This is a genomic window from Dactylosporangium sp. CS-033363, assembly GCF_050942475.1.
Classification (GTDB): domain Bacteria; phylum Actinomycetota; class Actinomycetes; order Mycobacteriales; family Micromonosporaceae; genus Dactylosporangium.
Map to the genome: position 1 here is coordinate 6,262,588 of NZ_CP192032.1, position 54,241 is coordinate 6,316,828.

At 73.0% G+C, this 54,241-nt stretch carries 59 protein-coding genes and 1 pseudogene (2 of these 60 running past the window's edge); 29 read left to right on the forward strand and 31 right to left on the reverse strand.

The features are described from left to right. Positions 1 to 569: the 5' portion of a class I SAM-dependent methyltransferase gene (locus tag ACQPZ4_RS28990; protein ID WP_433042007.1), read on the reverse strand. It extends 487 nt beyond the left edge of the window; the window shows 569 of its 1,056 coding nt (coding positions 1-569); its start codon is at positions 567 to 569; the stop codon falls past the left edge of the window. A gap of 202 nt (positions 570 to 771) precedes the next feature. Between ACQPZ4_RS28990 and ACQPZ4_RS28995 the strand changes: the two genes are divergently transcribed. Next, entirely contained in the window at positions 772 to 1,974 is a 1,203-nt protein-coding gene (locus ACQPZ4_RS28995) for an MFS transporter (protein WP_433042010.1), read from the forward strand. A 639-nt stretch (positions 1,975 to 2,613) separates the two neighbouring features. Here the strand turns inward: ACQPZ4_RS28995 and ACQPZ4_RS29000 are convergent. The 3 genes from ACQPZ4_RS29000 to ACQPZ4_RS29010 are packed head-to-tail and all read right to left on the reverse strand — an operon-like array spanning position 2,614 to position 5,583. Then, a complete protein-coding gene (locus ACQPZ4_RS29000; RefSeq protein ID WP_433042013.1) occupies positions 2,614 to 3,360 on the reverse strand; it encodes a hypothetical protein in 747 nt (248 codons plus the stop codon). Between the two features lie 28 nt (positions 3,361 to 3,388). Next, positions 3,389 to 5,137 (reverse strand): MFS transporter, encoded by a 1,749-nt coding sequence (locus tag ACQPZ4_RS29005; protein ID WP_433042016.1) that lies wholly within the window; start codon positions 5,135 to 5,137, stop codon positions 3,389 to 3,391. Continuing rightward, positions 5,134 to 5,583: a MarR family winged helix-turn-helix transcriptional regulator gene (locus ACQPZ4_RS29010; protein WP_433042019.1), complete on the reverse strand. Its 450-nt coding sequence runs from the start codon at positions 5,581 to 5,583 to the stop codon at positions 5,134 to 5,136. The genes ACQPZ4_RS29005 and ACQPZ4_RS29010 overlap by 4 nt, the downstream gene beginning before the upstream one ends. A gap of 50 nt (positions 5,584 to 5,633) precedes the next feature. Between ACQPZ4_RS29010 and ACQPZ4_RS29015 the strand changes: the two genes are divergently transcribed. Further along, positions 5,634 to 6,089 (forward strand): universal stress protein, encoded by a 456-nt coding sequence (locus ACQPZ4_RS29015; RefSeq protein WP_433042022.1) that lies wholly within the window; start codon positions 5,634 to 5,636, stop codon positions 6,087 to 6,089. On the opposite strand, the gene ACQPZ4_RS29020 is transcribed toward ACQPZ4_RS29015, so the two are convergent. Beyond that, a complete protein-coding gene (locus ACQPZ4_RS29020; RefSeq protein WP_433042025.1) occupies positions 6,086 to 7,132 on the reverse strand; it encodes an MBL fold metallo-hydrolase in 1,047 nt (348 codons plus the stop codon). The two genes, ACQPZ4_RS29015 and ACQPZ4_RS29020, sit on opposite strands and share 4 nt — an antisense overlap. Further along, positions 7,129 to 7,731, reverse strand: a complete 603-nt coding sequence (locus ACQPZ4_RS29025) for a TetR/AcrR family transcriptional regulator (protein WP_433042028.1) — start codon at positions 7,729 to 7,731, stop codon at positions 7,129 to 7,131. The genes ACQPZ4_RS29020 and ACQPZ4_RS29025 overlap by 4 nt, the downstream gene beginning before the upstream one ends. 100 nt (positions 7,732 to 7,831) lie before the next feature. Here ACQPZ4_RS29025 and ACQPZ4_RS29030 point away from each other — a divergent pair, with 100 nt between their 5' ends. From ACQPZ4_RS29030 to ACQPZ4_RS29040, 3 genes are read left to right on the forward strand one after another with little or no spacing between them, the layout of a single operon-like run. Next, positions 7,832 to 8,068 (forward strand): hypothetical protein, encoded by a 237-nt coding sequence (locus ACQPZ4_RS29030; RefSeq protein WP_433042031.1) that lies wholly within the window; start codon positions 7,832 to 7,834, stop codon positions 8,066 to 8,068. After that, on the forward strand, positions 8,065 to 9,129 hold the full coding sequence (locus tag ACQPZ4_RS29035) for a hypothetical protein (protein WP_433042034.1): 1,065 nt from the start codon (positions 8,065 to 8,067) through the stop codon (positions 9,127 to 9,129). Before ACQPZ4_RS29030 ends, ACQPZ4_RS29035 begins: the two co-directional genes overlap by 4 nt. A gap of 21 nt (positions 9,130 to 9,150) precedes the next feature. Continuing rightward, a complete protein-coding gene (locus ACQPZ4_RS29040) occupies positions 9,151 to 10,725 on the forward strand; it encodes a PP2C family protein-serine/threonine phosphatase (RefSeq protein ID WP_433042037.1) in 1,575 nt (524 codons plus the stop codon). Between the two features lie 46 nt (positions 10,726 to 10,771). On the opposite strand, the gene def is transcribed toward ACQPZ4_RS29040, so the two are convergent. Beyond that, positions 10,772 to 11,305 (reverse strand): peptide deformylase, encoded by a 534-nt coding sequence (gene def / locus ACQPZ4_RS29045; RefSeq protein WP_433042040.1) that lies wholly within the window; start codon positions 11,303 to 11,305, stop codon positions 10,772 to 10,774. Between the two features lie 9 nt (positions 11,306 to 11,314). Further along, positions 11,315 to 11,851: a CGNR zinc finger domain-containing protein gene (locus ACQPZ4_RS29050; RefSeq protein ID WP_433042043.1), complete on the reverse strand. Its 537-nt coding sequence runs from the start codon at positions 11,849 to 11,851 to the stop codon at positions 11,315 to 11,317. A 62-nt stretch (positions 11,852 to 11,913) separates the two neighbouring features. On the opposite strand from ACQPZ4_RS29050, the pseudogene ACQPZ4_RS29055 reads away from it, so the two are divergent. Then, positions 11,914 to 12,106 (forward strand): annotated as a pseudogene (locus tag ACQPZ4_RS29055) (ABC transporter); the annotation flags it as partial. Positions 12,107 to 12,115: 9 nt separating this feature from the next. Here the strand turns inward: ACQPZ4_RS29055 and ACQPZ4_RS29060 are convergent. Beyond that, the gene (locus ACQPZ4_RS29060; RefSeq protein ID WP_433042046.1) at positions 12,116 to 13,666 is read right to left on the reverse strand and encodes a CoA transferase; all 1,551 of its coding nucleotides are present in this window, start codon (positions 13,664 to 13,666) and stop codon (positions 12,116 to 12,118) included. A gap of 5 nt (positions 13,667 to 13,671) precedes the next feature. After that, on the reverse strand, positions 13,672 to 15,459 hold the full coding sequence (locus tag ACQPZ4_RS29065) for an acyclic terpene utilization AtuA family protein (RefSeq protein WP_433042049.1): 1,788 nt from the start codon (positions 15,457 to 15,459) through the stop codon (positions 13,672 to 13,674). A 101-nt stretch (positions 15,460 to 15,560) separates the two neighbouring features. Here ACQPZ4_RS29065 and ACQPZ4_RS29070 point away from each other — a divergent pair, with 101 nt between their 5' ends. Continuing rightward, a complete protein-coding gene (locus ACQPZ4_RS29070) occupies positions 15,561 to 16,112 on the forward strand; it encodes a TetR/AcrR family transcriptional regulator (protein ID WP_433042052.1) in 552 nt (183 codons plus the stop codon). Between the two features lies 1 nt (position 16,113). Here the strand turns inward: ACQPZ4_RS29070 and ACQPZ4_RS29075 are convergent, their stop codons facing one another. Continuing rightward, the gene (locus ACQPZ4_RS29075) at positions 16,114 to 17,157 is read right to left on the reverse strand and encodes an NAD(P)-dependent alcohol dehydrogenase (RefSeq protein WP_433042055.1); all 1,044 of its coding nucleotides are present in this window, start codon (positions 17,155 to 17,157) and stop codon (positions 16,114 to 16,116) included. A gap of 101 nt (positions 17,158 to 17,258) precedes the next feature. On the opposite strand from ACQPZ4_RS29075, the gene ACQPZ4_RS29080 reads away from it, so the two are divergent. Next, on the forward strand, positions 17,259 to 18,134 hold the full coding sequence (locus ACQPZ4_RS29080) for a helix-turn-helix transcriptional regulator (RefSeq protein WP_433042058.1): 876 nt from the start codon (positions 17,259 to 17,261) through the stop codon (positions 18,132 to 18,134). 441 nt (positions 18,135 to 18,575) lie between these two features. On the opposite strand, the gene ACQPZ4_RS29085 is transcribed toward ACQPZ4_RS29080, so the two are convergent. Together ACQPZ4_RS29085 and ACQPZ4_RS29090 are read right to left on the reverse strand one after the other, a co-directional pair. After that, positions 18,576 to 18,959 carry a hypothetical protein gene (locus tag ACQPZ4_RS29085; protein ID WP_433042061.1) on the reverse strand — a complete coding sequence of 128 codons (384 nt, stop codon included), beginning with the start codon at positions 18,957 to 18,959 and terminating at the stop codon, positions 18,576 to 18,578. A 76-nt stretch (positions 18,960 to 19,035) separates the two neighbouring features. Continuing rightward, a complete protein-coding gene (locus ACQPZ4_RS29090; RefSeq protein WP_433067142.1) occupies positions 19,036 to 19,218 on the reverse strand; it encodes a hypothetical protein in 183 nt (60 codons plus the stop codon). On the opposite strand from ACQPZ4_RS29090, the gene ACQPZ4_RS29095 reads away from it, so the two are divergent. The 5 genes from ACQPZ4_RS29095 to ACQPZ4_RS29115 all read left to right on the forward strand — a co-directional run bounded on the left by ACQPZ4_RS29095 (position 19,195) and on the right by ACQPZ4_RS29115 (position 23,844). Continuing rightward, positions 19,195 to 19,812 carry a M15 family metallopeptidase gene (locus ACQPZ4_RS29095; protein ID WP_433066704.1) on the forward strand — a complete coding sequence of 206 codons (618 nt, stop codon included), beginning with the start codon at positions 19,195 to 19,197 and terminating at the stop codon, positions 19,810 to 19,812. The two genes, ACQPZ4_RS29090 and ACQPZ4_RS29095, sit on opposite strands and share 24 nt — an antisense overlap. After that, positions 19,809 to 20,918, forward strand: coding sequence for an alanine racemase (alr, locus tag ACQPZ4_RS29100; RefSeq protein ID WP_433042064.1), 1,110 nt, complete (start codon positions 19,809 to 19,811; stop codon positions 20,916 to 20,918). Before ACQPZ4_RS29095 ends, alr begins: the two co-directional genes overlap by 4 nt. After that, positions 20,915 to 21,859, forward strand: a complete 945-nt coding sequence (locus ACQPZ4_RS29105) for a D-alanine--D-alanine ligase family protein (RefSeq protein ID WP_433042067.1) — start codon at positions 20,915 to 20,917, stop codon at positions 21,857 to 21,859. The genes alr and ACQPZ4_RS29105 overlap by 4 nt, the downstream gene beginning before the upstream one ends. 72 nt (positions 21,860 to 21,931) lie before the next feature. Continuing rightward, on the forward strand, positions 21,932 to 23,182 hold the full coding sequence (locus ACQPZ4_RS29110; RefSeq protein WP_433042070.1) for a sensor histidine kinase: 1,251 nt from the start codon (positions 21,932 to 21,934) through the stop codon (positions 23,180 to 23,182). Then, on the forward strand, positions 23,179 to 23,844 hold the full coding sequence (locus ACQPZ4_RS29115) for a response regulator (protein WP_433042073.1): 666 nt from the start codon (positions 23,179 to 23,181) through the stop codon (positions 23,842 to 23,844). The genes ACQPZ4_RS29110 and ACQPZ4_RS29115 overlap by 4 nt, the downstream gene beginning before the upstream one ends. A gap of 8 nt (positions 23,845 to 23,852) precedes the next feature. On the opposite strand, the gene ACQPZ4_RS29120 is transcribed toward ACQPZ4_RS29115, so the two are convergent. Further along, positions 23,853 to 24,494: a TetR/AcrR family transcriptional regulator gene (locus ACQPZ4_RS29120; RefSeq protein ID WP_433042076.1), complete on the reverse strand. Its 642-nt coding sequence runs from the start codon at positions 24,492 to 24,494 to the stop codon at positions 23,853 to 23,855. Positions 24,495 to 24,582: 88 nt separating this feature from the next. On the opposite strand from ACQPZ4_RS29120, the gene ACQPZ4_RS29125 reads away from it, so the two are divergent. Beyond that, positions 24,583 to 25,674, forward strand: a complete 1,092-nt coding sequence (locus ACQPZ4_RS29125) for an FAD-dependent oxidoreductase (protein ID WP_433042079.1) — start codon at positions 24,583 to 24,585, stop codon at positions 25,672 to 25,674. Between the two features lie 48 nt (positions 25,675 to 25,722). On the opposite strand, the gene ACQPZ4_RS29130 is transcribed toward ACQPZ4_RS29125, so the two are convergent. Beyond that, a complete protein-coding gene (locus ACQPZ4_RS29130; RefSeq protein ID WP_433042082.1) occupies positions 25,723 to 26,133 on the reverse strand; it encodes a PRC-barrel domain-containing protein in 411 nt (136 codons plus the stop codon). A gap of 180 nt (positions 26,134 to 26,313) precedes the next feature. On the opposite strand from ACQPZ4_RS29130, the gene ACQPZ4_RS29135 reads away from it, so the two are divergent. Next, the gene (locus tag ACQPZ4_RS29135) at positions 26,314 to 26,643 is read left to right on the forward strand and encodes a hypothetical protein (protein WP_433066707.1); all 330 of its coding nucleotides are present in this window, start codon (positions 26,314 to 26,316) and stop codon (positions 26,641 to 26,643) included. Here the strand turns inward: ACQPZ4_RS29135 and ACQPZ4_RS29140 are convergent. Together ACQPZ4_RS29140 and ACQPZ4_RS29145 are read right to left on the reverse strand one after the other, a co-directional pair. Further along, entirely contained in the window at positions 26,627 to 27,085 is a 459-nt protein-coding gene (locus ACQPZ4_RS29140; RefSeq protein WP_433042085.1) for an ankyrin repeat domain-containing protein, read from the reverse strand. The two genes, ACQPZ4_RS29135 and ACQPZ4_RS29140, sit on opposite strands and share 17 nt — an antisense overlap. Beyond that, entirely contained in the window at positions 27,078 to 27,731 is a 654-nt protein-coding gene (locus tag ACQPZ4_RS29145) for a hypothetical protein (protein WP_433042088.1), read from the reverse strand. The genes ACQPZ4_RS29140 and ACQPZ4_RS29145 overlap by 8 nt, the downstream gene beginning before the upstream one ends. A 26-nt stretch (positions 27,732 to 27,757) precedes the next feature. On the opposite strand from ACQPZ4_RS29145, the gene ACQPZ4_RS29150 reads away from it, so the two are divergent. Beyond that, entirely contained in the window at positions 27,758 to 28,060 is a 303-nt protein-coding gene (locus ACQPZ4_RS29150) for a hypothetical protein (RefSeq protein WP_433042091.1), read from the forward strand. 103 nt (positions 28,061 to 28,163) lie between these two features. Here the strand turns inward: ACQPZ4_RS29150 and ACQPZ4_RS29155 are convergent, their stop codons facing one another. After that, entirely contained in the window at positions 28,164 to 31,148 is a 2,985-nt protein-coding gene (locus tag ACQPZ4_RS29155; RefSeq protein ID WP_433042094.1) for a TIM-barrel domain-containing protein, read from the reverse strand. 166 nt (positions 31,149 to 31,314) lie between these two features. Here ACQPZ4_RS29155 and ACQPZ4_RS29160 point away from each other — a divergent pair, with 166 nt between their 5' ends. Both ACQPZ4_RS29160 and ACQPZ4_RS29165 read left to right on the forward strand, forming a co-directional pair. Beyond that, positions 31,315 to 32,298 (forward strand): LacI family DNA-binding transcriptional regulator, encoded by a 984-nt coding sequence (locus ACQPZ4_RS29160; RefSeq protein ID WP_433042097.1) that lies wholly within the window; start codon positions 31,315 to 31,317, stop codon positions 32,296 to 32,298. A 22-nt stretch (positions 32,299 to 32,320) separates the two neighbouring features. Next, on the forward strand, positions 32,321 to 33,067 hold the full coding sequence (locus tag ACQPZ4_RS29165; RefSeq protein WP_433042100.1) for a hypothetical protein: 747 nt from the start codon (positions 32,321 to 32,323) through the stop codon (positions 33,065 to 33,067). Between the two features lie 58 nt (positions 33,068 to 33,125). On the opposite strand, the gene ACQPZ4_RS29170 is transcribed toward ACQPZ4_RS29165, so the two are convergent. Continuing rightward, positions 33,126 to 34,355, reverse strand: coding sequence for a HEAT repeat domain-containing protein (locus ACQPZ4_RS29170; protein ID WP_433042103.1), 1,230 nt, complete (start codon positions 34,353 to 34,355; stop codon positions 33,126 to 33,128). Between the two features lie 110 nt (positions 34,356 to 34,465). Then, positions 34,466 to 34,915: an HIT family protein gene (locus ACQPZ4_RS29175; RefSeq protein ID WP_433042106.1), complete on the reverse strand. Its 450-nt coding sequence runs from the start codon at positions 34,913 to 34,915 to the stop codon at positions 34,466 to 34,468. Between the two features lie 32 nt (positions 34,916 to 34,947). On the opposite strand from ACQPZ4_RS29175, the gene ACQPZ4_RS29180 reads away from it, so the two are divergent. Beyond that, on the forward strand, positions 34,948 to 35,637 hold the full coding sequence (locus tag ACQPZ4_RS29180) for a hypothetical protein (RefSeq protein WP_433042109.1): 690 nt from the start codon (positions 34,948 to 34,950) through the stop codon (positions 35,635 to 35,637). A gap of 11 nt (positions 35,638 to 35,648) precedes the next feature. Here ACQPZ4_RS29180 and ACQPZ4_RS29185 read toward each other — a convergent pair whose 3' ends face one another. Further along, positions 35,649 to 36,422 carry an SAM-dependent methyltransferase gene (locus ACQPZ4_RS29185; RefSeq protein WP_433042112.1) on the reverse strand — a complete coding sequence of 258 codons (774 nt, stop codon included), beginning with the start codon at positions 36,420 to 36,422 and terminating at the stop codon, positions 35,649 to 35,651. Between the two features lie 220 nt (positions 36,423 to 36,642). After that, positions 36,643 to 38,262 carry a cellulase family glycosylhydrolase gene (locus ACQPZ4_RS29190; RefSeq protein WP_433042115.1) on the reverse strand — a complete coding sequence of 540 codons (1,620 nt, stop codon included), beginning with the start codon at positions 38,260 to 38,262 and terminating at the stop codon, positions 36,643 to 36,645. A 196-nt stretch (positions 38,263 to 38,458) separates the two neighbouring features. Here ACQPZ4_RS29190 and ACQPZ4_RS29195 point away from each other — a divergent pair, with 196 nt between their 5' ends. Then, positions 38,459 to 39,451 (forward strand): endonuclease/exonuclease/phosphatase family protein, encoded by a 993-nt coding sequence (locus ACQPZ4_RS29195; RefSeq protein WP_433042118.1) that lies wholly within the window; start codon positions 38,459 to 38,461, stop codon positions 39,449 to 39,451. Between the two features lie 4 nt (positions 39,452 to 39,455). Here the strand turns inward: ACQPZ4_RS29195 and ACQPZ4_RS29200 are convergent, their stop codons facing one another. Continuing rightward, entirely contained in the window at positions 39,456 to 39,767 is a 312-nt protein-coding gene (locus ACQPZ4_RS29200) for an EthD family reductase (RefSeq protein WP_433042121.1), read from the reverse strand. An 89-nt stretch (positions 39,768 to 39,856) separates the two neighbouring features. Here ACQPZ4_RS29200 and ACQPZ4_RS29205 point away from each other — a divergent pair, with 89 nt between their 5' ends. The 3 genes from ACQPZ4_RS29205 (at position 39,857) to ACQPZ4_RS29215 (ending at position 41,570) form a co-directional block, all read left to right on the forward strand. After that, positions 39,857 to 40,201 (forward strand): winged helix-turn-helix transcriptional regulator, encoded by a 345-nt coding sequence (locus tag ACQPZ4_RS29205; RefSeq protein ID WP_433042124.1) that lies wholly within the window; start codon positions 39,857 to 39,859, stop codon positions 40,199 to 40,201. 65 nt (positions 40,202 to 40,266) lie between these two features. Continuing rightward, positions 40,267 to 40,617 carry a PadR family transcriptional regulator gene (locus ACQPZ4_RS29210; protein WP_433042127.1) on the forward strand — a complete coding sequence of 117 codons (351 nt, stop codon included), beginning with the start codon at positions 40,267 to 40,269 and terminating at the stop codon, positions 40,615 to 40,617. After that, positions 40,614 to 41,570 (forward strand): hypothetical protein, encoded by a 957-nt coding sequence (locus ACQPZ4_RS29215; protein WP_433042130.1) that lies wholly within the window; start codon positions 40,614 to 40,616, stop codon positions 41,568 to 41,570. The genes ACQPZ4_RS29210 and ACQPZ4_RS29215 overlap by 4 nt, the downstream gene beginning before the upstream one ends. Here ACQPZ4_RS29215 and ACQPZ4_RS29220 read toward each other — a convergent pair. Continuing rightward, positions 41,556 to 42,077: an O-acetyl-ADP-ribose deacetylase gene (locus tag ACQPZ4_RS29220; protein WP_433042133.1), complete on the reverse strand. Its 522-nt coding sequence runs from the start codon at positions 42,075 to 42,077 to the stop codon at positions 41,556 to 41,558. The genes ACQPZ4_RS29215 and ACQPZ4_RS29220 overlap by 15 nt on opposite strands. Then, entirely contained in the window at positions 42,074 to 42,811 is a 738-nt protein-coding gene (locus ACQPZ4_RS29225; protein ID WP_433042136.1) for a FadR/GntR family transcriptional regulator, read from the reverse strand. Before ACQPZ4_RS29225 ends, ACQPZ4_RS29220 begins: the two co-directional genes overlap by 4 nt. Positions 42,812 to 42,984: 173 nt before the next feature. On the opposite strand from ACQPZ4_RS29225, the gene ACQPZ4_RS29230 reads away from it, so the two are divergent. The 6 genes from ACQPZ4_RS29230 to ACQPZ4_RS29255 are packed head-to-tail and all read left to right on the forward strand — an operon-like array spanning position 42,985 to position 48,769. After that, positions 42,985 to 44,274: an MFS transporter gene (locus tag ACQPZ4_RS29230; RefSeq protein WP_433042139.1), complete on the forward strand. Its 1,290-nt coding sequence runs from the start codon at positions 42,985 to 42,987 to the stop codon at positions 44,272 to 44,274. 14 nt (positions 44,275 to 44,288) lie between these two features. Beyond that, positions 44,289 to 46,013: a dihydroxyacetone kinase family protein gene (locus ACQPZ4_RS29235; protein WP_433042142.1), complete on the forward strand. Its 1,725-nt coding sequence runs from the start codon at positions 44,289 to 44,291 to the stop codon at positions 46,011 to 46,013. Then, positions 46,010 to 46,471 carry a ribose-5-phosphate isomerase gene (locus ACQPZ4_RS29240; protein WP_433042145.1) on the forward strand — a complete coding sequence of 154 codons (462 nt, stop codon included), beginning with the start codon at positions 46,010 to 46,012 and terminating at the stop codon, positions 46,469 to 46,471. The genes ACQPZ4_RS29235 and ACQPZ4_RS29240 overlap by 4 nt, the downstream gene beginning before the upstream one ends. Next, a complete protein-coding gene (locus ACQPZ4_RS29245) occupies positions 46,468 to 47,127 on the forward strand; it encodes a triose-phosphate isomerase family protein (RefSeq protein ID WP_433042148.1) in 660 nt (219 codons plus the stop codon). Before ACQPZ4_RS29240 ends, ACQPZ4_RS29245 begins: the two co-directional genes overlap by 4 nt. Next, a complete protein-coding gene (locus ACQPZ4_RS29250) occupies positions 47,124 to 47,915 on the forward strand; it encodes a sugar phosphate isomerase/epimerase family protein (protein ID WP_433042151.1) in 792 nt (263 codons plus the stop codon). The genes ACQPZ4_RS29245 and ACQPZ4_RS29250 overlap by 4 nt, the downstream gene beginning before the upstream one ends. After that, positions 47,912 to 48,769 (forward strand): phosphogluconate dehydrogenase C-terminal domain-containing protein, encoded by an 858-nt coding sequence (locus ACQPZ4_RS29255; protein ID WP_433042154.1) that lies wholly within the window; start codon positions 47,912 to 47,914, stop codon positions 48,767 to 48,769. The genes ACQPZ4_RS29250 and ACQPZ4_RS29255 overlap by 4 nt, the downstream gene beginning before the upstream one ends. Before the next feature lie 8 nt (positions 48,770 to 48,777). Here the strand turns inward: ACQPZ4_RS29255 and ACQPZ4_RS29260 are convergent, their stop codons facing one another. The 6 genes in view from ACQPZ4_RS29260 to ACQPZ4_RS29285 are tightly spaced (at most 25 nt apart) and all read right to left on the reverse strand, a layout consistent with a single transcriptional unit that may run on beyond the window. Further along, a complete protein-coding gene (locus ACQPZ4_RS29260; protein WP_433042157.1) occupies positions 48,778 to 49,464 on the reverse strand; it encodes a hypothetical protein in 687 nt (228 codons plus the stop codon). Continuing rightward, positions 49,461 to 50,414 (reverse strand): NAD-dependent epimerase/dehydratase family protein, encoded by a 954-nt coding sequence (locus ACQPZ4_RS29265; RefSeq protein ID WP_433042160.1) that lies wholly within the window; start codon positions 50,412 to 50,414, stop codon positions 49,461 to 49,463. The genes ACQPZ4_RS29260 and ACQPZ4_RS29265 overlap by 4 nt, the downstream gene beginning before the upstream one ends. Continuing rightward, positions 50,411 to 51,715 (reverse strand): nucleotide sugar dehydrogenase, encoded by a 1,305-nt coding sequence (locus ACQPZ4_RS29270; RefSeq protein WP_433042163.1) that lies wholly within the window; start codon positions 51,713 to 51,715, stop codon positions 50,411 to 50,413. Before ACQPZ4_RS29270 ends, ACQPZ4_RS29265 begins: the two co-directional genes overlap by 4 nt. 25 nt (positions 51,716 to 51,740) lie before the next feature. Next, positions 51,741 to 52,637, reverse strand: a complete 897-nt coding sequence (locus tag ACQPZ4_RS29275; RefSeq protein WP_433042166.1) for an endo alpha-1,4 polygalactosaminidase — start codon at positions 52,635 to 52,637, stop codon at positions 51,741 to 51,743. Then, positions 52,634 to 53,542: an NAD-dependent epimerase/dehydratase family protein gene (locus tag ACQPZ4_RS29280; protein ID WP_433042169.1), complete on the reverse strand. Its 909-nt coding sequence runs from the start codon at positions 53,540 to 53,542 to the stop codon at positions 52,634 to 52,636. The genes ACQPZ4_RS29275 and ACQPZ4_RS29280 overlap by 4 nt, the downstream gene beginning before the upstream one ends. Then, on the reverse strand, positions 53,539 to 54,241 hold the 3' portion of the coding sequence (locus ACQPZ4_RS29285) for a sugar phosphate nucleotidyltransferase (protein WP_433042172.1). 32 nt of this gene lie beyond the right edge of the window; the window shows 703 of its 735 coding nt (coding positions 33-735); its start codon lies off the right edge, out of view — the gene reads right to left on this strand; the stop codon is at positions 53,539 to 53,541. Before ACQPZ4_RS29285 ends, ACQPZ4_RS29280 begins: the two co-directional genes overlap by 4 nt.

Sequence of the window (54,241 nt, forward strand, 5' to 3'; positions counted from 1 at the left end):
TAGCGGCCGGTACCGATGCCGGGTTCGAGAATGCGCCTGTAGTCCCGGCGCGGGGCTTCGAGGGCGGTGAGGTAGCGCTGGTCGTTGAGGTCCTCGCCGGTCTTGACCGCCCCGACGCCGCCGGGGGCGAGCACGTAGGCGTAGGCGATGTCGTGCGTGACGACGCCCATCAGGTCGTGGCCGTCCCAGCCGCCGGTGGTGAGGTGGAAGCCCTTGGTCCAGTAGTCCGGGATCTCGACGTCCGGGTTCAGGGTCAGGGTGCCCGGGGCGTCGTCGGCCCGCAGCCAGCCGGCGATCGCCGCGCGGCCCTCCTCGGCGGCCGGCAGCGCCCGGACGTAGATCTCCTCGGCGACCCAGCGGGTCAGCAGCCGGTCGAAGCGCCACTGCGCGCTGCCGGCGAGCGCGCCGTACACCGACTCCCGCCGCTCCGGCATCGTCAGCGGCGGCTCGGGCACCGCGGCCTCGTACTGCCGGGCCGCCGCCGGCTGCAGCACGCCGCCCGCGAAGCCCTGCACCGAGCCCAGGAACTCCATGCTCGCGCGTCCGCGCTGCCGCATCGGAACGTCCATCGAACCCTCCTGTTCCTTTATTCGGAATCCTGTTCCAAGGAACCTAGCGGAGAGTTGAGCTGCGGAAACCGGTCGAACTTGTAAAAGAAACAATTCGTCAATCCCGTGCCGGAAGCATGCCCGTAACAAACTTGGGGTTGATCACGACGCCTGCTACGGTCCGCTCGGAACACCGTTCCGAATCTTGAAGGGTGCACAACGGATGCGTCGCGGGCTCATCGGGCTGCTGGCCGTGGCGTGCGGGCTGACCGCCGCCAACCTCTACTACGCGCAGCCGCTGCTGCCCGTCCTCGGCCAGGCGTTCGGCGTCGGCGACGTCGCCGTCTCCACGATCGTGGTGGCGACCCAGATCGCGTACGCCGTCGGGCTGTTCTTCCTCGGGCCGCTCGGCGACCGCGTCGACGTGCGCACCCTCGTCACGGTGCTGCTGCTGCTCGGCGCGGCCGGGCTCGCCGCGGCGGCGACCGCGCCCGCGTTCGGGGTGCTGCTGGCCGCGTCCGTCGTGGTCGGCGCGGTGTCCGTCGTCGCGCAGATCCTGGTGCCGTTCGCGGCCGGGCTCGCCGCCGACGCCGACCGCGGGCGGGTCACCGGCACCGTCATGAGCGGGCTGCTGGCCGGGATCCTGCTCGCCCGCACGTTCTCCGGGGTCGTCTCCGACGCGCTCGGCTGGCGCTGGGTCTACGCGCTCTCGGCCGCGTTCATGCTCGCCCTCGCGGCGGCGCTGCGCGCGATGCTGCCGGTGCGCGAGCCGTCGACCACGGCCGGGTACGGGCAGTTGCTGCGCAGCACCCTCGCGCTGCCGGTGCGCCACGCGACGCTGCGGCGGCGGGGACTGTTCCAGGCCGCGCTGTTCGGGTCGTTCACCGCGTTCTGGACGACGATGGGCTTCCTGCTCACGCGCCCGCCGTACCACCTCTCGGAACTGCACGTGGGCCTGTTCTCGCTGCTGGGGGCGGGCGGCGCGCTCATCGCGCCCGCGGCCGGGCGGTGGAGCGACCGCGGCTGGGCGCGGCGCAGCACGGTGGTCGGCCTGCTCGTCGCCGGCGTGACGTTCCTGGCCGCGGGGGCCGTCACCGCGCTGCCGGGGCGGGTCGCCGGGATCGTCCTGCTGGCGGTGGCGGCGCTGGTCATCGACGCCGCCGTGCAGACCCTGCTCATCACCAACCAGCAGGTCGTGTACCGCCTGGAGCCCTCAGCGCGCGCCCGCATCAACACGGTGTTCCTGGTGACGTTCTTCCTCGGCGGGGCGGCCGGCGCGCAGCTGAGCACCGTCGCCTGGCACCTCGGCGGCTGGCCGGCGGTCGCGCTGCTCGGCGGGGGCCTGCCGCTGCTCGCCCTGGCCACCTACCTCGCCGGCGGGCTGCGCAAGGAGCGGGCCGAGTCCCAGATCCCCGTCGCCGCTTGAGGCCATCGCGGCCAGCCACTCGACCTCGGGCAGCAGCCGTACGGCCAGGAACAGCTCACCGGCCCCGATCACCACCGCGGCGACGACGAGGCCCGCGACCGGCGCGGCGGCGATGGCGATCGTGGCGACCAGGCCCGAGCCGGCGCGCACCCGCAGACAGAGGCGGGGCAGGCTCGGCAGCGGCTGCGCGGCCGCGCCGTCGACCGCCGCGGCGATGCCGAACGCGAGGGCGGCCACCGAGACCCCGACCGACGGATCGGCCTCGGGCAACCGGATCAGCACGACCCCCGCCAGGGCCAGCAGTCCCGGGCCGGCCTGCAGGACGAGCGGGCCGCCGTACCGTGCGCGCAGCACCTGCCCGCCGCCGAACCGCCCGCACGCGGTGAACAGCAGCCACGCCCCGAGGGCCGCCGGACCGACCGCCTTCACGGAGCCGGGCCAGAACGCCGCGAGCGCCGCCACCAGCACGCTCAGCAGGCCGAAGCTCGTCACCGCCCACCAGCCCAGCACGCCGTGCAGCGGGCGCGCGTGGCGGCTCAGGGTTCGCAGCTCCGATTGCATGGGGGGTCTCCTCGGGTGGAACCGGATTCACCCACCCTGATACCCATCAGCCCGGCCTACCGAACATATCGGTCACCCTCAGTGCACGATCGGGAGCCAGATCGCGGCCCACACGATCTTGCCCTTCTCGTTGCGCAGGCAGCCCCACATCGTGGCGTTGCGGTCGATGATGTGCAGCCCGTCGCCCGGCACGTCGGCCCGCCGGGCGTTGGGCACCACCGTCGGCGGGCGCGGATCGCCGTCGCGCACCGCGATGTGCAGGTAGTTGCCGCGCCGGCTCACCGCGAGCACCACCTCGGTGCCGGCGTGGGTCGCGGCGTTGTGCACCAGCTCGAAGACGATCCGGCGCGCGACGGTGGCCACGTGCGGCACGTGCCACGCCATGCACGCCTCGTGCACGAGCAGCCGGGCCCGGCTCGGGGCGAACGCGTCCGGCGGCAGCACGAGGCTGAACCGGTCCGGCAGCGGCTGGCCGTGCAGCGTGGCGACCTCGGCTTCGGGCAGCGTGTCGTACAGGCGCAACACCCGGTGCCAGAACGGGTTGGTGAGCCGGGCCCGCAGCATGCCGCGGGCCGGGACGACCCACAGCAGCGACACCCCGTGGTCGCGCAGGGCCCGGTCCTGGGCGGCGTGGAACAGCGGCGCCGCCGTGCCCGTGGCGTCATCGAAGTCGGTGAGGTCGACGATGACGGCCCGCGGGCAGGCGACGAGCGCCTTGCTGACGGCGCTGCGGAGGCGGTGCTTGCGTTCGATGGTCAGCGCTCCGGCGACGGTGATCCAGGTGATCTCGCGCTCGAGATCGTGCCGGGTCTCGACGGACATCATGACCTAACCATAAAACGCACTTCCTAAACTAAAATCCGTCCCGGGAACGAAGTTCGGACCCACTCGGGTGCGACGGCACGCCGGTAGCGCTCCCACTGCCCGGCGGAACGACCAGGACCTCGCAACCCGCCTCCTCCACCAGCCGCCGGCTCGCGCTGCCGTCGAGCAGGTGGGCCACGTCGCCGTGCGAGGGCGCGCCGATCGCGACCAGCTGGGCGCCGACCGCGTTGGCGTGCTTGGCGATGAGGCTGCCCGCGTGGCCGTGGTCGGCGACGCTGCGCAGCACGTGCCCGGAGGCCGCGATGCCGCGCGCCGCCAGGTCGTCGAGGGCGGCCTGGACCCGGGCGCGGGCCTGGTCGTAGGACTCGCGGTCGACCGCGTCCTCGCCGACGATCGCGATCTCGTGGACGTGCAGCAGCTCCAGCGGCGCGTGCAGCCGGGCCGCGCGCTCCGCGGCCTCCGCGGTCACCGCGGCCGTGGACGGGCCGCCGTCGACCGCCACCACGACCGGGCGGTTGCCGTTGGCCTCGCCGATGCGCCCCACGGTCACGATCTCGCCGACGGGCTCGGCGGCCGCACCGCTCGCGGCCTCCTCGGCGGCGTTCTCGGCGTCGGTGAGCAGCCGGTGGCCGGTGGCGAGCACGAAGATGGCGAGGATGAACGTCGCCGCGCCGAGGTAGAACGGCACGTGGATGTTGTAGTGGTCGGCGAGCTTGCCGGCCACGAACGGGGCCAGGCCGCCGCCGATGAAGCGCACGAAGCCGTAGGAGGCCGAGGCGACCGGCCGCGGCACCGGGGCGACGGTCATGACCGCCTGGGTGGTGAGCGTGTTGTTGATGCCGATGAACGCGCCGCACACGATGACCGCGACGATGACGGTGGTGGGCGAGTCGGTGAAGGCCGCGATGACCGTCATCACCACGCCGAGCAGGAACAGGTTGGCGTACAGCGTCTTCGCCGTGCCGAAGCGCCGCTGCAGCCGCGGCGCGACGGCCACGCTGAAGATCGCCACGAGCAGGCCCCAGCCGGTGAAGACCAGGCCGAGCTTGTGCTCGTTGAGCTCCATCGGATATGGCGCATACCCGAGCATGGTGAAGAAGCCCCAGTTGTACAGCACGGCGGTCAGGCTCATGATGAGCAGCCCGCGGTGGCGCAGCGCGGCCAGCGGCGCGATGACGCTCGTGCGCTCGGCCGGCTTCGGCGTCTTGGGCACCAGCGTGACGGTCGCGACGAGCGCGATGAACATCAGCACGCTCACGCCGTAGAACGGCCCGCGCCAGCTGATCCCGCCCAGGGTCCCGCCGAGCAGCGGGCCCACGGCGATGCCGATGCCCAGGGCCGTCTCGTACAGGATGATCGCCCCGCCGAACCCGCCGCTCGCCGAGGCCACGATGACGGCCAGGGAGGTGGCGATGAACAGCGCGTTGCCCAGCCCCCAGCCGGCCCGGAAGCCCACGATGCCGCCGATGCTGTCCGAGGTGCCGGCCAGCGCGGCGAAGACCACGATGATGGCCAGGCCGACGATGAGCGTGCGCTTGGGCCCGATGCGGCTGGACACCATGTTCGTGATGAGCATCGCGACCGCGGTCACCAGCAGGTAGCTGGTGAACAGCAGCGACACCTGGCTGGGCGACGCGTGCAGCTGGTGCGACAGCGCGGGCAGGATCGGGTCGACCAGGCCGATGCCCATGAAGGACACGACACAGGCGAACGCGACGGCCCACACCGCCTTCGGCTGGCGGAACGGACTGGCCGTCGCCGGACTGTGCTGGTTCATACGGGGGTACTCCCGGGGAGGGTCGGATCGGTGGTGACGAGCCGGTCCAAGGCCGGTAACGCGGCGGCGAGCGCGGCGCGGTCGTCGGCGCTGAGGTGCTCCGCCAGCTCGCTCATGCGGCGGGCCCGGGCATCGCGGCGCCGGCTCAGCACGTCTGCCCCGGCCGCGGTGAGGTGAACCATCACGACCCGGGCGTCGTCGGCACACGAGCGCCGCTCGGCGTAGCCGTCCTGCTCCAGCCGTGACACGAGCTGCGTCATGGCCGGCTGCGTGATGCCCTCGCGCACCGCGAGCTCCGACAGGCGGCACGGCCCGTGCACGTCGAGCGTCCGCAGTGCCGCCGCCTTGGTCAGCGACACGTCGTCCGCCGGGGCCAGCCGCCGCAGAAGCGAGACGACCCGCTCCAGGCTGACGGCCAGCGCCGCCCCGTCGAGGATCTTGGACACTCGTCTTTTATATCACTTACTTATATTCGAGCGTTATGCTTTCGGCTGTGATGACCCCCTCACGCACCCCTGGGGACGGTCCCGGGACGATCCTGGTCGGCGTGGACGGCTCGATCCCGTCCCTGCGCGCCGCGGCCTACGCGGTCGGACTGGCCCGGCGGCAGCACAGCCGCCTCGTCGCCGTGTACGTGCGCACGCTGTCCTCGACCGTGCTGTCCCTGGCCGACTCCGGCGGGCACGCGGCCGTCAACGTCGTGGACGCGCACAACGCCGTGGAGCAGCAGCTGCGCGACGCGGTGGAGCGCGACATCGCCCGCCTCGACGTGGACGCCCACCTGGTGGTGCGCACCGGCGAGCCGTTCACGGAACTGGTCGCGGTCGCGCAGGCCCTCAACGCCGACGCGGTGATCGTCGGCCGCTCGGCGGGCGCACTGCACCGCCTGGCCGGCTCGATCGCCGTCAAACTGGTCCGCTGCGGCCGCTGGCCGGTCACGGTCGTGCCCTAGCTCGCCCGGCTCCAGTGGACAAGGCCATTGGCATCGGTCGAGGCCCGTACGGCGCCGATCGCCTTCAGGTGCTCCAGGTGCGCGAGGGTCTCCCCCAGGGCCAGCCGCCGCAGCACCCCGTGCAGCGCGTCCCACCCGCGCGACCAGGTCAGCGCGGCCGCCACCGTCCACGCGGTCGCCGATCCGCCGTTCGCGTCGATCGCGGCCAGGATCTCCCCGCCCCGCTCGTCGTGGTGGCGGATCAGGTCGGCGGCGCGGGAGTCCAGGCCCCGGAAGCGGTACTCGTGCGCGGGCAGCGCCTCCTCCGCCGTGTACTTCGCGGTGACCTCCAGCGAGGCCAGGTAGTCGCCCAGCGGGTTGTCCTCGGAGCCGTCGTGCACGGCGATGTTGGGGCTGATCCGGGGCAGCAGGTGGTCGCCGGTGAGCAGCACGCCCGCCCCGGCCTCGTGCAGGCACAGGTGCCCGGGGGTGTGCCCCGGCGTCCAGATCGCCCGCAGCTCGTGCCGGGTCAGCGGCAGCAGGTCGCCGTCCTCGATGGCGCGGTCCGGCTCGGCCATGTCCATCAGCTCGCCGATGCGGTTGTGGCTGATCACCAGCCCCTCCCCGACCTCCGCGGGCACCCCGTGGCGCAGCAGCCAGGCCCGGTCGGTCCCCGGGTCGCGGTGCCGCCAGGCGCGCACGGGCAGCGTCTCCGCCTCGGCCGGGTGCATCCCGATCCAGGCCCCGCTGCGCTCGCGCACCCAGTTGCTCATCCCGTGGTGGTCGGGGTGGACGTGAGTCAGCACGACGCCGCGCACATCCCCGATCCCGGCGCCCGCCCGCGCGAGCCCCGCCTCGAGGGCCGCGCGCCCCTCGGGGCTGTCCCACCCGGGATCCACCAGCAGCACGCCCCCGTTGTCGAGAAAGGCATAGCTCAGCGTGTACCGCAACGGGCTGTCCGGAATCGGCACGGGCACCGACCACACGTCGGGGCGCACCTGCTCGACCGGCGGCAGCACGCGCTCCTGCCAGGCCTCGTGCTGGGCGGTGCCGGTGATGATCACGAGTAGCTCCCGGTGTGCAGCAGGAAATCCACGAGCCGGCGCGCATGCCGGGGCGTGTCCGCGGCCAAGACCGCCAGTTTGTCGGCCGGCGTACTGATCGCGTGCATCATGGCCCCGCCGACCAGCGTGTCGAGCAGCAGCGTGACGGAGACGGACGCCGGCAGCTCACCTCGGTCGATGCCCCGCCGCACGATCGCCCGGGCGGCCGCGATCTGCGCCTTGTGCAGCGCCGCGTAGTGCTCGCCCACGCCCGGGATGGTCCCCATCTCCAGCGGCAGCCGCAGCGCGGCCCGGCTGGACGGCCCCGCGTACCGGTCGAGCACCTGCGTGGCCAGCTCGACGAGGTCCCCGCGCAGCGTCCCGGTGTCGACGTCCTCGACCCGCAGCAGTCCCGCCGTCAGCGCGTCGTTGAGCAGCGCCTCCTTGGAACTCCAGCGCAGGTACAGCGAAGCCTTCCCCACCCCGGCCCGCCGCGCGACGGTCTCCATCGCGAACCCGGCCCACCCGCCGTCGCCGAACACGTCCAGCGCGGCCCGCAGGATCCGCCGATCCACCTGGGGATCGCGGGGCCTGCCGGGCACCGCGGTTGCCGCACTCACCCGGCCATGTTAACTGAACGATGAGCGTTCAGTTTGCCCCGCGACCTGTACAACCGGTCACACCGATGCCAGGTTTGCGCGGCGGCGGTACAACGGTCGCGTGGGACGCAAACGGCGCGAGGCCGAGCGCAGGGCCCGACTGGCCCGGCCCAACTACAGACGCCAGGCCGCGGTGTCGACCGTGCTGATGCTGGGCGGCCTGGCCATCGCCGCCACGGGCCTTCGCTGGTGGGGCCTCATCCCGATGTTCATCTCCACGCTGATCACCGCCAACCTGATGCGCGCCCGCAAGGCCTACCGCAACGGCCCCTGGTTCGACGAGGACGCCGGCAGTTGAGTGGCCGCGGGCCGGCGAGGGCCCGGTACGTCGCCGTCGCGATTGCTCTCGCCGCCGCGGCCGTCCTGCTGGTCCGGCCGGCCCCGGGCAACGACCCGCCGCCTGTTGTGGTGACCGTGGACGTGGCGGCGACGCTCCCGGACGGCACGACCTTCAGCCCCGCGGCCGTCCTCGACCCGCACCACGTGGTCGTCCAGATCGCCGACCCCGATCCGGCTTATGCGGTACTCGCCCTGCTCGATCCGGCCGATCCGGCCGACCCACGGCGCCTCGATCGCATCCCCATCGCCGGCGGCGGGTCCTTCGACGCGGTGCGGGTCGCCGGCGGCTTCGTGTACTGGATGTCGAGCGTCGGCGACGGCCAGGGCGCCACCCGCAGCACGCTGCGCCGCGCCGGTCGCGACGGCACCCCGCAGGTCCTCACCACCGAGACCGGCCGCGCCCTGTTCACCGGGGGCATGCACGACCTGGAGATCGCCGAGGGGCGGATCTGGTGGACCGCCACCCGGGGACTGACCGAACCGACGACGGACCTGCGCTCGGTACCGTTGGCCGGCGGCGACGTGGCGGTGCGCGCCCTCGACGGCACGTACCACCTCACGGACTGGCCGTGGGCGACCGACGACGGCATCGCGGGCCGGCCGGTCACGCAACGCAACCTCGTCACCGGCGAGCGGCGCACGTTCGCCGAGTCACCCGGCCGCGACGTGTCCTGCGGCGCGGTGTGGTGCCGGTCCGTCGCCCACACGGAGCAGGGCGCGGTGGTGACGTTGCGACGCACAGACGGTACCGGCGAAACGGGTCGAATCAACGGCGACGGCGAGGTGCCGCTGTTCCTCGACATCGCCGCGATGGGCCGCTATGAAATCCTGGCCGCGCCGATCTCGGCCCGGGCCGCCACGGCGACCGAGCGCCTCGCGATGGTCGATCTCACCACCGGCCGGCGGACCGCCCTGGCCGTGGCGAGCGGCGCGGGCCTGTCGGGCTCGTGGCTGTGGTGGGCGACCGGCGACCGCGAGACGATGACCTGGCACCTGCTGGACCTGGCGTCGCTGAGCTGAGCGGCGCGGTACGTTCGGGTGGTGGACCAGCTGTTCGCGGCGGCCGGGAGCCTGCGTGAGGCCTATGCGCGGGTGGACTGGGCCGCCACGCCGCTCGGGCCGGTCGCGTCCTGGTCGCCGGCCACGCGTGCGGCGGTCGACCTCGCCCTGCGCACACGGTTCCCGGTGACGCTGTTCTGGGGTCCCGAGTTCGTGATGATCTACAACGAGGCGTACGTGCACATGATCGCCGACAAGCACCCGGCGGCGCTCGGGCAGCCGGCCGCGAAGGTGTTCGCCGAGATCTGGGATGAGATCGGGCCGATGCTCGCGCAGGCCTCCAGCGGCGGCGGGGCGACCTGGGTCGAGGATCTGCGGCTGGACATGCGCCGGCACGGGTTCCTCGAGGAAACGTACTTCACCTTCTCCTACTCCCCCGTCGTCGGCGCGGACGGCCGGGTCGAGGGGGTCTTCGACATCGCCACGGAGACCACCACGCAGGTCGTGTCGCGGCGGCGGCTGCAGCTGCTCAACGCGCTGCAGGAGCGGCTGGCGAGCGTCGATCACCGCGGGGAGGTGCTGGCGCGGGCGATGCCGGTGCTGCACGCCGACCCGGACGACCTGCCCGGCGTGGAGATCGTGGCGGCCGACGGGCACGGGGACGTGGCGGTGCGCGACACGCCGGAGGGCCGGGTGGCCACGGTCCGGCTGAGCACCCGCGGGCGGGCGACCGGCGATCTCATGCTGCGCACGGAACTCAGCCCGCGGCTGGCCGCCGACGGGGCGTACCTGATCTTCGTGCGGCTGGTCGGGGCCACGCTGACCCAGGCGCTGGACCGGGCGCGGCTGCGCGAGGCCGAGCGGCGGGTGGCGGCGGTCGAGCGGGAGATCTCCGAGACGCTGCAGCGCAGCCTGCTGACCCCGCCGCCGGACACGGACGAGTTCCAGATCGCGGCGCGCTACGAGCCGGCCCAGGAGCACGCCCGCATCGGCGGCGACTGGTACGACGCGTTCCTGCTCCCCGACGGCACGCTCACCATGGTCGTGGGCGACATCAGCGGGCACGACCGGTACGCCGCCGCGACCATGGGTCAGGTCCGCAACATGCTGCGCGGCATCGCCCACACGCTGCTCGGGCCGCCGTCACGCATCCTGGCCGCGATGGACGAGGCGATGGCCGGGCTGGGCATCGACACCTTCGCCACCGTGGTGCTGGCGCAGGTCGGCCCGGCGGCGGGCACCCCAGCCGCCCACTCGCTGCGCTGGTGCAACGCCGGCCATCCACCACCGATCCTGCTGGCCCCGGACGGCACCGCGACGCTGCTGCGCCGGCGCTCCGAGCTGTTGCTGGGCACCGGGCTGACGGCCGAGCGCAGCGACCACGAGGTCGCGCTGGAGCGCGGCAGCCACGTGGCGTTCTACACCGACGGTCTCGTCGAGCGGCCGGGTGCCTCGATGGATGCGAGCATGCGTGAGCTGGCCGGCCTGCTCACCGGCCGCCACCACCTGTCTGCCGAGCAGTTGTGCGATCACCTGTTGACCTCGTCCAGGACGGGCGCCGCCGACGACATCGTGATCACCGTGTTGCAGACGGGCGCCGTTGCGCCGAACCGTTGATGCGCCCCCGCTGCACCACCGGCAGCACGAGCCTGGCAGAGCCGCGTTAAGAATTTGTTGTACCGCGCAGACCCGCCTCGGCCAGCAGTTCCTCCCGCCGCTCGGCCGTCAGCCGGTCCACGTACAGGATGCCGTCGAGGTGATCGGTCTCGTGCTGCAGGCACCGGGCGAAGTATCCCGTTCCGGTCACGCTGACCGGTTCGCCGTGCTTGTCCACGCCGGTCACGGTGGCGATCGAGGCCCGGGGCAGTGAGGCGCGCGGCCCCGGCACCGACAGGCAGCCCTCGTCCCCCTCGTCCGGCGGCGCGAGCGCCGAGGCCGTCTGCAGGTGCGGGTTCACGATGTGCCCGATCTGGCGGATGTCGTCGGCGTCCGGGCAGTCGTAGACGAACACCCGCTGGTCGACGCCGATCTGATTGGCCGCCAGCCCGACGCCGCGGGCCTCGTACATCGACGCGAACATGTCGTCGATGAGCCCGCCGAGCGCCTCGTCGAACGCGGTCACGTCGGCACACCGGCGGTGCAGCACCGGGTCGCCGTAGAACACGATCGGCCGCGCGACACCCTCACTCGAAGACATTGATCAAGCCTACCCGCCCGCCTCCCGCCGGCGGCGGCTGTAGGCGCGGACCCGGGCCCGGTTGCCGCAGTCGGCCGCGTCACACCAGCGACGGCTGTGGTTGCGGGTGGTGTCCAGGAACAGCCAGCCGCACCCGTCCCCGTCACACCGGCGCAGGCCGGTCCGGTCGGGGCGCTGCAGCAGCTCCACCGCGACCAGGACCAGGTGCGGAACCAGGCCGGGCGCGGACGGGGTCAGGGGCAGCCGGTCCGGCAGCTGCGCCTCGGCGAGGGCGGCCGCCCAAGGGGAGTGCACGGCCCGCACTTCCCCGGGCGCGGCCGCCGCCCCGGCGAGGTGGGCGTCGGCCAGCCGGATGGTCACCGCGCGCAGGTCCCGGACCCGGGCCAGCGCCGCGTCGTCCGCGGGCCCGGTCCGTCCGGTCGCCGCCGCGAACCAGCCGCGCTGCTGACCGTCGACCTGCCGGGGGCCGGCTGGCGCGAGTTCGACTGGACGCTGCTGCCGGGCCTCGCCGCCGCCGTCGCGCTGCGGGCCCTCGGCCGCTCGCATGTCACGTGCATCGTGGCCGGCGTCGTCTGCACCGCGGCGCTGCGGCTCCTGCTCGCGGTGTGACCACCATCCGGGTCCTGCTCGGGCTGCTCAAGGCCGACGCCGGCCGGGTGCGGGTGCTCGGCGGCGACCCGCGGCGCGACGTCGAGAAGCTGCACCGGCGACCGGCCCTGCGTGCCCGGCGACGTGTCGCTGTGGCCGGGCATGACCGGCGAGGCGATCGACTTGGGTCGCCTGGCCGGCGATCCGCCGCGGGTAGGTCACCTACGCGCGGCGGCCGGTCAGGACCTCCAGGACGTTGCGAATGTCCAGGGCCCGCGGCCGTGGGAGCCAGACCGGCTGGTCCGCGCCCTTCGGGGAGAGCACGTTGGCGTAGTGGTGCGGCGTGCGGGACAGCGTCACGTTCTCGGTCACGCCCTGGTACACGCCGAGCGGGGTGATCGACGTGAACAGCTGCGGGTCGATCAGCTCGTGCGGCCCGCCGGTGCCGACGGTCGCCCGCACGTAGTCCGGGTCGAACATGCCCAGCGACAGGATCCACAGCGCGGCCCGGTCGAGCGAGACGTGCACCCGGTAGCTGCCGCCCTCGGTGGCGCGGCGCAGCAGGGCGGCCATCGCGCCGGTCGCGCCGAGCCACGCGACCAGGTAGTCGTTGATGATCGAGGTGGGCGGCAGCTTCGGCTCGGCCAGGGTGCCCTCGGCCGCGACCATGCCGGTGACCGCCCCGGCGACCTGGTCGAAGCCGATCCGGTCGCGCCACGGGCCGCCGGCCCCATGGGTGGAGACGGTGACGTGGACCAGCCCCGGACGGACCTCCGCCGCGGTACGCGCATCCAGCCCGAGCGAGTCCAGCAGGCCCGGGCGCCGGTTGGCGAAGAAGACGTCGGCCTCGCGCAGCAGGGCGTACACCTGGTCGCGGCCGTGCGGGGCGCGCACGTCGACGCGGCTGGAGCGCATGCCGACGTTGGCCGTCAGCAGCAGCGGCTCCTGCTCCCACTCCATGGCCCGCCACACGTTGAGGACATCCGCGCCGAGGGAGGCCAGCGACCGGCCGATGCCGGCGCCCGCGATGACGTGACCCATGCCGAGCGCGCGGATTCCCGACAGCGGTGCGGTACCGAAGGCGGGGAATGGTTCTGGCGCGCTGTCGGCGATCTTCTCGATCTCGATGAGCGGACGGGCCGCCAGGTAGTCGAAGACCGGCTCGGCGGTGAACTCGCCGGCGCTGCGGACCTTGGCCATCACGAAGCCGCCGGCCTCGCCCATCGCCTCCAGCTCGTCCGCCGTGTGCCGGGCGATCGCGCGCCCGAGCGCGGCCGGGTTGTCGGCGCAGTCGAGGGCGGCGAGCATCCGGGACTTGATGCCGGGGTAGATGTTGGCCGGGATGACGTGCCGGCCGTCGGCGGTCGGATAGAACCCGAGGTAGGCGCCGACGGTCCGGTCCGCGAAGTCGCCCGGGAGCCCGTTGATGGTCTCCCAGCGGAACTCCGTGGCGGGCGCGAGGCGCCGGATGGCCTGGCCCAGGTCGATGGCGATGTCCTGGCCGAGGCCGGTCCGGCGGCGCCAGATGGCCGCGGCGACCACGGACTGTTGCACGAGTGCGAGCGCGGCGCCACCGCCGATGCGGACCTGGCTGGGCATGAGCGGGTCGAGCTTGTCGGTGACGATCGCGCCCCCGCAATCCTCCGGCGTGAGCCCCAGCGGGGCGAGGATCGCGCGCAGCTCGCCGTCGAAGTCGAACGCGTCGGTTTCCGCTCGCTCGTGTACCCCGCGCAGCACCGCCGCCCGCAGCTCCCCCGGGTCCGTGGTCTCCACGCCGCTCACCCGGCCAGCAGGGCGGTGGGGACGGCGACGTGGCGGGCGCGCAGGAACTCGCCCAGCGACTTGCCGATGCTGTCCAGGGCCAGGTTGGCCGAGCCGCTGGGCGGGAAGTACCCGCGCAGCACGAACGAGATGCCGCGCAGGCGGGGCTGCTCGTACCGCTCGATGACCACCTCGTCCGGGCAGCCCAGCAGGTCGCGGAGGCGCTCCTCGGTCAGGAACGCGGCCAGCCAGGGCCATCCGGCGGCGTCGCGGGCCCACACGCCGAGGTTGGCGTTGGCGCCCTTGTCGCCGGTGCGGGCGTAGACGACCCGCCCGAACGGCACGGTCTCGGTCGGGCCGAACGACGCCGGGTCGGCGGTGCTCGCCGCGGTCTCCGGCTGGCCGGCGAACGGCTCCAGGCCCGGCGGCGGGGCGATGTCCACGACGGTCCCGTCGGGCAGGTGCACCTGGTGGGCGAGGTCGGCCTGGCGGACCAGTCCGGGCCAGTAGTCGATCCGCGGCTGCCCGGTCATCGAGTACATCTGGGTGAGGTCGATGTAGAAGCCGGGGATGCTGCCGAGGCCGTACGACGTGAACTGGCCCAGGAACCCGGCCACCGTCGCCTGCTCACCGGCGGCGACGGCGACCTGCACCGGTACCGTGGCCTGGTATTGGTCCTTCGGATCGGCCACGGGCCGGCCGCAGACGAAGAAGTGCAGCTCGTCCACCGGGTGGTCCTTGCGCGCCCGCTCGGCCTCGGCCCGCAGCACCTCGAGCTTCTCGGGCACGTCGAGGCCGGTCGGGAACAGCCAGATCGCGCCGCGGTAGCCGCGCTGGAAGTTCAGGCCGGCCTTGGTGGTGGGCGGCGCGGCGCTGCCCTTGGCGCCGGTCACCCGGACCCGGTCGGGGCCGTCCTGGGTCAGCTCGATGGCGTCGGTGTGCCAGACGACGTCCGGGTTGAGGTAGCGCGGGCCTTGGATCTCGTACATCAGCTGGGCCGTGACGGTGTCGACGGTGACCGCGCCGCCGTCGCCGGGCCGCTTCGTGATCACGAAGGTGCCGTCCTCGGCCACCTCGGCGATCGGGAACCCGGGCACGGCGTTGTCCGGGATGGTGGTGAACCCGGCGAAGTTGCCGCCGGTGGCCTGCGGGCCGCACTCGATGATGTGGGCGGCGGCGGTCGCCCCGGCGATCCGGTCGAGGTCGTCGCGGCCCCAGCCGTGCCACCAGGCGGCCGGGCCGGTGACGAGCGACGCGTCGGCGACCCGGCCGGTGATGACGATGTCGGCCCCGGCGTCGAGGGCGGTCTTGATGCCCCAGCCGCCGAGGTACGCGTTGGCGGCGAGCACCTCGCCCGGGCCGACGGTCAGCGGGGCGCCGGTCTCCAGGTGCCCGGGCCGGCCCTCGGCGAGCAGGCCGGGGAGCCGGTCGGTGAGGTCGTCACCGGTGACGTAGGCGACCCTGAGGTCCAGGCCGCGCTCGGCGATCTCGGCGCGGATCGCCGCGGCCAGCCCCGACGGGTTGTAGACGCCGGCGTTGGTGACGACCTTGATCCGCCGCTCGGCGATGGCGGCGAGCTCGGGGCGGAGCTGGCGCAGGAAGTACTCGGAGAAGAACTGGCGCCGCGCCTCGCGGTTCCCGCGGAGTCCGGCCACCACCATCGACATGGTGATCTCGGCCATCGAGTCGCCGATCACCACGTCGGCGGCCGCTCCGACGGTGTTGCCGTGCACGGCCTCGGCGAACGCGGAGAACTTGTCCCCCATCGCGCCGGAGAAGTTCGCGATCCGGACCGGACGGGCCATGGCCGCCACCCCCACCAAGATTTCGTAGACAGTTGTCCTCGACCTGCGGACACGAAGCTACTGCTATCGTGGACAGCTGTCAACGAAATCTGGGAGGACCGATGCCGGCACCGCGCGTGGACAGCACCGACCCCCGCGCCGAGCGGGTTCGTCAGCTGCTGCGCGAGGCGGCGTTCGCGCTGATCGAGGAGCGGCGGGTCGAGCAGATCTCGGTCAGCGACATCGCCCAGCGCGCCGGGGTCAGCCGGCAGGCCTTCTACCAGCACTTCCGCGACCGCGACGACGCGGTGGCCACGGCGGTGGCCGCGTCCTTCCGGGACACGACCACCGCTGAGGGAGACCCGATCGAGCTCATCCACCGGCTCGGCGACTACGCGGCCAAGCACGCCGTGCTCTACGGCAACCTGTACCCGAGCGCCGCCTCGCAGCAGGCCGCGAACGCGTACCGCGACCTGCTGCGCCCGGCCTGCACCCGGCTCGCCGCGGAGGTGCTGGCGCGGCGGGGGCGGCCGGCGGACGGTACCGACGCGCTGGCCTCGTTCTTGATCGGCGGCATCATGGAGACCGCCCGGCTCTGGGCCGAGGACGCGACCGCCGACGACGTCCGCGCGCGCCTCGACACCTGCCTGGCCGGCATCGGGATCGAGCCTTAGTTCACCGCAGCGTGTCGATGTCGATCACGAAGCGGTACCGGACGTCCGAGCGCATGACCCGCTCGTAGGCCTCGTTGACCTGGTCGGCCGGGATGACCTCGACCTCAGGGGCGATCCCGCGCTCGGCGCAGAAGTCCAGCATCTCCTGGGTCTCGGCGATGCCGCCGATGCTGGAGCCGGCGAACGAGCGGCGGTTGTTGAACAGCGCGAACACCGGCACCGCGAGCGGCTCCGGCGGCGCGCCCACGCTGACCAGCGTCCCGCCCAGGCGCAGCAGGCCGAGGTAGGCCCGCATGTCGATCGGCGCGCTGACCGTGTTGATGATCACGTCGAAGCGGTTGCGGAGCGCCTCGAACGTCGAGGCGTCGCTGGTGGCGTGGTAGTCGCCGGCGCCGAAGGCGAGCCCGTCGTCCTTCTTGCCGAGGGTCTGCGACAGCACGGTGACGTCGGCGCCGAGCGCCACGGCGAGCTTGACCGCCATGTGGCCGAGGCCGCCCATGCCGACCACGGCGACCTTGGTGCCGGGGCCGACGTTCCAGTGCCGCAGCGGCGAGTAGGTCGTGATGCCGGCGCAGAGCAGCGGTGCGGCCGCCTCGTACGGGATCGCCTCCGGCACGCGCAGCACGAAGTGCTCGTCGACCACGACGTGGGTCGAGTAGCCGCCCTGGGTGACGGTGCCGTCCCGGTCGACGCTGTTGTAGGTGCCGGTGTTGCCGTTGAGGCAGTACTGCTCCTGCCCGGCCCGGCAGTTCTCGCACTCGCGGCACGAGTTCACCATGCAGCCCACGCCGACCCGGTCGCCCACGGCGTGCCGGGTGACGTCGGCGCCGACCGCGGCGACCAGCCCGACGATCTCGTGCCCGACCGTCAGCGGGTACTTGATGTCGCCCCACTCCCCGCGCACGGTGTGGATGTCGGAGTGGCAGATGCCGGCGTAGCGGATCTCGATGAGCACGTCCCGCGGTCCGACCTCGCGCCGCTCGATGGTGGAGCGCTCCAGCGGTCCGGTGGCCGACGGAGCGGAGATGGCGTTGACACTGAGCATGGGACTACACCATCACACGGCCCGCGGGCGATGCGAGTCACTGCCGAAAGGTGTACCGCCAGTACACCCCTCGGAGGCGCCCCCCGCCGTACCGTCGAGGGGTGAGCAACCGAGTCGAGGTGCGCGACTTCCTGACCTCGCGCCGCGCGAACATCACCCCGGAGCAGGCCGGACTGCCGATCGCCGGGCAGCGCCGCGTCCCGGGCCTGCGCCGCAGCGAGGTCGCCGCCCTGGCCGGGATGAGCGTCGAGTACTACGCCAAACTCGAACGCGGCTCCCTCGCCGGCGTCTCCGCGGGCGTCCTGGAGGCCATCGCCCGCGCCCTGCACCTCGACGACGCCGAGCGCGCCCACCTCATGCGCCTGGCCCAGGAGGCCAACGGCACCAACGCCCTGATCCGCCCGAGCCGCCGCCCGAAGCCGCGCACGGTGCGGCCCAGCCTGCAGTGGGCCCTCGACGCCATCACCAGTCCCGCGATCGTGGCGAACGGCCGCTCCGACCTGCTCGCCGCGAACCTCCTCGGCCGCGCCATGCTCGCCGACGTCTTCGCCGACCCGAACCCGAACTTCGCCCGCTTCACGTTCCTCGACAGCGCCGCCCGCCGCTTCTACCCGGACTGGGAGCGCTTCGCCGACATGACCGTCGGCAACCTGCGCACCGCGGCCGGCATCGACCCGCACGACAAGGCCCTGCACGACCTGGTCGGCGAACTCTCCACGCGCAGCGACGACTTCCGCCGCCGCTGGGGCGCCCACAACGTGCGCATCCACGGCACCGGCGTCAAGCACTTCCACCACCACGTCGTCGGCGACCTCACCCTCGCCTACGAGACCATGAACCTGCAGGCCGACCCGGACCTGGCCCTGACCATCTACGCGGCCGAACCGGACTCCCCGACGGCGCACGCGCTGGTCCTGCTCGCCTCCTGGGCCGCCACCACCACCGAGCCGAGCCTCTCCCCGGCGGCCGACCGCTAACCGGCCACGGAAGCGGCCCATGAGCCAGAAGGTCGCTCTCGTCGCCGGCATCGGCCTCGCCACCGCCCGCGCACTCGCCGGGCAGGGCGGACCGAGCGGCGCGCTCTTCCTGGACGGCCGCCGCATCGGCTGACCCACGCGGGCGGCCGCCGCCCGGGCTCGACACGACGGCCGGGCGCGTTCTTTGACGCGCTGGGCACGACGGGAACTCCACCACCGTCAACGCCCTCGCCGCGGCGACCGACCGCCGGCCGGCGCCACCGACCGACGGAGCCAGCACCGCCGGGGCTCTCGCACCCGGCTCGCGGCGATTGCCGACGCGGGGCAGCTCTCCGGCGAGCGCGCTCCGTGGTGCACCACCGCGCCAAGTTGACGTTTCGGCGCCGGTCCGATGAGCCGTGGTCTTGAGGGGGTGCGGGTGGAGCGAAGCTCCCCCGCCTATTAGACAGAATCAGCCTCGGCGTCGCGGCGGGCCTGTTCGGCGCGGCCGCGGTGTTCTTCGGCCTGGCGGCGGTGTTCGCCGGCGTGGTCCGGGTCGTGGGCCGCCGCCCGCAGGTGGGCGTCCGCCGCCAGGTCGTGGCCGTGGGCGGCGCGGCGGTGGGCGTCGGCGGCCGCGCCGCGGCTTGCCACCGCGCGTTCGGCCGCGCGGCCCGCGGTGTCGGGGTCGGAGACCGCCCGGGCCAGGCCGGAGGTGCCGAAGGACCGCAGGCCCGAGCCGATCTCCTCGGCGCGCGCGTGGGCCTCGGCCGCCCGGCGGCGGGCGCGTTCGCCGCGCCGGCGGGCCGCCTCCGCGGCTTCGGCCCAGTCGTGCCCATCAGGGACCACGGGTCCAGTATCTCAGCCTCGAGGACCGATCATCGGCACCTCAGGCGGAGGCATCCGGGGTGGGGCGCACGCCAGCCTATTCGCCATGAGTGTCCTGCTGTCCGACCCCCGGGTGTCCGCGGTGCCCGTCTGCGACCTCGACGAGCCGCTCGTCGCGCTCGACGACGGGTTCGGGGCGGCCGGTGCGCTGGTCCGGCGCGAGCTGGCGATTCGCCTGCAGGCGGCCCGGGCGAGCCTGCCCGCGGACGTGCGACTGCACGTGGTCGAAGGATACCGTCCGGCGTACCGCCAGCAGGCCATCATCGACCGCTACGCCGCCGAGCTGCGGGCGGTGCGGCCGGGGATCGGGGAGCCGGAGCTGCACACGCTCACCAGCCGGTTCGTCGCGCCGCTCGCCGTCGCGCCGCACGTGGCCGGGGCCGCGGTCGACCTCACGCTCACCGACGGCGCCGGGGCGGAGCTCGACCTCGGGACCGCGATCGACGCCACCCCCGAGGAATCGGACGGGCGCTGCTACTTCGCGGCCGAGCACATCAGCGGCGAGGCGCGGGCCAACCGCCAGCTGCTCGCCCGGGTGCTGGGCCGCGAAGGGCTGGTGAACTACCACACCGAGTGGTGGCACTGGTCCTACGGCGACCGCTACTGGGCCCTGACCACCGGGTCCGGCGCCGCGCTGTACGGCCCGGTCGCCACCGAGGCCGCCGCCGCCGCGCTGCACGGGCCCGTCGCCACCGAGGCCGCCGCCGCCGCGCTGCACGGGCCCGTCGCCACCGAGGCCGCCGCCGCCGCGCTGCACGGGCCCGTCGCCATCGAGGGCGCCGGCGCCGCGCTGTACGGGCCCGTCGGCCGATGAGCCTGCTCGCGGTACGACCGCAGGCCACCCTGCACGTGGACCTCGGCGCGGTCACGGACAACGTGCGGACCATCAAGGCGCGCACGGCCGGCGAGGTGATGGCGGTCGTCAAGGCCGACGGGTTCGGGCACGGGCAGGTCGACGTCGCGCGGGCCGCCCTCGCCGGCGGGGCCACCCGGCTCGGGGTCACCAGCATCGACGAGGCGCGCCCGCTGCGCGCCGCCGGGCTCACCCAGCGGGTGCTGAGCTGGCTCAACCCCGTGGACGCGGACTTCGCCGGGGCGGTCGCGCTGGACATCGAGCTCGGCGTGCCGGGCATCGAGCATTTACAAGCCGTCGCCGGTACCGCTCCCGGCGCCCGCATCCACCTCCAGCTCGACACCGGCATGGGCCGCGACGGGGCCGAGCCGGCCGCCTGGGACGCGCTGTGCCGGGCCGCCCGCCGGGCCGAGCTGGACGGGCTGGTGCGGGTGGCCGGGGTGATGGGGCACCTGCCGTGCGCCGACCGGCCCGGGCACCGCGCCAACGCGGCGGGGCGGGACCGGTTCGCCTGGGGGCTGCGCACCGCGCGGGCGGCGGGGCTGCGGCCGGCCGATCACCACCTGGCCGCGACCGCCGCCACGCTCAGCGATCCGCGCTCGCACCACACGATGAGCCGGATCGGCGCGGGACTGGTGGGGATCGACGAGTCACAGACGGTACACCTGCGGCCTGCTCTGACCTTGACGGCGCCACTGGTGACCGTCCGCAACGTCCCGGCCGGCACCGGAGTCGGCTACGGGCACACCTGGACGGCGCCTCGGGCCACCCGGCTGGGGCTGATCCCGGTCGGGTACGCCGACGGGCTCCCCCGGCTCGCGTCCGGCCGGGCCGAGGTCTGGGTGGCCGGGGCGCGGCGCCCGGTGGCCGGCCGGATCTCCATGGACATGACCGTCGTCGACCTCGGCCGCGACGCCCCGGTTGCGATCGGCGACGCGGTGACCGTGTTCGGGCCGGGCCTGCACGGCGAGCCGACCACGGCGCAGTGGGCCCGCTGGGCCGAAACCCTCGAACACGAGATCGTCACGGGCCTCAGCGCCCGGCTGCATCGAAGGAGTGCCCCATGACCCCCATCCGCGTGGCCGTGATCGGCGGCGGCCGCAACTGCGAGCACGACGTCTCCCTGGCCTCGGCGGCCGGGGTGGCGGACGGCCTGGAGGAGGCGGGCCACGAGGTCGTCCGGCTCACCATCGACCCGGCCGGGGTCTGGCTGGACCCCGAGGACCGGGCGATCGAGTTCTCCCGGGCGGTGCAGATCCTGAGCTCGTGCGCGGTGGTGTTCCCGGTCCTGCACGGGCCGCGCGGCGAGGACGGCACCCTGGCCGCGCTGTGCGACCTGGCCGGCGTGCCGTTCGTCGGCTCGCCGCTGGGCGCGGGCGCGCTGGGCATGGACAAGTGGGCCACCAAGCTCGTGGCCGGGGCGCTCGGGATCGCCACCGCTCCGGGACGGCTGCTGACGAGGGGCAGCATGCGGTACACCTGGAGCAGCCCGGTGGTCGTGAAGCCCGTCGCGGCCGGCTCCAGCCTCGGCGTCACCCTGGTGCGGGAGGAGTCCGCGCTGGCCCCGGCCCTGCGGGCGGCGTTCGCGCTGGACGACCGGGTGCTCGTCGAGGAGCTGGTGGCCGGCCGCGAGATCGACGTGGCCGTGCTGGGGCGCCGGGACGGGTCGCGGGTGGTGGCCCCGGCGCTGGAGGTCGTGCTGGCCGACGGGGAGATCTTCGACCGCGCGGCGAAGTACGGGGCGCCGGAGTTCCGCATCCCGGCCCCGCTGGACGAGGGCGAGCGCAAGGAGCTGGAGGAGGCGGCGGTGGCCGTGTACGACGCGCTGGGCTGTGCCGGGGTCGCGCGGGTCGACTTCTTCCTCACCGGGCGCGGGCCGGTGCTGAACGAGATCAACACCACGCCGGGGATGACCGCGCACTCGCAGGTGCCGCGGATGTTCGCGGCGTCCGGTATGTCCTTTCCGGCCCTGCTCGACGTGCTCGTCCGCGACGCCGTCGCGGCCTGACGTTTTGCCGCACGGGGCCCGCGGATGGTTCGCTTGAGCAGACACGTACCCCCACCCACCTGGGATGATCGGATGAGCGAGACGGGTTGGCGCCCCTGGTTGCCGGAGGCGATCGCGGCGCTCACGGTGCTCGGCATCGGGTTCGCCGAGGCGCTGGTGACCTGGGTGGTGTCCGGCGGCGACACGGCCGGCTTCGCGACCGCGCTCATCGCCGCGGTCGCCGTCGCGATGTGCCGCCGCGAGCCCGGCGCGGCGCTCGGGCTGGTGTGGGGGCTCGGCCTGTTCCACGTGCTGACCGGCGCGCCGATCATGCTGGTCGAGTTCGCGCTGACCGCGGTGTTCTTCGGCAGCGCCCGCTGGGGCCGGCCGCCGACCGTGGTGATCGGCGCGCTGTCCGTGCCGCTGGCGGTGGTGGTCGCGTTCGTCCTGCACGAGGGTCAGATCGTGAGCCTGCACCTGCTGGTGGGCGGCTCCCGGCTGGCCGCGCTGGCTCGCGACCAGCCGACGGTACAACTGGTGGTGGCCCTGATCGGCCTGCTCGTCGTGGCCGCGCCGTGGCCCGCGGGGCTGCTGATGCGGTTCCTGGAGCGGGCGAGCACGTCGCGCTCGGAGATGCTCGCGGCCGAGGAGGCGGCGGTCGGGGCGTGGCGCGAGACCGAGCACGCCCGGGAGGTCGCCCACCTGCGCGACGAGCAGACCCGGCTGGCCCGCGACGTCCACGACGTGGTCGGGCACTCGCTGGCGGTGATCCTGGCCCAGGCCGAGTCGGGGCAGTACCTCGACGACACCGGCAAGCTCAAGAAGACCCTGCAGACCATCGCCACCTCGGCCCGCTCGTCGCTGCAGGACGTGCGGCAGGTGCTGTCCACGACCCAGGACACGCCGCCGGTCCGCGCCGACGCCGACCGCTTCGACGAGCTGATCGCCGGGGTGCGGGCCAGCGGCCACGAGATCGTCGCCACCGAGCTGGGCACGCCGTGCCTGCTGCCCGGGGAGACCTCGGCGGTCGCGTACCGGGTCCTGCAGGAGATGCTCACCAACGCGCTCAAGCACGGCCGGCGGGACCAGCCGATCACGGCCGAGCGGCACTGGCCGTCGACGCAGGGCGGCGGCTTCGCCGACACGCTGCGCATCGAGGTGACCAACGCGGCGTCCACGGCGAACCCGGACGGCCCCGGCAACGGGCGCGGGCTGGACGGGATGCGCCGCCGGCTGGAGGCGATCGGCGGGCACCTCGACGTGCGGCTGCGCGAGCGCCCCACCGGCACCACGTTCACCGTGACCGCGTTCGTACCCGTGCGGGCCGCCGGGGGCTCCGCGTGACCGATGCCGACATCACCGTCCTGCTCGTCGACGACCAGGAGCTGTTCCGCGAGGGCGTGCGGGTCATCGTCGACGCCCAGGAGGGCATGCGCGTGGTGGGGGCGGCCGGCGACGGTACGGAAGCGGTCCGGCTCGTCGACGAACTGCAGCCCGACGTGGTGCTCATGGACATCCGGATGCCGCAGATGGACGGCGTCGAGGCGTCCCGGCTGATCTTCGCGCCCGAGCGGGCCGCCCGGCGGACCAAGCCGGTCCGGGTCATCGTGCTGACCACGTTCAACCTCGACGACCGGGCCGCCACCGCGATCCGGCACGGGGCCAGCGGCTTCCTGCTCAAGGACACCACGCCGCTGATGCTGCGCGACGCGATCCGCACCGTGCACGGCGGCAACGCGGTGCTCGCCCCGCAGGACCTGGCCACGCTGCTCGACCGGCAGTTCCAGGCCGAGACCGCGCCGCCCGCCGCGTACCTCGGCCTGACCGACAAGGAGCGCGAGGTGTTCACGGCCGTGGCCCGCGGCCTGTCCAACGCGGAGATCGCCGGCACCGTGTTCGCCAGCGAGTCGACGGTCAAGACGCACGTCGGTGCGATCCTGCGCAAGCTGTCCCTGCGTGACCGGGTGCAGATCGTGGTGTTCGCCCACGAGCACGGCCTGGTCTGAGCCTCGCTTCAGGCCCGCCGGGCGCCGATTCCCGCCAGGACCAGGTCGACGCCGGCCAGGAACTGGTCGCGGTCGTCGTGCTCGCGCAGCTGGCCGGCGACGGTGTGGACGAAGGGGTACCGCTGCGGGTCCAGCCGCGCGGAGGCCGCCGCGAGCACGTCGGTCCGGCTGGTGCCCGGCTCCTGGGCCCGCGCGTTGGCGGCGTTCTGCCCCGCGACCCCGAGGATGTAGTTCAGCAGGGCCGATGCCGCCGTGAACTGCTCCTTCGCCGGTACCCCCAGTGCCTGCACCTGCCGCCCGATCCGCTCGAAGATCCCCAGGGTCGTCGGCTGGGACGACACGCGCGGCAGCTGGGTCCCGATCCACGGGTGGGCGTCGATGGCGTCGAACACCGCCTCGGCGAGCGCCCGGATCGCCTCCTCCGGGGCTGCTTTCCCGGTGTTGTCCGTCATTGCCCCGGCCAGCACGGCGTCGGCCGCCGCGGCCAGCAGCTCGTCCTTGTTCGCCACGTGCCAGTAGATCGCGCCCGGCCCGGTGCGCAGCCGCGCGGCCAGGGCGCGGAAGGTCAGCCCGCTCTCGCCCTCGGCGTCGAGCAGCGCGACGGTCGCGTCGACGATCCGTGCGCGGGACAGCGCGGTACTGGTGGCCACGCGCCCATCTTGACATGACTGGAACGGTGTTCCAAGCTAGGACTGGAACGACGTTCCAGGGATTTGCACGAAATGGGGGGTTCTGCGAATGATCAGCATCATCGGAGCCGGGCTCGGCGGCCTGGTCCTCGCCCGCGTCCTACACGTCAACGGCATCGAGGCGACGGTGTACGAGGCCGAGCCCTCCGCCGCCGCCCGCACCCAGGGCGGCCAGCTCGACATCCATGAGCACAACGGGCAGCTCGCCCTGCGCGACGCCGGCCTCTTCGACGAGTTCCGCGGCCTCATCCACGCGGGCGGCGAGGCGTGGCGGCTGCTCGCCCCGGACGGCGCGGTGCTGCTCGACAAGCCCGACGAGGGCACCGGCCACCGCCCCGAGGTGCTCCGCGGCGAGCTGCGCCACCTGCTGCTGGACTCCCTGCCCCCGGGAACGGTGCAGTGGGGTCACAAGCTCAGCGCCGTGCACTCCATGGATCTGGTGTTCGACAATGGCACCACCGTTTCTGCCGACGCGCTCGTGGGGGCCGACGGCGCCTGGTCGCGGGTCCGGCCGCTGCTGTCCGAGGCCAAGCCGGAGTACACGGGCACGTGCTTCATCGAGACGTACCTGTACGACGCCGACAACCGCCACCCGGCCTCGGCCGCCGCGGTCGGCACCGGCGCGATGGCCGCCGTGATTCCGGGCAAGGGCATCCAGGCCCACCGCGAGGCGAACGCCGTGCTGCACACGTACGTGGCGCTGAGCAAGCCGCTGGACTGGTTCGCGGCGATCGACTTCACCGACGCCCCTTCGGCTTCCGCGCGGATCGCCGCCGAGTTCGAGGGGTGGGCGCCGGAGCTGACCGCGCTCATCACCGACGGCGAGACTCCGCCGGTGCTGCGCTCCATCCACGCGCTGCCGATCGGGCACCGCTGGGACCGCGTGCCGGGCGTGACCCTGATCGGCGACGCCGCGCACCTCATGCCGCCGAACGGCGAGGGCGCGAACCTCGCCATGTACGACGGCGCGGAGCTGGGCAAGGCGATCGCGGCGCACCCGGGCGACCTCGAGGCGGCCTTCGCGTCGTTCGAGCAGGCCCTGTTCGTCCGCAACGCCGAGGAGGGCGCGGAGGCGGCCCGGGACTTCGAGGTCGTGCTGGGGGCGAACACGCCGCAGAGCCTCGTTGATTTGCTGCGCTGACGAACGTACCGCCCCGGGTTTCCGGGGCGGTACGTTTCCGTTCTGGCGTCAGCCGTCGGTGCGGGGGTCCCGCACGGTCTCGTCGTACGTGTCGCGCTGGACGCCGTCGTAGCCATCGCGCGTGGTGGTGGCCTGGCCGTCCCAGTGCTGCTGGTAGTGGCGGAACAGCTCCTGCGTCTGCTCGCCCGTCAGCGGCTCGTCGACGTTGTGGTCGATGTTGGGCGCGTCCTTGACGGTGGCCTTGTCGAACGCCACCTGCAGCGCGTCGCCGCGCGCCGTGGCGCCGGCGAGCGGCACGAGCGACTCGCGCAGCCCGAAGAGTCCGGTGTTGACGCTGGCCCAGGTGGGCTGGCCAGCGCGGTCCGCGTAGACCTGGCCGACGGTGCCGACCTTCTCACCGTCGCGGTCGTAGACGTCCCGTCCCGGCAACGTGGCGATGTCGGTGTGGTTGGCAGTCACGAGGATTCCTTCCCTGCTCGGGGTCTCTCCTTGCATAGATACGGGTACCCGCCGATGCCCGGCCTATCCACATCCGTCCGTGATTTCTCCAGGCCCGCCACAACCCGGCCGGCCGCACCGGGCACACTGGAGATCGACAAAGGAGGCCACGCCCAGTTGACCGACAGTGACTTCTGCACCGTGACCGTGTGCCGCGACTGCTGCTGCGGCAGCGCGCGCAAGCACCCCGGCGTCGACCACGACCGCCAGCTCGACCGCCTGCGCGAGGCGCTGCCCGCCCCGCACCGGGTGCGGACCTCGCAGTGCCTGGACGTGTGCGACCAGTCCAACGTGGTCGTCGTCCACCCGGCCCCGTCCGCCCGCCGCGACGGCGCCCGCCCGGTCTGGTTCGGCCTCGTCCTCGACGACGTGGTCGCGGACGACATCGCCGCCTGGATCGCCGCCGGCGGCCCGGGCCGCGCCCCGCTCGGGGACGTGCTGGAACTGTCGGTGATCAGCCCGCCGGCCTGAGCTCGGCATACAGGTCGGGCCGCGCCTTGCGCATCCACTCGAACACCGGCTCGCCCGACTCCATGGCCGCGCCGGTACGGGCCCCGGCCGCGAGCAGCGCCCGGACGACGTCCGCGTCGCCCATCCCGTGCACGGCCGCCGCGAGGGGCGTCAGGCCGGCGATGTCCGGCGTGTCCACGTCGAGCCCGGCCGCGAGGAGCCGGTCGAGCAGCCGCGGGTCGCGCAGGTGGGCGAGGTAATGCAGCAGGGTCCGGCCGCGATGGTCGCGCGCGTGCGGGTCGACCCCGGCGTCAAGCATCGCCGTCACCCCGTCCAGGTCGCCGTGCAACGCGCGGAGCATGAGCGCTCGTCGCTGGGCCTTGAGCGCCCGCGGCAGCCGGCCGGTGCCCTGCGCCCAACGGGTGGCGGCGGCGAAGCAGCCGCTCGTCTCGCCGCTATCCAAGGGGATACCAGCGGTAGTCTCCGGCTTCGATGCCGACCCGCGCCCAGGCCGCCGCGAACCGCTCCAGGTCGCCGAGGTGCTCGATCGGCGGGGACGTGTCACGCAGGCCGTACCACGACAGCAGCTCCCCGCTGCGCCGCGCGTCCCAGACGTGCCGGGGCAGGTCGAGGTCGACGTGCTGGTACCAGGTGGCGGGTTCATGCTCCCGGTCCCCACGATATGCGGCCGGGTCCCGCTCGGTCCGCAGCGGCTCGGCGGCGACGAACAGCCGCAGCTGCTGCCGCCCGTACCCCGTCCGCGGGCTGCCGGCGCACAGGATCGGCCCGCCGTCGCCGTACCGTTGCAGCACGGAAAGCCGCCGCGGCGACAACGCGGTGTGCCCGGTCCCCGGCCGCCGCGGCAGATGCCAGCGCAACAGATCCGGCGCGAGATGCCGGACATCCTCCTCGATCGCCGCGGCCACGGACTCGCCGTACTGCCGGCCGACCGCAAGAAGATCGAGGTCGACGTGCACATCGGCGGCCGCGCAGGCCAACCGCCAGTCCCCGGCCAGCCGCCGCTCGGTGGCCCGCCCGATCATCGCCGCGGGCACCGCGAACCGCCGCACGGTCCGCCACCCACGCGCCGCCGACTCGGTGATGATCACAGGCCCACGCTATCTACCCTGACCGCATGCGAACGACCCGCCGGTGCGTGAAGTGCCAGTGCCCCCGCCTGTGGCAGATCGACCCGTTCCTGATCCCCGACGGCGACAGCAGCAACGTCGCCGTACCCCTCCCACCCATCACCCGCCTCGGCTCCGGCTCCGCGACCGGCGCCGAGTTGCGCCGCCGCCGGCAGGCGGGCCGCTTCGAGCTCTGGATCTGCACCGCCTGCGGCTACACCGAGTGGTACGCCCACGACGTCAACGAAACCCTCGCCGCCCTGGCCCAGAACCCGAGATCCGGCGTCCACCACCACGACGCCGACGCGTAGCGCCCACTCGCCGATGCGGCATCCTCACAACGGCGCACCGGCCGATCGGCGGTGCACCGGCCGGTCGGTGGTGGGCCGACCGGTGCGCGCGGGCGTGCTTGCGTCAGGAGATGGTCAGGCTGTCGAGGTTCGCGCCGTTCGCGCCCGTGGTCGTGGCGCGGACGGTGACCGCGCTCCCCGCCGGCATCGAGGCCGTGAACGACGTCGTTGCCCAGGTGTCCCACGAGCCGGTCGGGTTGAACGCCAGCGCGCTGTTGACGGTGGCGCCGTTCACCGCGATCGCCAGCGGCCGGTTTCCCGTGCCGCCGTTGGCGTAGCGGAAGGTCAGTGTCCGCGTTCCGGCGGTGGGCACGTTGACCGTCCACTGGACGTAGGCGCCCGAGGCCGCGGTGTCGGTGAAGTCGACGAAGCCCGTACCGGTGTAGTCCGGGTGGCTGGTGTCGATGACCGCGTTGCTGAGTACGGCCCGCTCGGCGGCGTAGGCGGTGCCGCCGGTCGGCGTCGGGTATGCGGCCCCGCTCGGTTCGATGGTCGCCGCTACGCCGCCGCCGGGAGTGACGGGGATCTGCCCGGTGACGATGGTCAGGATCTTCTTGGCGGCGTCCCAGACGGTACCGCTGCCGCTGGTTATGGCCGTTGCTTCGGTGTTGTAGGACGCCAGTGTGGCGCCCCCGTTGACGCGCATGCCGGCCGGGGCGGTCAGGCCGTGGATGCGCACGAGGTAGCGGCGGGTGGCCGGGGCGCCGTCGTAGGTGCCCTGCGGGTGGCGGATCGTCGTCCTCGATGCGGCATCGGTCCACGTCAACGTGGTCACGGCCTTGGCGCCCGTCACGCGGTACGACTCGGTGAGGCCGTCGTCCTCGGTCAGGTTGAAGGTGCCGTCGGCGCCGGCCCAGATCTCCAGTTCCAGGTGGCGCTTGTTCACGTACTTCGTGCTCTGCGCGTACTGGTACTTCGGCAGGATCGCGCCCGCCTTGACGAAGAGGACGATTTCACCGGTGTACGTGACGTACGGCAGGTCGGCCGAGTCGGTGCCGACGTGCTTGATGTCGGCCCAGAAGTTGTACCAGGTGTCGCCGGCCGGCAGCCACACGTTCTGGGTCGCGCCGCCGTCCTGCGTCACCGGGGCCACGAGCAAGGACGGGCCCCACATGTACTGCAAATCGTGCGACAGCGCGTTCGGGCGGGTCTGGTAGTCGACGACCATCGCGCGCGCCATGGGCATGCCGGTGGCCGCGGCCTCGTGGGCGATGCTGTAGATGTAGGGCAGCAGGGTGTACCGCAGCTCGCCGTACTTGCGGAAGTCGTTCTGGATCGCGGTGCTCTGGTCCAGCGGCCAGCGCGACGCGATCGCGCCCTGGCTCGTGGTGCTCGCGCCGCTGTGCGGGCGCCAGATCGGGGACAGGCTTGACCAGGCCGCCGTCCAGTTGCGGTAGAACGGCTCCGAAATGAGGCCGCCGGCCCCACCTTGGAAGCCGCCGCCGTCGATGTTCGAGTACGGGAAGCCGCCCAGGCCGCCGACGAGCATGCCGCGGATCTGTTGCTGCATCTCGGAGTACGTGGAGCCGATGTCGCCGGTCCAGTAGTGGCCGTAGCGCTGCTGGCCGGCCGACGCGCCGCGGCTCCAGGTCCACGGGCGCTTGGCCAGGGCCCGGTCCCAGCCCTCCTCGCCGACGCCCTTGTGCAGGTAGAAGAAGTACGAGTTGCGCAGCTCCGACCACTTCTTGCCGCCCGCCGAGTCGGCGTTGTACGGAATGGGGCCGAGTTCATCTGTTTCGTCGAGCCACAGGCCGTCGCCCGGGTAGTGCAGGGCCGGGTTCAGGGCCTTGGACCAGAAGACGTTCCACACCCAGGTGCGGGTGGCGGGGTTGCTCCAGTCAGGCACCGAACCGTTGTCGGCGACCGCGGTGAGGTCGGCGGCCTTGAAGCTGTAGCCGGGCGGCGGCCCGCCGACCCAGCCCGCCATCAGGTTGGAGTTGTTGCGGTTGTAGTCCAGCGTCATCGTCACCCCGTTGGCCGCGGCCCAGGCCTGGTAGCCCGCCGGATCGGGCCAGCGCACCGAGCTGAACTCGAACCAGGAGCCGCCCCACGCGCCCGTCCCGGCCCGCCAGCGGTTGTCGTTGACGTGGTGGTCGAACGGGAAGCCGGCGTTGCGGTGCTGGGTGATCTTCGTGCGCCACCAGTTCTGGTCGCTGACGTCCGGGAAGTTCTTGTCGGTCATGTGCAGGCCGAAGATGGCCAGCTGGGGCAGGCGGGGGCGGCCGGTCAGCTGGGTGTACCGGTCGAGCAGCTTGGGAAATTCCGGCCCGTTGATGAGGAACCAGTCCAGCTGCGGGCGCACGCCGGCGGTCGCGTGCTCGTCGGCGGCGAACGCGTAGTCGCGCGCGGTGCCGCTGGCGAAGGAGTACGTGATGTCGAAGGTAGTGTTGCAGAAGACGCCGTAGCCCTTGGTCGACAGGTACAGCGGCACGATCGCCGGCGCCTGGTCGCCGCGCACGAGGCCGTAGTTGTGCGCCACGACGTCGCCGGTCCGGTCCACCCGCGGCGAGCGCCCGTAGAACCCGTGGCCGGCCTTGACGAAGTGCTCGTCGGCGGGCGGCGGGACGAACGCCTGGGTGATGACGCTGTTGTTCGTGCCGCCCCAGGTGATGCTGCGGGTCGAGTCCTCACGAGCCAACAGCGCGCCGGTACCGCGATGGTAGAACTCCATCCGCAGCGGGTTCTTCTGCACCACGATCCGGATGCCGTCCGCCGCCCCGGTCACGATGCTCAGACTGGAACCGGCGTCGGTGACGGTCAGACTGCCGCCCATGCCCGCATGATTGGCCGGGATCACCATTTCGTACCGCGTGTCGGCGAAGAACGTCTCGCCGCCGCGAATGGCGCGGACCCGCACGATCTGGTTGCCGTACGCGGTGATCCGCAGCCGCTGCCCGGTGGCACTCGTGACGGTGACGCTGCGGGCGTCGCTGACATGACTGGCGTAGTTGCTCAGTTGCTCGCCGGTGGCGGCTTCGGCCCGGCCCGGCGCGGCGACGGCGCCGATCGAGAGCCCGGCGGCCAGGCCGAGCACGTTCCTTCGCTTCATGCATCGACTCTCCTCGTCATGTCAGACTTGTTCAATACATCGACGTACATCGTGCTAATCTGTTTTTTTCCCGAACGGAACTGACAGTTTCTGGAACCGCTTCCAGGAGGTGCTCTGGAACGGCTTCCCAGGAGGTGTCGGGGCGGCGGCTTTCCAGGAGGTCGGCATGACGGCGACGATCCGGGACGTCGCGCGGCTCGCGGGCGTGTCGCAGTCGTCGGTGTCGCGCACCCTCGCGGCCCCGGACCGCGTCCGCCCCGCGACCCGCGAGCGGGTGGAGCGGGCCGTGCAGCGGCTCGGGTACCAGCCGAACCGCATCGCGCGCGGGTTGAGCACGGGCCGGACCGGTACCATCGGGTTCCTGGTCCCGGACATCGCGAACCCGTTCTTCCCGGGCATCGTCAAGGCCGCCCAGCGCCGCTCGCGCGAGTTCGGGCTGGCGGTGCTGCTCGCCGACTCCGACGAGGACCCCGCCACCGAACTGGACCTGATCCGCACGCTCACCAAGCAGGTCGACGGCTTCGTACTGTGCGCGCCCCGGGCGGCCGACGAGGAGCTGCGCGCGGTCTGCGGCGACGTGCCGGTGGTGCTGCTCAACCGCCGCGTCGGCCAGCTCCCGTCGATCGTCTTCGACAACGCCGACGGCATCCGCCAGGCGCTCGCCCACCTTGCGGCGCTCGGCCACCTCCGCGTCGGCTATGTGGCCGGCCCGCGCACGTCGTGGGTGAACCGCGAACGCCTCCGCGCGGTGCGTTCGGTCGCCGCCAGTCTGTCCTTGGAGGTGGTCGAGGCCGGGCACGTGTCCCCCGACTTCGAGGGCGGCGTGGCGGTGGCCGACCAGGTGCTGGCGGCGTCGGTGACGGCGGTGGTGGCGTACAACGACCTGATCGGGCTCGGCCTGCTGAGCCGCTTCGCCGCCCGCGGCGTGCGGGTGCCGGACGACATCAGCATCGTCGGCTTCGACGACATCGCGGTCTCGGCCCTGGTCAGCCCGGCGCTGACCACGGTGAGCCAGCCCCGCGAACAGTGCGGCCGCGCGGGTGTGGACCTGCTCGCCGACCTGATCGCCGAACGCCCGGCGGGCGCGCGGACGTCCCTGCCGACCCGGCTGATCGTGCGCGCCTCCACCGGCCCGGCCCCCGCGACCTGAGCCGCTGCTCTATGCTCCCCGCGTGCCCGGACCCAACGCAACACTGGCCGCGATCCTCGAGCGCGGCCGCCCCGCCGACGAATCCGACGCCCTGCTGGCCGCGCTCGTCGACGGTGGCGTGTACGTCCCGTTCAACGACGAGGGCGGCGTCGTCTTCATCAGCCTCGGCGACTCCGGCCCGGCCCTGCCCGCGTACACCAGCGAAGCGGCATGCGACCAGTGGCTCCCGGACGCGGCCGGCTCGGTCTGGTGCGACGCCCTTCGCCTGCTCGACATCGCCCAGCACACCGGCGTCGAGGCGCTGGCCGTCTTCGCCGAGACGCAGTGGGCCAACGTCCCCATGCCGCTGGTCGGCCACACGCTGCGCGAGAGGGGCGTGCGCACCCAGGGCGCGCAGACCATGCGCCTGACCTGGTCGACCCACCCGGTCGCGGTGGCCCTGCGCGGCGCCTTCGCGGCCCGCATCCTCGCCTACCCGGCCGTGCGCACGGTGTGGATCGGCCACGCCCGCTGGCTCGCGACGGGCAACGAGCACCTCATGGTCCACATCGCGGTCGACGAGGGCGCGAAGCTTCAGGCCAAAGAGCTCCTGGAACTGGTACTCGCCGAAGACGTCCGCCTGGACCAGGACTCCCCCAACGTGGCGATGGGCGTCCTCGAACCGCACGAGAGCGACGCCGCGGCCGACCTGGACCGCCTCGCGTTGGACACCGTCCGCGCCCACCACGACAAGGCCCGGGTCGAGGTCATCTCCCGCGAGTTCGACTGACCGGCATCTTGTTCACGGCGGCGGCCTTTCGCTCCACCCGCCGCCGACTACGCGAGGGTCAGATCTCCAGCACTCCGCCACCCGGCCCGTGTTCGCGTCCGGACGAGGTCAGCGCCAGCACGCCCTGGCCCCGCACGCGGGTGTGCGCACCGATCCGGGCCGGGTCGACGGAGATCGCGCGCAGCACCTCACCGACCGACGGGTCGCCCCACTCGTCCTCGAACGGCAACGGCTCGCCCACCTCGGGAAGGTCGTCATCCGGGTACGCCTCCGGATCGAACCACCGCACCACCTGGCCGTCGCGCGCCACGAGCCAGCCGGAGGTGTAGTAGTGGCACTCGCCGAGCTTCGCGCTCACGTCCGCGCAGATCGGCATCGCGTCCGCCGGGGTCGCCGGCATGCCGTACACGAGAAACCAACCGTCAATGGCGCCGGTGACCCACGCGTGCCGTGCGTCCCGCGGCGCCGACATCCCCATGCGCATCGTCGCCGGTTCCGGGTCGGACAACCCGAACGCTTCGAGGACGGCCGCCTGCTCGACCGCCACGGCCCGATCGATCTCCGCGTCGACAAGGCCCGGCCGTTCGCGTTCGAGTCGCTCGGCGGCCCGTGACGGCACCGCGAACCAGGACTCGAGCTCGCAGGACACCGGCGCGGGCACCTCACGCGCCGCCTTGATCCGCACGAGCCGGCGCACGGCGTCGACGTCGTCGCGATCCAGCGCCGCCCAGTCGACCCCCGCGATCACCAGCAGCGCGGCCCGGCGCGCGGCGGGCACGGTACGGCGCATCCGGCGAGCACCCGGCAGCGCCGCCGGGCCGGCCTCGGTCAGCGCCCGCACCGCCTTCGCCCGCACCCCGGCATCCGGGTCGCCCAGCAGCGGCGCGAAGTCGTCGGCGAACGCGGTGACGTCATGCCCGCCGTGGTGCAGCAGCACGTACGCCCCCGCATCGCGCACCGCCGGACTCGGGTGCCGCAACAGCGCCGCGAACCGGGCCGAGTCAAGACCCGTCAGCGCGTACAACGCGTTCGATGTGCGCCGTGCCGCGTGCTCATCGCGCGCCGCGGCCAGCGCCCGCACGACCGGGTCGAACGCGGGCGCGCCCCACCGGCCCAGAATCCCGCCGATCACGACGTCCGCGGCCGCCTCGCGAGCCGGATTCGCCAGCTCGGCCAGCATCGCCGGCAGCGCGGCCACCGGCCCGAGCGCGACAATCGCGTCCCGCGCGCCGACCCGCACGACGCTGTCGTCACTGCGCAGCCGTACGACCAGACCGTTCACATCCACGACCCGTCATCCCATCGCTTGCATCCCGGCCGCACGATACGTCGGCGGCGCGACCGAGCGCGACCCCGCGTTGCGTACCCCCCGCGCAATGACCGAGCGAGCGCCGCCGGTCAGTCCGCCGGCGCGAGGGCGTTCCTGATCGCCTGTGCGTCGCGGTCGAGGTGCGGCCGCTCCCGCCGCAGCGTCGCCGGCACAGTGGTCCAGCCGTCTCCCGCGTAGCGAGGGATGACGTGCAGGTGGAAGTGGAAGACCGTCTGAAAGGCGGCCTCGCCGTCACAGACGAGGACGTTGATCCCCTCGCAGCGCAGGCCGGAGCGTCGCAGGGCCCGCGCCAAGTCGTGACCGACCGACCAGACGTGCGCGCCCGTGACCCGGTCGAGGTCCTCGAAGCCCACCGCGTGCTCGCGTGGCACGACGAGCAGGTGGCCGGGCGTGACGGGGTTCAGGTCCATGAAGGCGACCACGGTCCCGTCCTCGTACACCACGCTGGCCTCCGCCTGCCCGGCCACAATGGCGCAGAAGACGCACCCCGGCGCCGCCGATCTCGCGTTCGGTGTCATGCGCGCAATCGTGCCAGCTGTACCATGCGGTCGTGGCGTCCTCGCTGTCGTTGTCGATCGAGCCTGCGCTGCACGCGCGGTCCGCCGAGCAGGCGCGCGTGATCGTGCGCGTCGACGGGGTCGACCTCAGCCACGCCGACGGCGACGACGGTCCGGGTCCGTGGCACGCCCTGGTGCCGGTGAACCGTTTCGTGGCGACGGACGACTTCACCACCGCGACGATCGCGTGCTGCCCGAGTTGCGGACCGTCCTGCTGCGCGATCGAGGCCCGGGTACGCCGTGAGGGCGACGTCGTGCGCTGGGACGTGGGCGACCGGCGCGGCGTGCGCTTCGTGGGCGAGCGGCGGACCATCCTGTTCGACGCCACCGCCTACGACGCCGAGGTCGCCCGCCTCGAAGCCGACCGCAGCTGGGAGACGGCGGTGCACCGGGCCGGGCGCCTCGTCCTCGCCGGCGTCGTCCTGCCACCGGGCCTCGAAGGCCTGCGCGTCAGCCTGGCCGGCACCGGCGAGCTCTCGGTGTGGCTGGAGGAGCCGGACGAGTACCAGATCTGGGTGGTTGCCCCTTGGGACGCGCAGCGCCCGGACGACAGTGCCGCCCTGGTGCGGGCGCTGCTCGAAGGACCCGCCGCCGACTGGAACGCGAGCTGGCACAGCATCAAGGGGGGCCGCGACGACCCGCCCGCCTACGCCGGGCCGTCCTGGCGCCGCGCGGAGTTCTGACCGCCGGGCCGTCAGTTCTTCCTCGCGGTCACCAGCGCGAAGCCGAGCAGCTCGCCGGCGTCCGCGGTGAGAAGGTCGATCACGGCCTGGCGGTTGTGTTCCGGGCCGGTCCGGTCGCCGGTGTGCTCGGCCAGCGCCTGGGTCCACAGCAGCCAGTCCCGCCAGCCGTCCTCCTGCAGGCGGGCCGAGGTGACGGTCACGAGTTCGGTGACCTCCCACTGGAAGCGCCACCACTCGGGGGTGTGCCAGGCGATCGGCTCCCAGCCGAAGAGGGCCTTGATGTGCTCCGGGACGCCCCCGAGGTCGCGGACCTCCCGGGTCATGCCGGGCGTCGCCATGCCGAGCCCGCCGCCGGGGCGCAGGAAGCCGGCGAGGTACGGCAGGTACCAGTCGGAGGTGCCGAAGTACTCGAAGGCGTCGATGCTGACGATGGCGTCGAAGCTGCCCTTCGCGAACGGCATGTTGTGCGCCTCGGTCCGCACGGCGGTCACCTGGCCGGAAACGCCGGCGGCGGCGAACGTGGCCGCGGCCTCGTCCGGGGCGATCCACCAGTCGGCCGCCACGACCTGGACGCCGTACTCGCGGGCCAGGAACACGGACGTCGCGCCCTTGCCGGAGCCGAGGTCCAGGACCTGCATGCCCGGCCGCAGGTCGAGGTCCTGCGCCAGGTCCTCCAGCATCCACAGCGGGTTCGGGCCCATGTCCAGGTCGAGCAGCCAGGCCGGGTCGTACCGGGACGAGCGCGGATACCGGTCCGGGCGGGCAAGCGCGCCGATAGCTGTCACGGCCGCCGATTAGAACTGGTCACAAGCAGGCATGCAACCCAATTCACTCCGCTGCCGGCGGCACTGGATCGGCCTGGTCGGCCAGCCGCCGCAGCCGTCTGACCTCATCGATCAGACCCTGTCGACCCGCTTGAGACCACATGGGTGCTTGAGCTGCACTTCGGCGAGGAACCGGGTTCGCGTCGGGCCGGACGGCGCACCGTCCGGCCCTGGCGAATGCTCAGCTGCAGGTGGAACCGTTGAGCTTGAAGCCGGTCGGGGCGCCGGCGTTGCCGGTGTGGTTGGCCTGGTAGCCGATGGTGGTGGAGCCGCCCGGGGCGAGACTGCCGTTGTAGCTGACGTTGGTCGCCGTCACTGTGCCGCTGGCCGGGGAGTACGTGGCACTCCAGCCGCCGGTGATGGTCTGGCCGGAGGGCAGGGTGAAGACGAGGTTCCAGCCGTTGATGGCCGTGCTGCCCGTGTTCGTGATGGTGATGCTGTTGGTCAGGCCGGTGTTCCAGGCGTTGACCGCGTTGACGACCCGGCAGGCGCCGGAACCGCCCGGGGTGCTCGAAGGCGACGACGAAGGCGAACGCGAGGGCGAAGGCGAAGTCGAGCGCGACGGCGAGGCCGACACCGGCGGGGTGGTGGGGGTCGTGCCCCCGGCGGCGGTCATGATCGCGGTGATGATGCCCTGCTGGGTCACGGTGTTCGAGCTGCGGTTGAACAGGCCGAACCCGTACTGCCCGTTGTACCCGTTGTCCCAGTACGCGGTCGCGCCGCCGTACTTCTTCGCCGTGGCGACCAGGGCCTTGGCGAAGTTCGCGCGGTAGGTGTTGTTCGCCGAGTCGGCCGACGTCTTGTCGATCGCGCCGTACTCGCCGACCAGGAACGGGTACCCCTTGGCGACGAAGGCGTCATGCACCTTCTTCAGCATCAGGTCCATGTAGTCTTCCTGGCCCCAGGTCGACTTCTTGGCCGGGTTGGTCGCGGCCGCGCCCCACTGCGTGATGTTGCCGTCCTCCTGGCCCGCGAAATCCCACGGGTCGTAGTAGTGCACGGAGATCATGAGCCGCTGCTCGCCGCTGGGGATGGACGACGACCGATAGGCATCGGTGGGCAGCGAGAAGCCGTAACTGCCCGTCGTGTACTCGATGTTGGTGTTCCAGCCCGGCACGAGCAGCCAGCGGGAGGCGTTGGTGCCGCCCGTTCGCCGGACGGTGTCGACGAAGATCTGGTTGTACGCCACGATGTTCGAGTAGCACGGCTGGGTCGGGTTGCCGTACTGGCCGTCGAACTCCTCGTTCATCGACTCGAAGATCAGGTGGTCGTTGTAGCTCGCGAACTTCGTCGCGACCTGCTGCCACACCTTCTGGTACTTGGCCTTGACCGTGGTCTGGTCCGACGCGTCGCAGACCAGCCAGGAGCCGGTCACGCTCTTGTAGCCGTCGCCGTGCATGTTGATCAGCACGTACAGGCCGGAGTTGTAGGCGTAGTTGACGACCTCCTGGATCCGGTTCAGCCAGGCCGAGTCGACGGTGTAGTTCGGGCCGGACCCGATCTTGCCCAGGTACGAGACGGGGATGCGGATCGTCTTGAAGCCCGACGCCTTCACCCGGTCGATGAGGGCCTGCGTGATCACCGGGTTGCCCCAGGCCGTCTCGCTGGGAATGCCGTTGGCGTTGGCCTCCAGCTGATTGCCGAGGTTCCAGCCGGCGCCCATGTCGGCGACCAGCTGGGGAGCGGTCAGCTGCGCCGCGGCGTTGGCCGGGGTCGACCTGGCCACGCCGTACACGGCACCGGCGAGGGCCAGGGTGGCGGCGACGACGGCGAGCCCGGCCCTCCTAACTGTCAAACCCATGAGCATTCCTCTCGTACGGTCCAGAGGCACCGGACGAGGCGGAGTGTTGCCAGGGCCGCGGCGGGGTGTCAATCGACGCGCTTCGACGAACATGTTCGTCCGGCCGCCACAGGCCGCCGAGCAGCCAATATGCCCCGCGCCGGCCATGGACCGGCGCTGCATCTTTCGGAAACTACCGGCCCAGTACGCTGGCGGAATGATCGGCATCGGGGGATCTCTGCCGCGCGCTGGAACCCTGAAAACATGGCTGACGTGGCTGCTCGTCGCGCCGTTCGCGATCTGGGCGGCGGCGCGGGTGTCCGGCCTGGAGCCCGGTTACCCGGCCATCCAGCTGCTCGCCTTCACCCCGTACGCCGCGCTGGCGTCGCTGGTGCCGCTGGCCCTCGCGGTACTGACGAAACGGCTCTGGCCCGCGATCGTCGCGGCGGTGGTGGCGGTCGCGTTCGCCGCCTGCATCCTGCCGCGCTGGATCGCCGACGCCGGCGCCGGGACCACGGCGGGACCGACGCTGCGGGTGATGACCGTGAACATGTTGTACGGCCAGGCCGATCCCGCCCAGATCGTGCGCCTCGTCCGCGACGGCGCGGTCGACCTGCTCGCCATGCAGGAGTACACCGCGGAGGGCCAGGCCGCCATGCGGGCGGCCGGGCTGGAGACGGCGCTGCCGTACACGGCGACCTATCCGCGGCCCGACGCCGGCGGCTCGGCCGTCTACAGCCGCTTCCCGCTCGCCGAAACCGGATACCGCCAGCTCGCCGGCGGCTTCTTCCAGGCGCACGCCAAGGTGCGGGTGCCGGACGGCCCGGAGGTGTACGTCGAGTCGGCGCACCCGTGCGCGCCCATGGGCCGCGGCTCGAGTGCCTGCTGGGTGGCCGACCTCGCGGCGCAACCGGCGGCGACCCCGGGCGGCCCGGTCACGGTCCTGATGGGCGACTTCAACTCGACCCTCGACCACAAGGCGTTCCGGCGCGTGGTGACGAAGGGGTACCACGACGCCGCCGACGTCGCGGGCGCGGGGCTGGCCACGTCATGGCCGTACGACGACCGGTGGTACTTCCCGAGCGTGACCCTCGACCACATCCTGACCGACCAGCGCGTCGGCGTGCGCCACGTCGTGGTCTACCGCATCGCCCGCAGCGACCACCGGGCCGTGTTCGCCGAGCTGGCCCTGCCGAAAGCCGCCGGCTGACCCCTCAGACGGTGCCCTCGTGCGCCGGGTAGTCCAGGACCACCGCCCCGCCGGTGGCGTAGTTGGCGACGTCGGCGGCCACGGCCCGGCCCTGCGGCGACGCCCTCGATGCGGTCAGGGCCGCGGCGTCGGCGAACTCGGCCTCGAAGACCGCGAAGTACGGCGTCCCGCCCTGCGCGGCCGTCACGTCGAAGCTGTACCGCCACGCGAGCAGCCCGGGCATGCGCGCGACGAGCGGGAGGTGGGTGCGCACGTAGTACTCGCGGAAGTGCCCGGGATCGGCGGGCTCGGGATACAGGACCACCAGCTTGTGCACGAGCGTCGTCCCCCTGCTTCGGAAATCGAATCACCGCGGTTGACGCTACTGTATCGATTATCGAAGCATCAAGAGGAGTGACGCAGGCGATGACGGTACCCACACCAGGCCGCCCGGTTCGCGGCTCGAACACCGGCCGCCCCCTCATGGCCGCCCTCGACCTGTTCGGCCGGCGCTGGAACCTGCGCATCGTCTGGGAGCTGCGAAACGGCCCGGTCGGCTTCCGCGCGCTGCAGGAGCGCTGCGACAACATGTCCTCCAGCGTCCTGCGGCAACGGCTGACCGAGCTCGTGGAGACCCGGCTCGTCACCCAGCAGCCGGACGCGGCGTACCTGCTCACCGACCTGGGCCGCGGCGCCTACCAGGCGCTGCGCCCCCTCGACCGCTGGTCCGCCGCCTGGGCCGCGGCGCTTGAGGAGCGCCGCGAAAGCTGAACGGTGCCGGTCTGCGGGCAGGCAGCGGCTTCCGCGATACCTTCGCAGCCGATATATTGGACCGCGTGGAGACACCGCTGCGCGAGCCCACGTTTCTGATCCTCACCGCCCTGGCCGGTGAACCCCTGCACGGGTACGGCCTGATCGCCGAAGTCGACCGCCTGTCCGGCGGGCGCGTCTCGCTGCGGCCCGGCACCCTGTACGGGGCGCTCGATCGCCTCGTCGACGCCGGTCTGGTGCGCGTCGATCGCGAGGAGCTCGTCGAGGGCCGGCTCCGCCGCTACTACCAGCTCACCGAGCCCGGCGGCGAGGTGCTGGCGGCCGAGACCGAGCGCATGCGCCGCAACGTCGCCGCCGCGACCGCTCGGCTGCGGGCCGTCAAGGCCACGCCCCGCCTCAGCGGAGGGGTCGCATGAGCGGGGACGATCTGGAACGCCGCTACGCGCGCTGGACGGCCCTGTTCTATCCGGCGGACTATCGGCGGGAGCGCGGGTCGGAGCTGGTGGACACCTACCTGTCGCTGGCCACGCCCGGGCGCACGCGACCCTCGGCCGCCGACGTCGCGGATCTCGCGGCCGGTGGGCTGCGCCAGCATTTCCGGGTCGCGCAGGGGCTCGGGCCCGGCTTCCGGCTCGCCGGACTGCTCGCGCTGGCCACGGCGTCCGCGCTCGCGGCCGGGTGGGCGGTGCTCGAGGCGGTGGCGCCCACGACGCCGTGGTTCCGCCACGTCGGGCCGTTCCTGTCGCTCGGCGTCGTCGCGTGGGCGGCCTGGCTGGTGGCGGCCGTCGTGCACGTGGTCGCGCCCGGAAGGTGGTACCGGTGGGCGGCCGGACTCGCCGTGCTGTCGACCGCGGGGCTCGTGCCGGCCGCGGCGCTGACCGGGCTGCCGCGGCCGCCGTTGTTCGTGCTGCTGCCCCAGCTCGCGCTCGGGATCGTCGCGCTCGGCGCGGGCGGGCGGCGACCGGTGTGGGTGCGACTGGTGCCGCTCGTCGCCGCGGCGGCGGGCGTGGCGGCGGCCGCCGGTGCCGCGCCGGACGTCGTCTCCTTCGGCGGGTACTACTACGCCGGCGCGATGGCCCTGCCGGTCGCCGCGGTGACGCTGCTGGTCGGCGGTGCGCTGCTCGCGCTCGGCCTGGCCGCCCGGAGCGACTCCCGCGGCGTGTGGGCGCTGCTGATCCTGCTCACGCCGATCGGGCTGCTCGCCCTGAACGCGCTCGCGCCGATGCTCGCCGACACGGGCCCCGGCCGGCCCCTCGTCGCGGAGTGGTCGGCCATGGTGCAGGCGTCGGTGCTGGTCCTGATCGCCGGCCCGGCCTCGCTGCCGCTGGCCCTCGCGGCACGGGGCCGGCTGCCGTCAGGGAAGCCGTAGCACGGGCAGCGCCTTCTCCGCGGCCTCGCGCGTCTCGGCATCGAACACGACGAGCCGGACGAGCTCGATGCCGGGCGGCAGCGTGCGGAAGACCGTGAACGCCTGCCGCGCCGCGTCCTCCTTCGGCCACCGGTAGATGCCGGACGAGATCAGCGGAAACGCCACCGACGAGGCCCCGAGCCCCGCCGCGACCTCCAGCGAGTTCCGGTAGCAGTCCCGCAGCAGCCCCGCCCGGTCCTCGGTGGCGCTCCACACCGGCCCGACCGTGTGCACCACCCACCGCGCCGCGAGCCGCCCCGCCGTGGTCGCCACGGCCTGGCCCACGGCAAGGCCGCGCCCGTAGTGGCCGGCGCGCAGCTTCCGGCAGTCCTCCAGGATCGCCGGGCCGCCCTTGCGGTGGATGGCGCCGTCCACCCCGCCGCCGCCGAGCAGCGATGAGTTCGCGGCGTTGACGATGACGTCCACCCGCGCCGCGGTGAGGTCCCCCGTGACGAGCTCGACCGTCACGGCGAGTCCAGCGTGGGCAGGAGCCGCTGCGCCGCGCTGCGCATGTGCCGGGTCATGGCCTCCCCCGCCGCCGCCCCGTCGCGGGCGTCGATCGCGGCCAGGATCGCGCGGTGCTCCTCCAGCGTCAGCTTCGCGTGCTCGGCGTCGTTCAGGGCGCGCTCCACCCACACCCGGATCAGCGACCGCACGCTCTGCAGCATGTCGCGCAGCAGCACGTTGTCGGCCGCCGCCGCCAGCTCCTGGTGGAACAGCATGTCGGCGGTGACGAACGTCGAGAAGTCGTCGAGGCTCTGCTCCATGGTCGCCGTGTGCTCGGCCATCAGCCGGCGGGAGGCGTCCGTCGCGCGCGTCGCGGCGAGCGTGGCCGCCTGCGTCTCCAGGCCGTGCCGGACCTCGATCAGCTCGCGGGTCTTGTCCGAGCGCAGCAGCAGCCCCCACGACAGGGTCTGCGGCAGCAGCTCCGAGGTGCCTCCGCTGAGGTACGTCCCGGAGCCGGGACGCACCGTCACGATGCCCAGGATCTCCAGGGCGGCGAGAGCCTCGCGGACGGCGGAGCGGCCGACGCCCATCAGCTCGGCGAGCTGGCGCTCCGGAGGCAGCCGGTCGCCCTGGGCGACGGCGCCGCTCGCGATGTAGTCGAGGAGACGACGCGTGACCTCGGCCATCGCGGTTTGACTCTTGATCGTGCCGCCCAGCGCGGCGCTGAGGCCGTCGGAGGCGGAGGAGGTCGTCATGTGCCAATCCTAGCAACCGGTCAACCAAAAATTGGTCAACCGGTTGACAGGTTGTCCAATCACGGTGAGTATCGACGTACACCCAGACACCCACCCGTCGATATAGGAGCCCCCGGATGTCCGCCGACACCCCGCAAACCGCCCCAATCGCACGACAAGCGATCCGCAAGGTCGTGCTGCGCCTTGTGCCGTTCGTGGCCCTGATGTTCTTCATCAACTACCTGGACCGCACCGCGATCGGGTTCGCCGCGCCGAACGGCATGAACCGGGACCTGGGGCTGAGCGCCGCTCAGTTCGGCTTCGCGTCCGGCGTCTTCTTCATCGGGTACATCCTGCTGGAGGTGCCGAGCAATCTCGCCCTGCACAAGATCGGCGCCCGCCGGTGGCTCGCCCGGATCATGGTGACCTGGGGCATCGTGGCGGTGCTGTTCACGTTCGTGCAGTCCTACACGCAGCTGTCCTGGCTGCGCTTCGGGCTGGGCGTGGCGGAGGCCGGGTTCTTCCCCGGTGCGATTCTCTTTCTCAGCCTGTGGGTCCCCAGCCGGTACCGCAGCCGGGTCCTGGGGCTGTTCTATCTCGCGCAGCCGCTGACCACGGTCGTCGGCGCGCCCCTCGCCGGCTGGCTGATCGGGCACGACGGCGTGTTCTTCGCGCTCGAGGGCTGGCGGTTCATGTTCCTCGGCGTCGGCGTCCCGGCCATCGCGGTCGGCGTGATCGCCTGGTTCTACCTGGCCGACTCCCCCGCCAAGGCCACGTGGCTCACCCCGGCCGAGCGGGACTGGCTGACGAACGAGCTTCAGGCCGAACAGCCGGCCCAGAAGGAGCACCACGACCTGCGCAAAGCCTTCACCAGCGGCCGGGTGTGGACGCTCAGCCTGATCTACTTCGGCTTCATCTACGGCCTGTACGCGCTCGCGTTCTTCCTGCCCACCATCATCGCCGGCTTCCAGGAGCAGTACGACACCAAGTTCGGGCTGGTCGAGAAGGGCCTGATCACCGCCATCCCGTACCTGCCGGCCGCCCTGGCGCTGTTCCTGGCCACCCGGCACGCGACGAGGCACGGCGTGAAGACCGGCCACATCGCGATCCCGGCGGTGACCGGCGCGATCAGCATCCCCCTCGCGCTGTTCGCCGGCTCGCCCGCGCTGACCGTCGTGATGATCACGATCACCGCCTGCTCGATCTTCGCCGCGCTGCCGAACTTCTGGACCGTGCCGACGCAGTTCCTCACCGGTGCCGCGGCCGCCGCCGGCATCGCGCTCATCAACACCATGGGCAACGTGGCCGGGTTCGCCGCGCCCTACGTGACCGGCTGGCTCGCCGACGCCAACGGCGGGGACTACAAGGTCGCGTTCTTCGCGGTCGGCGGGTTCATGATGCTCTCCGCCGTCCTCATGCTCGCCCTCAGCCGCCGCGACCGGGTGGCCGTCGCGGCGCGCGTCCCCGCTCCGGCCGGGCACTGAACGGGAGCCGTGACATGACCCGCCTGTTCAACGACCCCGCCGCGTTCGCCGACGAGATGCTCGAGGGCTTCGTCGCCGCCCACGGCCACCGCGTCCGCGCCGTGCCGGGTGGCATCGTGCGCCACGCGACCAGCACCGGCAACGTGGCCGTCGTGGTCGGCGGCGGCTCCGGGCACTACCCGGCCTTCGCCGGCCTGGTCGGGCCCGGGCTCGCCGACGGCGCCGTCATCGGCAACGTGTTCGCCTCCCCGAGTGCCCGGCAGGTGGCCGCGGTCGCCCTGGCCGCCGAGCAACGCGCCGGCGTCCTGCTCACCTACGGCAACTACGCCGGCGACTGCCTCAACTTCGACGCCGCCCAGGACGAGCTGCGCGCCGCCGGGATCGCCGTCGAGACGGTCAGGGTCACCGACGACATCTTCAGCGCCCCCGGCGGCGAGCGCGACAAGCGCCGCGGCATCGCCGGCGACCTGGTGGTGTTCAAGGTCGCCGGGGCCGCCGCCGCCGAGGGTCGCCCGCTCGCGGAGGTGGCCGAGCTGGCCCGGCACGCCAACGAGCGCACCCGCACCATGGGCGTCGCGTTCTCCGGCTGCACGCTGCCGGGCGCCGCCGAGCCGCTGTTCTCGGTCCCCGCCGGGCGGATGGCGATCGGCCTGGGCATCCACGGCGAGCCCGGGCTGGAGGAGACCCGCCTGCCCACCGCGGACGAGCTCGCGTCGCTGCTCGTCGACTGCCTGCTCGCCGAGCGCCCGGCCGGCGCCGGTGACCGGGCGGCCGTCCTGCTCAACGGCCTCGGTTCCGTCAAACACGAAGAGCTTTTCATCGTGTACGGCCAGATCTCCCGCCTCCTCGCGCAACTCGGCATCACGGTCGTGGCGCCGGAGGTCGGCGAGCTGTGCACGAGCTTCGACATGGCCGGCGTCTCGCTGACCCTGACCTGGCTCGACGACGACCTCGAGCGGCTGTGGCTGGCCCCGGCGGACTCGGCCGCCTTCCACCGCGGCACCGTGGAAGCCGCGCCACGCACACCCCAGGTCCACAGTGTACGGTCGAGCGCGCCCGAATACGCCCCCGCCGACGCCGATTCCCAGGAGGCCGCGGCCACCCTCGCCGAGGTGTTCGCGGCGATCGAGGCCACCGTCGACGCCCACGCCGAGCAGCTCGGCCACATCGACGCGGTGGCCGGCGACGGCGACCACGGCATCGGCATGCAGCGCGGGGCCAGGGCCGCTGCGGCCGCCGCGAGAGACGCCCGCGACCGCGGCGCCGGGGCGGGCACGCTGCTCGCCGCGGCCGGCGACGCCTGGGCGGAGCGGGCCGGCGGCACCTCCGGCGCGCTGTGGGGCATCGCCCTGCGCCGCATGGGCCAGGTCGTCGGCGACACCGGCCGCCCGGGACCGTACGTGACGGCCCGCGCGCTGCGCTCGGCCCGGGACGGCATCTGCGCCGCCGGCGGGGCCGAGCTCGGCGACAAGACGATGGTCGACGCGCTCATCCCGCTCGACGAGGCGTTCGCGGCGGCGATGCGCGACGGCGCGACGACCACCGGCGCCTGGGACGCGGCCGCCACGGCCGCCGAGCGGGCCGCCGCCGACACCTGCAACCTGCTGCCACGCAAGGGCCGGGCCCGGCCGCACGCCGAGCGCAGCCTCGGCACCCCGGACGCGGGCGCCGTCTCGCTGAGCCTCATCGCCCGGACCGTCCACAGTGTCCTGTCAAGCCGAAAGGTGTCCACCCCATGAGCAAGCTCCGCATCGTCGTCGGCTCCGACGACGCCGGCTACGACTACAAGGAGGCCCTCAAGAAGGACCTGGAGGGCAGCGACCGGGTCGCGACGGTGCTCGACGTGGCCGGTTCCCCCGACCAGGCGTACCCCGACGTCGCCATCGCCGCCGCCGAGCTGGTCGCGAGCGGCCGGGCCGACCGGGCGCTGCTCGTGTGCGGCACCGGACTCGGCGTGGCGATCGCGGCCAACAAGGTCCCCGGCATCCGCGCCGTCACCGCCCACGACAGCTTCTCCGTCGAGCGCTCGGTGCTGTCCAACAACGCCCAGGTGCTCACGTTCGGCCAGCGGGTGATCGGCCTGGAACTGGCCCGGCGGCTGGCCCAGGAGTGGCTCACCTACGAGTTCGACGCGGCGTCGGCGTCCGCCGGCAAGGTCGGGCGGATCACCGCCTACGAGTCGCGGAGCGCGGCGTGACCCGCGTCCTCGGCGTGAGCCTGAAGATGTACTTCGGCTACGCCCAGACCCTGCGCTGGTGCGAGTCCGTCGTGGACCGCGTCGGCGACCACCCGGCCCTGCGCGACGGGCGCGTCCAGCTGTTCGTCCTGCCGTCGTTCCCGGCCATCGCCGCGGCCGCCGAGATCTTCCGCTTCACCCCGATCGCGACCGGCGCCCAGGACCTGTCCACCCAGGACAGCGGCGCGCACACCGGCGACGTCAGCGGCTCCATGATCCACGAGGCCGGCGGCCGCTACGTCGCCGTCGGGCACGCCGAGCGCCGCCGCGACCACGGCGAGACCGAGGCGATCGTGGCGGCCAAGACCACGGCCGCCCGGCACAGCGGCCTCACGCCGGTGGTGTGCGTGGGCGACGGGGAGGCCGTCCCGGACGGGCCGCTCGTCGTCGCCTACGAGCCGGTGTGGGCGATCGGCGCCGACAAGCCGGCGGAGCCGGAGCACATCGCGGCCGTCTGTGCGGGGCTCATGGCGCCGGGCCGCGCGGTCGTCTACGGCGGCAGCGCCGGGCCGGGCCTGCTGACCAAGCTCGGGCCGGCCGTCGACGGGCTGTTCCTGGGCCGCTTCGCGCACGACCCGGCGGCCCTGGCGGACGTGGTGGACGAGGCGGCGTCATGACGGTCGGGCTCTCGACGTATGCGTTCTTCTGGCAGTACCACCACACGAACCCGAATCCGATCGGGCTGGACGCGATGCTGGACCGCACCGCCGACCTCGGCGCCGAGCTGTTCCAGATCTGCGACTACCCGCGGATCGAGGAGTTCGACGCGGGCGCCCTGCGCGACCTGCGCCGCCATGCCGAGCGCCGCGGGATCGCGCTGGAGCTCGGCACGCGGGGCGTCACGCCGGTACACCTGGGGCGCTATCTCGACCTCGCGAAGGCGCTCGGCGTGACGCTGGTGCGCAGCATGGTCGACACCGACACCGACGCCGACGACGCCGTGCCGCTGTTGCGGGCGGCGCTGCCCGCCTACGAGCGGGCCGGGGTGACCATCGCCCTGGAGACGTACGAGAAGGTCGCCACGGCCACGCTCGTCGACGTCGTCGCCGCCGTCGGCTCGCCGAACCTCGGCATCTGCCTCGACCCGGCCAACTGCGTCGCCGCGCTGGAACACCCCGCCGAGACCATCGCGAAGACCGCCGCCTGGGTGCGCAACATCCACGTCAAGGACTTCGCCTTCACCCGCAAGGACGGCTGGGTGGGCTTCACGCTCGCCGGCTGCCCGCTGGGCGAGGGACTGCTGGACTACCCCGCCCTGCTCGCCGCGGTACGCCCGGCCGAGCGCGGCATCAACCAGGTCATCGAGCACTGGCTGCCCTGGCAGGGCGACAGCGCCACGACCTGCGAGCTGGAAACCGTCTGGACCGCCACCAACACCGAAACCCTGAGGAGCTGGAACTCATGAGCGAGCAGAAGCTGACCATCGCCGTCGTCGGAGCGGGCGGCAAGATGGGGATGCGCATCTCCGACAACCTGCAGCGCAGCGACCACACCGTCTACTACTGCGAGAACTCCCCGGCCGGCACCCAGCGCACCCTCGACGCGGGCCGGGCCGTCACCGGCACCGGCGAGGCGGTCGCCGAGGCCGACGTCGTCATCCTGGCCGTGCCCGACATCGCCCTCGGGCCGGTCTCCGCGGCCGTCGTGCCGCAGCTGCGGCCGGGCACCGTCGTGCTGACCCTGGACCCGGCCGCCGCCTACGCCGGGCTGCTGTTCCCGCGCGCCGACATCGAGTACGCGGTCGCGCACCCGTGCCACCCGTCGGTGTTCCTGCAGCGCAGGACCCAGGCCGAGCTGGACGACACGTTCGGCGGGATCGCCGCGCCCCAGGACGTCGTGGCCGCGCTGGAGTCGGGCGATCCCATCAAGACGGCGGTCGCCGAGCAGGTCATCCGCCTGATGTACGCCCCGGTGCTCGAGGTGCACTGGGTGACCGTCAAGCAGCTGGCGTACCTCGAGCCGACTCTCGTCGAGGTGGTCGCCTGCATGATCGGCGACCTGCTCAACGACGCCCTGCGCGAGACCGTCGACACCGTCGGCGTGCCGGAGCCGGCGGCCCGCGCGATGCTCATGGGCCACGTCCAGGTGGCGCTGGCGAACGGGCTGCGCGGCGACAACCCGTTCTCCGACGCCTGCCTGATCGCGATGGACTACGGCCGCGAGAAGATCATCAAGGACGACTGGAAGTCCATCTTCACCGACGACCAGCTGGACAGCGTGCTCAAGCAGATGCTGCACCTCGACCACATCCACCGCTGAGCCGTTTGCTACACCAGCGACAGTGCCTTGTCGCTGATCACGCAGTGCAGCCCGAACAGCTCGGCCCGCCGCTTCGCGAACTCGGCCAGGCCCGGGGTGTCGGCGTAGTCCAGCGCGTAGAGGTCCAGCCCGTAGCGGGGCAGCTCCTCGGCGACGCGGGCGTGGCCCTCCAGGATGTCGGCGGGCCACGGGCCGTAGCCGTCGTCGGTCCACCGGGCCGAGAACGACTCGAAGAGGATGCCGTCGACGTGCTCGGCCATGTCCGGCAGCATCCCGAAGCCGCGGTTGGCCAGGATGTACCCGTCCCCGGCGGCCTCCCGCAGGCTCGCCACGAGGGCGAGGACGTGCGGCAGGTCCTCCGGGTAGGTCAGCTCCACGTTGAGCGTGTCCAGGAACAGCCCGTCGAACCCCGCGGCCAGGGCGGCCCGGGCCTGGCCGAGCACGTGCTCGGTCCAGCCCGGGTGCCCCGCGTGGACGTACGCCCCGCCCCAGTCGGGGTTGCGCTCGGCCCGCTGCCACGGCGCCGGCGGCCCCTGGTCCTCCGACAGCGACAGGTACGCCAGCGTCTCCACCCCGGCCGCCCGCAGCACCTGCAGGTCCACCGGCCGGTAGAACTCCGGCTGCAGCACGGCCCGCTCGTAGTGCCGCAGGTCGCCGAGGCGCCCGGCGCCGTAGTAGAAGACCAGCGGCGTCATCGGCGGTACCACTCCACGGTGCGCCGCACGCCCTCCTCCAGCGGTACCGCCGGCTGGAACCCGGTCAGCGCCCGCAGCAGCGAGAGATCGGGGCAGCGCCGGGTCACCGCGCCCGCCGCGCCCGGGGCCGGTTCGAGCTCGGCGTCGCTGCCGGTCAGCCGCAGCACCAGCTTGGCCAGGTCGGCGATGCCGGTCTCGCCGGTGTCGTCGCCGATGTGCACGATCCTCCCGGCCGCGGCGGGCGTGGCCATCAGCCGCACGATCGCGTCGACGGCGTCGTCGACGTAGCAGAACGCGCGGGTCTGGTCGGCGCCCGGCACGCGGAACGGCCGCTCGCCGGCCATCGCCCGCATGGCCATCTCGGGGATGGCGTGGTCGGTGCCCATCCGCGGGCCGTACACGTTGTGGAACCGCCCGACGACCGCGTCGAAGCCGCGGGCCCGGGCCCCGTGCAGGAACGCCGCCTCGCCGAGCAGCTTGCTGATGGCGTAGGCGTAGCGGGGCGCGGTCACGTCGTGGACCGCGATCGGGGCCGCCTCGCCGGTCGGCACCGGCGCGATCCCGGCCTCCACCGCCCCGGCGTACACCTCGCTGGTGGAGGCGAAGAAGACGCGGTCGCCGGGCGCGAGCCAGTCGACGAGGTGCAGCGCGCTGAGGCTGTTGACCCGCACCACCCGGGCCGGGTCGGCCTCCACGTTGCGCACTCCGACGACGGCCGCGAGCAGGTAGATCTGGTCGAAGCCGCGGGGCATCTGCCGCCATGTGCGCGGGTCGGTGAGGTCGCCGTCGCGCACCCCGACCCGCGGGTCGCGGGCCAGTTCGGCGAAGTCGGCGTCGTCGCGGCCGCGGGAGAAGTCGTCGACGATGGTCACCTCGTGCCCGTCGGTGACGAGCCGCCGCGCGAGGTGCAGGCCGATGAACCCGGCGCCGCCGAGCAGCAGGGCCCTCATGCCGACACCGCCTGCGGGCGGTAGCCGATGCCGGCGTACCGCACGCCAGCCCGGTTCAGCGCCGCCTCATCGAGGATGCGCCAGGAGTCGAACACGAACAGCGGCTTGCTGGCCCCGAGCACCGAGTCGAGCTCGATGGCGCGGTAGTCGGGATGGTCGTTGATGACGAGCACCGCGTCGGCGTCGCTGAACGCCTTGTCGAGGCTGGTCGGCTCGCCGCCGTACTGGCGGATGACGGTGTCGGACACGAGCGGGTCGTGGCCCAGGACGGTCAGGCCCGCCTCGGCGAAGACCGGCATCATCGCCGCGATCGGGGTGCCGCGCATGTCGTCGGTGGCGGGCCAGCCCTTGTACGCCCAGCCGAGCACGGCCAGCCGCGCGCCCTGGGTGCCCTCGAACGCCTCGCGGATCAGCCCGACGACGGTCCGGGCCACGTGCACCGGCAGGTACTCGTTGAGCCGGCGGGCCGGCTCCACCAGGAACGGCGGGCGGTCGCCGGCCTCGCTGATCAGGATGTACGGGTCCTTGGACAGGCAGCCGCCGCCGACGTAGCCGGGCTTGGCCAGGTCGGGCCGCGGGTAGTCGACGTTCGCGGCCCGGATGACCTCCAGCGGGTCCAGGCCGTGGCGCTCGGCGATGAGGGCGATCTCGTTGCCGTACGCGTAGATGAGGTCGGTGTGGCAGTTGTTCGCGAGCTTCGTGAGCTCCGCGGTCTCCAGGCCCGTCACCGGCACCAGCCGCTCGGCCAGCCCTCCGAACAGGTCGAGCCCGGCGTCGAGGCTCGCCTCGTCGAGGCCGCCGATGACCTGCGGCAGCTCGACCAGCTCGCGCAGGGCCTGGCCCTGGATGGTGCGCTCCGGCGCCATCACGAGCTTGACCTCGCCCCACGCCTCCAGCAGCGGCGGCAGCACGACGCGGCGGCTGGCGCCGACCGGGACGGTACTGCGCACCACGACCAGCGTCCCCGGCGCGCACCACTCGGCGACCTGGCGGGCGGCGGCGGCGAGGTTGGTCAGGTCGGGGCGCTGGGTCTGCGGGTCGACCGGCGTGGAGACGCAGATGACGGCGGCGTCGACGGTGTCGCGGGGCAGCGCGGTGTCGATGAACACCGAGGAGCCGACGTGCTCGGTGAGGGCCTCGGCCACGCCGGGCTCGTAGATGTGCGGCCGGCCCCGGTTGAGCGAGTCGACGACGGCCGGCTGCACGTCGACACCGTGGACGATGAAGCCCTTGCGGGCGAGGGCGGCGGTGAGGGTCAGGCCGACGTAGCCCATCCCGATGACGCCGATGGTGCGTGCCATGGATCGTTGTCCCTTCGTGAAAAGGTCAGCCGCAGGGCGCGGCGACCCGGTCGAGCTCCCGCGCGGTGACGGTGCCCAGGAAGCGTTCGGTGCGGTAGTGGCCGCAGGCGGCCCGCACGTCGGCGGGCCGGGCGGCGTAGTCGACGGCGAGCACCGTCTTGCCGGCGTCGCGCAGCGCCCGCGCGTCGGCGAGGTTCTCGGCGCAGTAGTCCTCGGTGCAGGGCCGGTCGGTGGCCCGGAAGAACAGTTCCTCCAGGCCGATGGCGTCGATGGCGTCGGTGTAGCCGGGGTAGTGGCGCAGCTCCGGCGAGTTCTGCGGCACCACCCAGAACCCCGGTCGCTTCTCCCGCGCGTAGGCGCTGATCCGCGCGATGAGCGCGACCATGGCCGCGGCGAGCTTGTCCCGGGTCCAGCCGGGCACGAGCTTCAGGTCCAGCTCCTCGTAGGCGAGCGGGGTGTCCAGGTACACCCCGTCGAACCCGGCGACGAGCGCGCGGTCGACCCGCGGCCGCACGACCCGGTCCCACCACCGCTCGTCCCAGTACCGCACGAAGAACTCCTCGGGCCAGTCCTCCCACCGGTTGAGCACGAGGTCGCCGGCGTCCTTGGCCAGCGGCCCGTACTCGGGGCGGAACTGCTCGATGCTGCCGATCTCGAAGTAGGCGAGGACCCGCTTGCCCGAGCCGCGCAGCGCCGTGATCTCGTCGGGCCGGAACCAGTCCGAGGCGGCGTCGCGGGCCAGGTCGATGACGGCGAGCCGCTGCGGGGCCTTGCCCAGCGCGTCCAGCTTGCCGTCGGCATAGCCCTGGAGTTGGTACAGCCAGCCGTCCGCCGTGACCGGCGGCTGTGCCGGTGTGCAGGCGGCCGCGAGCAGCAGCGCGGCGGCGAGCGCGACGCCGCGCCGGGCCCGCGGCGCCCTCACCGTTCGGCGCCGTCGAGCGCGGCCCAGATCGCCTTCACCGACTCCGCCAGCGTGTACTCGGGCGCCCAGCCGAGCACGGTCGCGGCCCGGCCGATGTCGGCGCGCATCCAGTCCACGCCGGCCGAGCGGGCCGGGCCCATCCCCTGCTCGGCGATCGCCCCCGTGTACCCGGCCGCCTCCGCGAGGTGCTGCACGGCCTCGCGGGCGGTCACCGCGCGGCCGCTGGCGATGTTGATCACCCCGGCGCCGTGCTCGGCCGCGACGGCCGCGGCGAGCACCGCGGTGGCCACGTCGCGCACGTCGACGAAGTCCCGGTAGGCGCCGAGCGGCCCGAGCGGCACCCGGCCGGACGCCCCGGCGAGGGCGTCGCGGATGAGCAGCGCGGCCCGGCCCAGCAGGTTGTCGCGGTGCAGGCCGGGGCCGATCGGGTTGAACACCCGCAGCGTCACGCCGTCGACCCGGCCGGCCGCGGTGGCCAGCTGCAGCAGCCGGGTGGCGGCGAGGTGGGTCGCGCCGTACTCGCCGACCGGGGCGCACAGGTGGTCCTCGGCCACGCTCGCGCCGTGCGCGACCTTGCCGTACTCCCCCGCCGAGCCGAGCCGGACCAGCCGTGCGCCCGGGGCGACCGCCGCGACCGCGTCGATGAGCTTGGCGGTGACGACGGTGTTGGCCTCGGCGAGCTCGGCCGCGGTGCCGCTGAGCCGCCCGGTGCAGTTCACCACCACGTCGGGCATGGTGTCGCGCAGCAGCGCGGCCAGGCCGTCGGCGTCGCCGGCGACGAGGTCGTGGCGGGCCCGCGACGGGCAGGCGAGCGCGCCGATGCGCGGGTCGCCGTCGAGGGCGGCGCGCACCGCCCCGCCGACGAACCCGGACGCGCCGAAGAGCAGAACCCGGGGCCTGGTCATGCCGCCACCCCGCTGTCCGCGCGCACCGGCAGCAGGGCCGGCTCGAGCTCGGCGAAGCGCCGGTTGGCCTCGTCGTACTCCTCGGGCCGGCCGATGTCGAGCCACAGCCCGTCGAAGTCGTAGCTGTTCGGGAACTGCCCCTGCCGCAGCAGGTCCTGCACCAGCTTGTCGAAACCCAAGGACAGGCCCGGCGGGTACGGCTCCAGTGCCTTGCGGGCCATCCCGTAGACGCCCATCGACACGCGGTGGCGGTAGGCGGGCTTCTCGGTGAAGCCGACCACCTTGCCGTCGATGACGTCGAGCACGCCGAACTCCATGCGGGTGGTCTGCGCCGCCGTGGCGATGGTGAGCGGGGCGCCGCTGATCCGGTGCTCGCCCAGCAGGTCGGCGTAGTCGAGGTCGGTGAGCAGGTCGCCGTTCATCACCAGGAAGTGCTCGGGCAGCTCGTCCTTGACCAGGAACAGCGGGCCGGCGGTGGACAGCGGCACGGTCTCCTCGACGTAGCCGATGTCCAGGCCCCAGCGGGCGCCGGTGCCGGTGAACGCGCGGATCAGCGGGCCCAGGTGGTTGATCGCGAGGGTCACGGACGTGAAGCCGCGGGCCGCGAGCTGCTCCAGGACGATGTCCAGGATGGCGTGCCGCTCGCCGATCGGCATGAGGGGCTTGGGCAGGGCGGTGGTGTACGGCCGCAGCCGGACG

Coding starts and splice junctions, on each gene's coding strand:
- ACQPZ4_RS28995 (WP_433042010.1), top strand. CDS start 772: ATGCGTCGCGGGCTCATCGGGCTGCTGGCCGTGGCGTGCGGGCTGACC.
- ACQPZ4_RS29000 (WP_433042013.1), bottom strand. CDS start 3,360: ATGATGTCCGTCGAGACCCGGCACGATCTCGAGCGCGAGATCACCTGG.
- ACQPZ4_RS29005 (WP_433042016.1), bottom strand. CDS start 5,137: ATGAACCAGCACAGTCCGGCGACGGCCAGTCCGTTCCGCCAGCCGAAG.
- ACQPZ4_RS29015 (WP_433042022.1), top strand. CDS start 5,634: ATGACCCCCTCACGCACCCCTGGGGACGGTCCCGGGACGATCCTGGTC.
- def (WP_433042040.1), bottom strand. CDS start 11,305: ATGTCTTCGAGTGAGGGTGTCGCGCGGCCGATCGTGTTCTACGGCGAC.
- ACQPZ4_RS29050 (WP_433042043.1), bottom strand. CDS start 11,851: ATGCGAGCGGCCGAGGGCCCGCAGCGCGACGGCGGCGGCGAGGCCCGG.
- ACQPZ4_RS29065 (WP_433042049.1), bottom strand. CDS start 15,459: ATGGCCCGTCCGGTCCGGATCGCGAACTTCTCCGGCGCGATGGGGGAC.
- ACQPZ4_RS29070 (WP_433042052.1), top strand. CDS start 15,561: ATGCCGGCACCGCGCGTGGACAGCACCGACCCCCGCGCCGAGCGGGTT.
- ACQPZ4_RS29075 (WP_433042055.1), bottom strand. CDS start 17,157: ATGCTCAGTGTCAACGCCATCTCCGCTCCGTCGGCCACCGGACCGCTG.
- alr (WP_433042064.1), top strand. CDS start 19,809: ATGAGCCTGCTCGCGGTACGACCGCAGGCCACCCTGCACGTGGACCTC.
- ACQPZ4_RS29105 (WP_433042067.1), top strand. CDS start 20,915: ATGACCCCCATCCGCGTGGCCGTGATCGGCGGCGGCCGCAACTGCGAG.
- ACQPZ4_RS29110 (WP_433042070.1), top strand. CDS start 21,932: ATGAGCGAGACGGGTTGGCGCCCCTGGTTGCCGGAGGCGATCGCGGCG.
- ACQPZ4_RS29125 (WP_433042079.1), top strand. CDS start 24,583: ATGATCAGCATCATCGGAGCCGGGCTCGGCGGCCTGGTCCTCGCCCGC.
- ACQPZ4_RS29150 (WP_433042091.1), top strand. CDS start 27,758: ATGCGAACGACCCGCCGGTGCGTGAAGTGCCAGTGCCCCCGCCTGTGG.
- ACQPZ4_RS29155 (WP_433042094.1), bottom strand. CDS start 31,148: ATGAAGCGAAGGAACGTGCTCGGCCTGGCCGCCGGGCTCTCGATCGGC.
- ACQPZ4_RS29160 (WP_433042097.1), top strand. CDS start 31,315: ATGACGGCGACGATCCGGGACGTCGCGCGGCTCGCGGGCGTGTCGCAG.
- ACQPZ4_RS29175 (WP_433042106.1), bottom strand. CDS start 34,915: ATGACACCGAACGCGAGATCGGCGGCGCCGGGGTGCGTCTTCTGCGCC.
- ACQPZ4_RS29190 (WP_433042115.1), bottom strand. CDS start 38,262: ATGGGTTTGACAGTTAGGAGGGCCGGGCTCGCCGTCGTCGCCGCCACC.
- ACQPZ4_RS29195 (WP_433042118.1), top strand. CDS start 38,459: ATGATCGGCATCGGGGGATCTCTGCCGCGCGCTGGAACCCTGAAAACA.
- ACQPZ4_RS29205 (WP_433042124.1), top strand. CDS start 39,857: ATGACGGTACCCACACCAGGCCGCCCGGTTCGCGGCTCGAACACCGGC.
- ACQPZ4_RS29215 (WP_433042130.1), top strand. CDS start 40,614: ATGAGCGGGGACGATCTGGAACGCCGCTACGCGCGCTGGACGGCCCTG.
- ACQPZ4_RS29225 (WP_433042136.1), bottom strand. CDS start 42,811: ATGACGACCTCCTCCGCCTCCGACGGCCTCAGCGCCGCGCTGGGCGGC.
- ACQPZ4_RS29235 (WP_433042142.1), top strand. CDS start 44,289: ATGACCCGCCTGTTCAACGACCCCGCCGCGTTCGCCGACGAGATGCTC.
- ACQPZ4_RS29240 (WP_433042145.1), top strand. CDS start 46,010: ATGAGCAAGCTCCGCATCGTCGTCGGCTCCGACGACGCCGGCTACGAC.
- ACQPZ4_RS29250 (WP_433042151.1), top strand. CDS start 47,124: ATGACGGTCGGGCTCTCGACGTATGCGTTCTTCTGGCAGTACCACCAC.
- ACQPZ4_RS29255 (WP_433042154.1), top strand. CDS start 47,912: ATGAGCGAGCAGAAGCTGACCATCGCCGTCGTCGGAGCGGGCGGCAAG.
- ACQPZ4_RS29260 (WP_433042157.1), bottom strand. CDS start 49,464: ATGACGCCGCTGGTCTTCTACTACGGCGCCGGGCGCCTCGGCGACCTG.
- ACQPZ4_RS29265 (WP_433042160.1), bottom strand. CDS start 50,414: ATGAGGGCCCTGCTGCTCGGCGGCGCCGGGTTCATCGGCCTGCACCTC.
- ACQPZ4_RS29270 (WP_433042163.1), bottom strand. CDS start 51,715: ATGGCACGCACCATCGGCGTCATCGGGATGGGCTACGTCGGCCTGACC.
- ACQPZ4_RS29280 (WP_433042169.1), bottom strand. CDS start 53,542: ATGACCAGGCCCCGGGTTCTGCTCTTCGGCGCGTCCGGGTTCGTCGGC.